We start from the raw sequence: 55,279 nt of genomic DNA, 5'->3' as shown, positions 1-55,279 counted from the left end.
CGCCAGCGCCTGGCCATCGCGCGCGCGCTCTATCGCGACGCACCGGTGCTGCTGCTGGACGAAGCCACGTCCGCGCTGGACACGGAGTCGGAGCGACTGGTGCAGGATGCCCTGCAACGCCTGATGCAGGGGCGCACGACCCTGATCGTCGCGCACCGGCTGTCGACCATTCAACACGCCGATCGCATCGTGGTGATGGATCGGGGCTGCATCGTCGAGCAAGGCAGCCATGCGGAGTTGATGTCCCGGGACGGTCTCTACGCCCGTTTGCAGGCACCACGGGTAGCGCCGGCCGATGCATGAGGGATCCAGGGGCCACCCCTTCCTGGGTCCGTGCCTGGCCTGATCGCCTTTTGCTCAAGCCGCTGACGCGCGCCGGATTCACGCGCAGGCTGAAGAACTGAGCCGGCTGCAGGCCGCTTCCGGCCGTTGCGCCACTGCCGCATGCACTGCGGAGTTGTCCTACAGCTCCGCCAAACGGTTGAGCGCGAACGCTCAGGTGATCTACGAAGTGCCCGAAACTTAACAGAATGTTAATCTGAGATATCAGCAACAGCCGCTCAGCACGGGCGAACGAAGAGAGACGAAGGATTGGCAATGCAGCTCCCAGCAGCAGCACCTGCCGGTGACTCGACGGCCCTCGGCGGGGCAAGCGAACAGGACGAAGGTGCAGAGGGGATCCAGGGCGTTCTGACGGCGGTGCGTCGACACCTGGGCATGGACGTGGCGTTCATCTCGCACTTCGAGACGAGTGAGCGCGTCTTCGAGTACGTGGACTGCGCGCCGGGCGGGCCGCTGCGCCCCTTGCAGCGCCTGTCCATGAACGAAGGCTACTGCCTCAAGGTCGTGCGCGGCGAACTGCCGGAATGCATTCCCGACACCTCCAAGCTGGAGGCTGCGCGCCAGATCCCGCAGACCACGGCGGTGCCCATTGGCTCGCACCTGAGCGTTCCGGTGCGGCTCAGGGACGGCAGCCTCTACGGCACGCTGTGCTGCTTCAGCTATCTGCCGAATCCCGCGCTCGGGGAACGCGAGATGCGGCTCATGCACGCTTTTGCCGAAGTGGTCGGCCTGCGCATGGACGAGCGCTCCGCCGGCCAGCGGGCCCGGGAGAGCGCCGCCCGCGAGGTTCACGCTGCCATGGCGAAGGGGGCCCCGCGCATCGTCTTCCAGCCGGTCTACAGCATCACGCAACGTGCGGTGCGAAGCTTTGAATGCCTCTCGCGCTTCGACGTCGCGCCGCAGCGGCCACCGGACGAATGGTTCCGCATCGCCGACGAGGCCGGCGTGGGCCTGCCGCTGGAGCTGTGCGCCATCGAGAAGGCCTTGCAGAGCCTCGACGCCTTTCCCGCGACCTGCTCGCTCAGCGTCAACTGCTCGCCCAGCCTGATCCTTTCGGGCCGGCTGGAGCCGGTCCTCTCGGCGGTCCGCGCTCCTTCCCGCGTAACGCTGGAGATCACCGAGCACGCCATCGTGCAGGACTACGCGGCGCTCGCCGCCTCCTTGGCGCCGCTGCGGGCGCTGGGCGCGGGGCTGGCGGTGGACGACGCCGGCGCCGGCTATGCCAGCATGCGGCACATCCTCAATCTGGCGCCGGACATCATCAAGCTCGACATGAGCCTGACCCGCAACATCCACGAGGACGGCAAGCGCCGTGCACTGGCCAAGGGCCTGACCAGCTTCGCGCACGAGATCGACAGCCTGGTGATCGCCGAAGGCGTGGAGTCCGGCGACGAACTCGAGATGCTGCAGCGGCTCGACGTGGACTGCGCGCAGGGCTACTTCCTGGCCAGGCCGCTGGGCCTGAAGGAGGCCCTGGCCTTCAACGCGACCCACTAGGGTCGTGCGCTCGACGCCGGGGCACCCGCCGGCGTCACAGCAGCACGATGTCGTACTGCCCCTGCCCCATGGCCGACTCGGCCTGCAGCGAGATCGGCTTGCCGATGAAGTCCGACAGCCCCGCCAGGTGCTGGCTCTCCTCGTCGAGGAAGAGCTCGATCACCGCCGGCGAGGACACGATGCGGAACTCGCGCGGCGTGAACTGACGGGCCTCGCGCAGGATTTCGCGCAGCACCTCGTACGCCACCGTGCGCGCGGTCTTGACGATGCCCTGGCCGCCGCAGGCCACGCACGGCTCGCACAGCATGTGCGCCAGCGATTCGCGCGTGCGCTTGCGCGTCATCTCCACCAGGCCGAGCTGCGAGAAGCCGCTGGCCGTCGTCTTGACCCGGTCGCGGCCCAGCTGCTTGCGCAGTTCGGCCAGCACCTGTTCCCGGTGGTCGGTGCGGCTCATGTCGATGAAGTCGACGATCACGATGCCGCCCATGTTGCGCAAGCGCAGCTGTCTTGCGATGGCCAGGGCCGCTTCCAGGTTGGTCTTGAAGACCGTGTCGTCGAAGTTGCGCGCCCCGACGAAGGCGCCGGTGTTCACATCGATGGTCGTCAGCGCCTCGGTCTGGTCGATCACCAGGTAGCCGCCGGACTTGAGGTCCACCCGCCGGCCGAGCGCGCGCACGATGTCCTCGTCGATGTTGAACAGGTCGAAGATCGGGCGCTCGCCCGTGTACAGGGCCAGCTTCTCGGCCGCCTTGGGCATGAATTCGCGGCCGAAGCGCAGCAGCTTGTCGAACTGCTCGCGCGAATCGATGCGGATGGTGGTCGTGTGGTCGTCCACCAGGTCGCGCAGCACGCGCTGCAGCAGGCTCAGGTCCTGGTGCAGCAGCGACACCGGCGGCATCTTGCCGGCGCGCTCGTGGATGCGGGTCCAGGTCTTGCGCAGGTAGGCGATGTCGTCGGCCAGTTCGGCGTCGCTGGCGTCCTCGCCGTTCGTGCGCAGGATGTAGCCCCCGTGATCGCGCGACGGGGCGCCCTGCCCTGCAGTCGCCTGGATGGCGGCCTCCGCCAGCGTCTGCACACGGCGGCGCAGCGTATCCCGCTGCTCGGGCGGGATCTTCTGCGAGACGCCGATGTGGTTGTCCTGCGGCAGGAAGACGAGCATGCGCCCCGCAATGCTGATCTGCGTGGACAGCCGCGCTCCCTTGGTGCCGATCGGGTCCTTGATGACCTGAACCAGCAGCGACTGGCCTTCGAACACCTGGCGCTCGATGGGCACCACGGGCTGCTGGGAGCGGCCCCCCTCCCCGCCGGCCGCCGCGCGTGCCTCAGGCATCGGCGCGGCCCGCGACCCCGGCGTGAATGGCGCCACCAGGTCGGCGACGTGCAGGAAGGCCGTGCGCTCCAGCCCGATGTCGATGAAGGCCGACTGCATGCCCGGCAGCACGCGCGACACCTTGCCCAGGTAGACGTTGCCGACGAGGCCGCGTTCCAGCGTGCGCTCCACGTGCAGTTCCTGCACGGCGCCGTGCTCGACCACCGCGACACGCGTCTCCTGGGGAGCCCAGTTGATGAGGATTTCTTGCATGGACTTGGCCGTTCAGGGGATATGCCAGCCCGCCTGGCGCAGCAGTTGCGCCGTCTCGAACACCGGCAGGCCCATGATGCCCGAATGGCTGCCCGCGATGTGCGCGACCAGGGCGCTGCCCAGTCCCTGGATGGCATAGGCGCCGGCTTTGCCCATGGGCTCGCCCGTGGCCACGTAGGCCTCGATCTGCCTGCGGGTGAGTTCGGCAAAGCGCACCCGCGAGACGCTGAGCGCCTGCAACCGGCGGCGTCCCGCCTGCACGGCCACGGCCGTCATCACGCGGTGCGTGCGCCCTGACAGCGCAGCCAGCATGGCATGCGCATCGGCCGCGTCGGCCGGCTTGCCGAGGATGCGGCCGCCCAGCGCCACGGTGGTGTCCGCGCACAGCACCGGCGCTGCGGGCAATCCGCGCCGGCGCAGGCGGGCGACGGCCGCGTCGAGCTTGAGCCCGGTCACACGCTGCACATAGGCGGTGGCAGCCTCGCGCGGCAGCGTCACCTCCAGCGCCTCGGCGTCCTCGTCGGCGTCGGCCAGCAACGGCTGGTGACGGACTTGGAGCAGGTCGAGCAACTGGGCCCGGCGCGGGCTCTGCGAGGCCAGATAGACGAAGTCCGGGCGAGGTTTATTCACGGTGGTAAGGATGGCCGGCGTTGACCGACCACGCCCTGTAGAGCTGTTCGACCAGCAGCACGCGCGCCATGGCATGCGGCAGCGTCAGGTCGGAGAGGCGGATGCGCTCGTGCGCGGCCGCCTTGAATGCCGGCTCCAGCCCGTCGGGCCCGCCGATGACCAGCGCCACGTCGTCGCCCTCCCCCTGCCAGTAGGACAGGCGGACGGCCAGCGCCTTGGTGGTCAGCGCGGTGCCGCGCTCGTCGAGGGCGACGACACGGGTACCGCGGGGAATGGCCGCCTCGATGCGCTCGCGCTCGGCCGCATACAGCGTCTCGAGCGACTTGGAGCCGCGGGGTTCGGTCTTGACGGCCTTGAGCTCGAGCTTGAGCTCCGGCGGGAAGCGTTTGGCGTAGTCGTCCCAGGCGGTCTGCGCCCAGTCGGGCATGCGCTGCCCGACGGCGACCACCAGCAACTTCATGCCTTCTTGCGGGCCGGCGCCTTCTTGGCAGCCACCTTGCGGGCCGGCGTGCCGACCACGACCTTCTTGGGCGCAGCCTTTTTCGCAGCGGGCTTGCGGGCGGGCTTGGCCGCCGCGCTGCCGGCGGCCTTGCGTGCGGGCGCCTTGGGCGCAGCGGGCTTGGCGGCTGCCTTCTTGGCTGCAGGTTTGCGGGCCGGGAGCGCGGCCGATTCGGCAGGGGCGCCGGCACGCTTGCGCGGCGCCTTCTTGGCCGGTGCCGCGGGTTCGTCGGAAGAGACGCGGGCCGAAGGCTTGGGCGCACCGAACTTCACGCGCACCGGCTTGTCGCCCCAGATCTCTTCGAGGTGGTAGTAGGCGCGGATGTTGGGCTGCATGATGTGGGCCACGGCGGGGCCGCAGTCCACGATGATCCATTCGCCGTTGTCCTCGCCTTCGATGCGCGGCTTGTTGAAGCCGGCCTCCTTGACGGCCTCGCGCACGCTGGCGGCGAGTGCCTTGGTCTGGCGGTTGGAGGAGCCGGAGGCAACGATCACCCGCTCGAACAGCGGGGACAGGTGCTCCGTGTTGAAGACCTGGATGTCCTGGGCCTTGACGTCCTCCAGGCCATCGACGATGGCCCGCTGGAGTTTCTGGATGTCTTTCTTGGCGGAGGCGTCAGTGCTCATCAGGCGGGCTGTAGAGGTGGTGTTGTTCAATATAGCGTGCAACGGCAGGAGGAACCAGCGCCGCCACGTCCAGCCCCTGCGCGGCGCGCTGGCGGATCAGGGTGGCACTGGTGTCCTCCGGCGCAATGCGAAGGGATTCGAAACGGGCTTCGGCCGGCAGCCCAGGGAGGCTGCGCGGATCGAAGACGATGGGCTGGCCCGCATCGTCGATGCGTTCGGCCACCGCCACCGTGGCGATCTGCAGGATCTGCTGCCAGCCATGCCAGGTGGGCAGTGCCGCCGCCTGGTCGGTGCCGAGCATCAGCACCCACTCGACTTCGGGCTGTTCGAGCCGCAATTCTCGCAGGGTATCGAGCGTGTAGGTCGGACCACTGCGAAGTGTCTCCCGCGCATCGACCATCACGGCACCCAGCGGCTCGAAAGCGAGCCGTGCCATGGCCACCCGATCGGCAGCGTCGCTGAGCGTACGCGCCTTGTGCCAGGCATGGCCGGTGGGCAGCACGCGCAACTCGCGCAGACGCAACTGCGAGAGGGCCGCGCGCGCCAACGCCACATGTGTGTTGTGCGGTGGATCGAAGGCACCGCCGAACACGCCCACGCGGGGTTTCAGAGCCATTCGCGGCGGGGCAGGAAGTCGGTGTAGAGCCGCGCCTCGGCCGAGCCGGGTGCTTCTTCGCGCCGATAGGCCCAGCTGGCCTGCGGCGGCATCGACAGCAGGATGGATTCGGTGCGACCGCCCGACTGCAGGCCGAAGTGCGTGCCGCGGTCCCACACCAGGTTGAACTCGACGTAGCGCCCCCGGCGGTACAACTGGAAGTCGCGCTCTCGTTCGCCCCAGGGCAGGCTGCGGCGACGCTCCACGATGGGCATGTAGGCCGACAGGAAGGCATCGCCGACCGACTGCAGCATGCAGAAGCTGCGCTCGAAGCCCAACTCTGAGAAGTCGTCGAAGAAGATGCCGCCGATGCCGCGCTGTTCGCCCCGGTGCTTCAGACAGAAATACTCGTCGCACCAGGCCTTGAAGCGGGGGTATTTGTCCTCACCGAACGGGGCAAGCGCATCGCGGCAACTGCGGTGGAAATGCACCGCGTCGTCCTCGAAGCCGTAGTAGGGCGTGAGGTCCATGCCGCCGCCGAACCAGCACACCGGTTCGGCATTGGCCGGCAGCGCCGCGATCATGCGCACGTTCATGTGCACGGTCGGCACGTACGGATTGCGCGGATGGAAGACCAGCGAGACCCCCATGGCCTCGAAGGGCGCGCCGGCCAGTTCGGGGCGGTGCTGCGTGGCGGAAGGCGGCAGCCGAGGCCCCCGCACATGCGAGAAGCCGCAGCCTGCGCGCTCGAGCAGGTCGCCACCTTCCAGGATGCAGGTCAGTCCCTCGCCCTGCAACGGCTCGCTAGGCGCCTTGTGCCAGGCGTCGCGCACGGCGCGCGCGCCGTCGGCGCCCTCGGCCGCTTCGACGATGCGCCTCTGCAAGCCGCGTAGCCAGTCGCCGACCGCCTGCGGCTGCGCCTGCATCAGGCGCCCTGCCCGCGCGCAGGCATCGCGCGATGGCCGATGTCCTTGCGGTACTGCACGCCGTCGAAGCGCACCTGCGCGGCCACCTCGTAGGCGCGCTGCTGGGCCAGCTTGACGTTGTCGGCCAGCACCGTCACACACATCACGCGGCCGCCGCTGGTGAGCAGCTTGCCGTCCTGCAGCGTGGTGCCGGCATGGAAGACCACCGCATCGGCAGCCTCGGCCGGCACGCCGCTGATGGCGTCGCCCTTGCGCGGATCCAGCGGATAGCCGTGCGCAGCCAGGACCACGCCGAGCGCGGTACGCCTATCCCACTCCAGTTCAACCTGGTCCAGGGTGCCGTCGGTGGCGTGCCACAGCAGATCGAACAGGTCGGACTTCAGGCGCATCATGATCGGCTGCGTCTCGGGGTCGCCCATGCGGCAGTTGAATTCCAGCGTCTTGGGATGGCCGGCCGCGTCGATCATCAGGCCGGCGTACAAGAAGCCGGTGTAGGGAATGCCGTCGCGCTCCATGCCGCGGATGGTCGGCAGGATGATTTCGCGCATCACGCGGGCATGCACCTCGGCCGTCACCACGGGCGCCGGCGAATAGGCGCCCATGCCGCCGGTGTTCGGGCCCTGGTCGCCATCGAGCAGGCGCTTGTGGTCCTGGCTGGTGGCGAGGGCCGCGACGTTCTTGCCATCGCACAGCACGATGAAGCTCGCTTCCTCACCCGCCAGGAACTCCTCGATCACCACGCGGGCACCACCCTCGTTGTGGCTGATGCCCAGCTTGTTGTCGAGCAGCATGAAGTCGATGGCCTCGTGCGCCTCGGCCAGCGATGTCGCCACGACCACGCCCTTGCCCGCCGCCAGACCATCGGCCTTGATGACGATGGGCGCGCCCTTGGCGTCCACATAGGCATGGGCGGCCGAGGCATCGGTGAAGGTCTCGTATTCCGCGGTGGGAATCTTGTGCCGCTTCATGAAGGCCTTGGAGAAGGCCTTGGAGCTTTCGAGCTGCGCGGCCGCCTTGGTGGGACCGAAGATGCGCAGGCCGTGGTCGCGGAATTCGTCGACCACGCCCGCCGCCAGCGGGCCTTCCGGGCCGACCACGGTCAGCGCGACTTTTTCCTGCTGCGCCCATTCGCGCAGCGCTGCGGGATCGGTGTGGGGGACTTGCACGAATCGCTTGTCCAGCGCCGTGCCGCCGTTGCCGGGCGCCACGTAGACCCGCGTGACGCGCTCGGAATGCGCCAGGCGCCACGCCAGCGCGTGCTCGCGGCCACCCCCGCCGATGACCAGGACCTTCATCAGGAGGCCTCCGCGATGGACGCGTTGTGGTAGACCTCCTGAACGTCGTCCAGGTCCTCGATCATGTCCAGCAGCTTCTGCATGCGGGCGCCGTCCTCCCCACCGAGTTCGATGGTGTTCTCTGCACGCATCGTGACCTCGGCCAGTTCGGCCTTCAGGCCGGCAGCCTCCAGCGCGTTCTTGACGGCTTCGAAATCGCCGGGCGCGGTGATCACTTCGATGGCCCCGTCGTCGTCCGTCACCACGTCCTCGGCGCCGGCTTCCAGTGCCACTTCCATGACCTTGTCCTCGTCCGTGCCCGGCGCGAACAGGATCTGGCCGCAATGCTTGAACTGGAAGGCCACCGAGCCCTCGGTGCCCATGTTGCCGCCGTACTTGGAGAACACGTGCCGCACTTCGGCGACCGTGCGCACACGGTTGTCGGTCATGGTGTCCACGATGATGGCCGCGCCGCCGATGCCGTAGCCCTCGTAGCGGATTTCCTCGTACTGCACGCCTTCGAGGTTGCCGGTGGCCTTGTCGATGTTGCGCTTGATGGTGTCGGCCGGCATGTTGGCGGCCTTGGCCTTGTCGACCGCCAGGCGCAGGCGGGGGTTGGCCGTGAGGTCACCGCCACCCGTGCGCGCGGCCACCATGATTTCGCGGATGACGCGCGTCCAGATCTTGCCGCGCTTCTCGTCCTGCCGGCCTTTTCTGTGTTGAATGTTTGCCCACTTGCTGTGTCCGGCCATGACCTGATGCTCGCGTTTCTTGTCTGTCGTTACGGGTGGGCAATTTTACCGTCCGCAACGAAGCTTCCCCTCGGCGGGACGGCATACTCCGCCTTTTTCACAATCCTCCACCGTCCCATGACCCCCGATTCCTCCAGCGCCGGCATGTCGACCCCAGACTCGGACAGCTGCGATGTCTTCGTGATCGGCGGCGGCCCGGCCGGGGCCACGGCCGCCGCGTTGCTGGCGCGCCAGGGCCGGCGGGTGGTGATGGCCGAGAAGGCGCATCACCCGCGCTTCCACATCGGCGAATCCCTGCTGCCTGCCAATGTGGAGCTGTTCGACCGGCTGGGCGTTCGCGAGCAGGTCGAGCGCGTCGGCATGGCCAAGTGGGGCGCCGAGTTCGTCTCGCAGGAGCACGGACGCAGTGTCCGCCTCGGCTTTGGCGAGGGATGGGACAAGAAGCTCACCCACGCTTGGCAGGTTCGCCGGTCCGACCTGGATGAGATCCTGTTCCGCCATGCGGCGAAGGAAGGCGCGACCGCACTCGAAGGCTGCCGGGTACGCGAGGTCGCCTTCGACGATCAGGGCGCGACCATCCATGCAACGCTCGACGACGGCAGTTCGCGCCAGTGGCGCGCGCGCTTCGTGGTCGACGCCTCCGGCCGCGACACCTTCATGGCCAACCGCCTGAAGTCCAAGCTCAAGAACCCGCGCCACAACAGTTCGGCTCTGTTCGGCCACTTCCGCAACGCGTGGCGGGCAGAAGGCATGTACGAGGGCTACATCACCATCTTCTGGTTCAAGCACGGCTGGTTCTGGTACATCCCGCTGGCGGACGGCACGGTGAGCGTGGGCGCAGTGTGCTGGCCCTATTACCTGAAGTCGCGCGACAAGCCACTCAAGGAGTTCTTCGCCGACACCATCGCCATGAGCCCCGAGCTTGCCGAGCGGCTCAAGGGCGCGGAACTGGTCGACGACGCGGTATATGCCACCGGCAACTATTCCTACAGCGGCACACATTGCACCGGCCAGCGCTACCTGATGCTGGGCGATGCCTTCGCCTTCATCGATCCGGTGTTCTCGTCGGGTGTGTACCTGGCCATGCACAGTGCCTTCGAGGGTGCCGAACTCGTGGCCACCACGCTGGACCAGCCCAGCCGCGCCCCCGCCGCGCGGCGCGCCTTCGAGCGGTACATGCGCAAGGGCCCGAAGGAGTTCTCCTGGTTCATCTTCCGCGTCACCAACCCGACGATGCGCGAGTTCTTCATGTACCCGCAGAACCCCTTCCGCGTGAAGGAGGCGCTGATGTCGCTGCTCGCGGGGGACATCCACAACGGCACGCCGATCTGGCGCTCGCTGCGCATCCTCAAGACCATCTACTACGCGGTGTCCGCGGCCAATCCACGGCGAACCTGGCATGCCTGGCAGCGGCGCCGGCGCAACATCCGAGACCTGGGACCGCTGGCCGGCGAGAACGTGCTCGAGCGGCAATGAGTGCAGCCTCGCCCATCACCACCGGCGCCCGCGCCGCGGACGCTGCCGCCGTCGTACCCGCTTCGACCTTTCAGCGCTGGCCCCTGAGCGATGCCGCCCGGGTCGAATCCGGACGCATCCTGGGTGGACTGGTCTATGGCTGGATGGAGGACGGCGCGGCGCTGCCTGACGGCCTGACTGCAGTGCCGGCCCCGATGCTTGTGCAGCAGCAGGTGCGCGCCGATGTGTGGCTTGCCAGCGGGCCGGTCGAGGCCGGCCAGACCGGCAATGTGCGCTGGCGCCACGACGGCCGGCACCTGTTCGGCGCCATCGACCTGCCGGAAGACGGCTCCGGCCTGGAGGCGCTTGCCCGGCGGGCCTATGGCGACCTCTTCGCCTGCCTCGCCCGGACGGGCTTTGCCCATTTGCACAGGCTCTGGAACTACCTGCCGCGCATCAACGAGGATGGCGGCGGGCTGGAACGGTACCGCCAGTTCAATGCCGGGCGGCAGCAGGCATTCCTCGATGCCGGCCAGGCCGCGTTCGAAGGCGCCCCCGCAGCCTGCGCGCTCGGCCTGCACAGGGGTGGCCTGATCCTGCGCTTCCTCGCCGCCAGGGTGCCGCCACAGCCCATCGAGAACCCGCGCCAGACGCCAGCCTGGCGCTACCCGGCCGACTACGGCCCACGCGCGCCGACCTTCTCGCGGGCGGCCGTGGTGTGCCAGCCTGACGGAACGAAGCATCTGTTCGTCTCGGGCACGGCCAGCATCGTCGGCCATGCGACCGTCCATGTGGACGACCTGCAGGCCCAACTCGAAGAGACACTGCGCAACCTCGACGCCGTGCTGGCCGAGGCGAACCACCACGGTGGCGGCGGATTCACCCTTGGCGGGAGCGACGCCGTGGTTTACGTCCGCCGTCCCGAGGACGCGCCGGTGCTGCGCGACCAGTTGGCCGCGGCATTGGGCGCGCAGAGTCCTTTCCTCCGTCGCGCACTGTTCCTGCACGCTGACATCTGCCGTCGCGATCTGCTGCTAGAAATCGAAACCCACATGAGCATTGCCGACCGTCCTGCAGCCGCTGTCGCGCCGCCTCCCGAGGCCGCCGAAACGCGCCGCACCACGTCGCTCCCGGATCTGGATGACCTCACGCGCTGACCGCCACCGCCCCCAACCTCGCCTGGATTGCGCGCAGCCATGAGGCCGATCCTGCGGTTCGCCAAGGCGGTTCTTCTTGCGCCGCCGCTCTACCTGCTGCTGTTGGGGCTGGGGCTCATGTCGCTGGCGTGGAACCTGGTGGCCATGGTGCTCTATCCCTTGGTGCCGGCCGGAAGAGGCCGTGACGTCGGTCGCGCAGCCATCGCGCATGGCTACCGCCTGTTCTGGACCGTGGCCTGCGCCTGCGGAATGATGCGCATCGATGCCCGTTGCCTGTCCGCCCTGCGCGATGAGCAAGGGCTCGTGATCATCGCCAACCATCCGACGATGCTCGATGCCCTGCTGCTGGTAGCGCACCTGCCGCACAGCGCCTGCATCATGAAGGCGTCGCTGATGAGGAACGTGTTCCTGGGCGCCGGCGCCCGGCTGGCACGCTACATCCGCAATGACTCGGCCCGCACCATGGTGCGGCTGGCTGTCGACGACCTGCGCGATGGCGGGCAACTCGTCGTCTTTCCTGAGGGCACCCGCACGACCGGCGGGCGGCTCAACGCCTTCCGCCCTGGCGTCACCCTGATCGCACGGCTCGCGCAGGCGCCGATCCAGACCGTGTTCATCGACACCGACTCGCCCTACCTCGGCAAGGGCTGGCCGATCTGGCGGGTTCCCCCGCTGCCCATCGTGTTCCACCTGCGGCTGGGCGAACGCTTTGCACCGATGGCGGACAGCAACGCCCTCACGGCACGCCTCGAACAATACTTCCAACAACATCTGACGCCCGGGCACGCGCCCGAGGCGGTCGCTGCCGAATGCCAGAGTCCTCGCGCACCCACCTTGTCCTGATCCCCAGCTACAACACCGGACCGAAAGTCTTCGAGACGGTGCGCGAAGCCCGGGCCCAGTGGAACCCCGTGTGGGTGGTGGTGGACGGCAGCACCGACGGCACGGCCGAGCAACTCCAGCAGATGGCGCGGGCGGACGCCGGCCTGCGCGTGTGGGTGCTGCCCCAGAACCGGGGCAAGGGCGCCGCCGTGATGCAGGGTCTGCGAACCGCCGCCGCCGAAGGGTTCACGCACGCGCTCACGATGGATTCCGACGGGCAGCATCCTTCGGCGCTCATCCCCGCGTTCATGGCAGCGTCGATCCAGCGGCCGGAGACGATGGTGCTCGGCCGGCCGGTGTTCGACGCCAGTGCCCCGCTGCTGCGTGTGCGCGGGCGCCGTGTCTCCAACGGATGGACACAGCTGGAGACCCTGTTCGCCGGGATCGGCGACTCGCTGTATGGCTTCCGGGTCTACCCCATCGACGACCTGCTCGCGATCATGGACCGGCAACGCTGGATGCGGCGCTTTGACTTCGACACCGAGGCGGTGGTCCGGCTGGCCTGGCGCGGCGTGAAGCCAGTCAACATCGACGCGCCCGTCAAGTACCTGAGCGCCGACGAAGGCGGCGTCTCCCATTTCCGTTATGGCCGCGACAACGTGCTGCTGACGTGGATGCACACGCGGCTGATGATCGAGTTCGTCCTGCGCCTGCCTTCCCTGGCCTGGCGACGTCTGCGGGGAGCGCCACCCTTCCAGCGCTGAATTCAGGCCGCGGGCAGTGCGATGCCCGCCGAGCGGGACCGCAGGAAGGCGGGGATCACCCGTGCGACGCGCTGCATCATGGCGAATTCGCCGTCGCTCAATTCTTTGCTGTCCTGATCGAAGTGGCACAGCGAGCCGAAGAGCTGGCCGGCGTCGTCCAGCACCGGGACGCCGTGATAGCTCAGCAACACGCCTTGGTAGACATGGCCGTCGAGGCGACGGTCAGCGCCGGTGTCTCCACTTTGGAAGCCGCCGTCGCGCAGCACGTACTGGCAGAAGCTGTCCTTGAAGGGCACCGCGGCCAGATGCTCGGGCCGCGCTTCACCCGCCTTGTCCACCAGCGCAAGGTTGCGCATGAGGTCGCCCTCGAAGCGGTAGACGCCGGTATAGCGGTGGGGAACACGGGCGTTCAGCTCGCGCAGAGCCGCTTCGAGGCCCTCGATCTGGCAGACACGCACGAACCACTGGATCTCGTTCATCAGGACACTTTCGCAGAAGGTGCGATTGTCGTGGAGCCCGCCGCGGGCCCACCAGGGTGAGCGGACATTCAGGGCTCGGGCCACCGCTGCGGCACGCGCCGCAGCTTGGTGGTGTCGTAGCCCAGCGACCGCAGACGGGCGCCGGCCGCGTCGTAGCGTTGTTCCGGGATGGCGGGTTGCCTCGCCATGATCCAGGCGTAGTCCCGGGCGCTGCGACCGATGATGGTCAGCGAATAGGCCGGGTCCACGTCGACGATCACGTACTCGGCCTTGATCGGCCAGATGAACTGCATCCCCCAGACGGCATTGCCCGTGCCTTCCACCACGGTACCCACCGGGTTCATCGTCCGCAGAGGCCCGTCGAAGGCACCCTCGCGGTACCGAAAGCGCGTGCGGATGCGGCCCTCGTCGTCCAGCCGGTAGGACTCGACGGCGTTGTAGGCATCGCGCTCGGGCGGGGTGGGGATGTTGCCGATGACATACCAATCGCCCATGAATCGGCGCAGGTCGACCGCTGCCTCGCGTTCGATGGTGGGGGTGGAGACCGCGCATCCGGACACTGCGGATCCAGCGAGCACGACGCCGCCCACGATCAAGGATCGGCGCGAGAGGGAAACCGAGGACGATGCAGGTCTCACGATGGCATTCCAGACGTGGGTAGAGGTACGAGAAAGTACCTCAGCGGCTTTGAGGGCAACGTCGGACAAGAACGACAGCGCTGTGCATGGTCGACCAGCTACCCGAGCGGGTCACCGCGCTTGCGGACGAACAGCGGGAAGGCGCGCTGAAGCAGCGGGCAGCGGGCACTCGTGGGCGCCGCCGGCCTCTAGGCAGGCTTGAAGCGGGCCAGGGTAGTTGGTAGGCGATGCGCGCACCCTGCCCGCGCAGCCCGAGCCTTCAGGGACGCTTGAGGCCGAAGGCGCCAAGCACCTGGTCTGCGTTCTTCTGCATCTGCTCCTGCATCTGCTGGAAGGCGGATTTGGACTGTTCGACGTAGCTTCCCATCAACCCCTGAAGCACGGGCGACTGCATCGTCATGAAGCGGGACCACATCTCGGGCGTGAAGCTCTGGGCCTTGTCGGCCATCTGGGTCTGCACCTCGACCATGGCCTGGATGTTCTTCTCGAGGTAGGGCGCCATGAAGCCCTGCATGGCGTGGCCGTAGAAGCGGATGATGCTGGCCAGCACCTGCTCGGTGAACATTGGCGCGCCACCGGCCTCTTCTTCCAGGATGATCTGCAGAAGGATGCTGCGGGTGATGTCTTCGCCCGTCTTGGCATCGCGGACCACGAAGGTCGCCTGGTCCATCACCAGTTGCTTGACGTCCGCAAGTGTGATGTAGGCCGAAGAGTCGGTGTCGTAGAGCCTGCGGTTCGGGTACTTCTTGATCACCCGTTCAGACGACTTGGCCGCCGCCTTTTTGCCCTGCACTGGAGATTCCTTCAAACCACACACCTCGCATTCCACGAGCAACCCATTCTAGGGAGGCGACTGGAAGCGCATTCCAAGGTTTACCCTGCCCAGCCGCCAAGCCTCAGGGATTGGGGTACTCGGCACCGCAACTGCTGCAGCGTGCGAGTTCATGGCCCTCCTCCATGCGCTGGAACGAGAGAGGCGTGCGCGTGCTGGCGAAAACCCAGCATCGCGGGCAATGCTCGCGGCCTTCCATCGGCAGGTAGGAGCGGGCACGCTGCTGGACGCGCTCCCGGGTCACCAGCACACCCATGCCTTCGGCGCGCGCCACGTCCTGCGCCGCCATCGTGCCGACGCGCCCACTGGCCCGGTCATTGATGCCATAGACGGCACGAGCAAATTCCAGCGGGGCCTGATGCAGCAGCATGGCAATGCGGCGCCGCGAAGCAAGGTCATCAGGAAGGACGGAAGTCGAGTTCATCAGGATTCCCCGAAGGCGCAAAGTGATTGTTATGTGCGAGCCAAGTTATCACACGCCGCAACCAATTGCATCTGACGTTCAGCCAGGAAGGTCAGCCGGCGTGCTGCCTGAAGACAGGGCGAACCGACATCGAGGCGAAGGAATGATTCGACGGCTTGCGGCCCAGCGAGTCGGACTGTTTCCGCAAGATTCGGCAGGGGGCTTCCCAACTCCGAAAGTACCGTGCTATACTCTACCCTCTCGAACAAACACAGGCGCGTAGCTCAGCTGGTTAGAGCACCACCTTGACATGGTGGGGGTCGTTGGTTCGAGTCCAATCGCGCCTACCAAACGCCGTGTGTCAACCAGGCACACACCAAAAATAGCCCCGAAAGGGGCTATTTTTTTGCCTGTTCGTGGGTTACGCAAGGCAAAGAATTCCATTCGTCGAACGACTTTGCCTTGGAACGAGCAGCACGGAAAGCCGGAGGCTCCGCGCGCCGCCCCTTGGGCGAAAGCTCAGCGGCGCCGGGCCGAGCGCACGCCAGACACCGAGGCCACGATGCCCAGCACGTGGGTCAGCCGCGCTGCATCGGCGATCTCGATGGTGAAGGTCATCCAGGCCGTCCCCCGCACCGACTGGGTCTGGACGCCGATCACGTTCATCTTCTCGCGCGCGAAGACGTCCGAGATGTCGCGGAGCAATCCCTGGCGGTCGGCCGCCTCCACCGCCACGTCCACGGCATAGACCATGTCGCTGCCGCTCCGTGGCGTTCCCCATTCCACGTCGATCACGCGGCCGGCGTCCTTCGCCGCCATCATCCTGAAGTTGCTGCAGTCCGCGCGGTGCACGCTCACGCCGTGGCCGCGTGTCACGAAACCCCGGATCGCATCTGGCGGCGCAGGTCGGCAGCACTTGGCCAGCTGAGTCATGAGCGAGGAGACGCCCACCACCAGCACGCCGCCCTTGCCGGAACCATCGGTGGCCCGGGGCTTGCGGATGAGCGGCGCTTCGTCGGCCGCGGGCTGAGCCTCCTGCGGTCGCAACAGGTTCTCGATGTTGCGCAGGGAGAACTCGTCCTTGCCCACCACTTCGAACAGATGGTCGGCGCTGCGAAAGCCCAGCTGGGTGGCCAGGTCCTCCAGGCGCAATGCCGTCTTGCCCTCGCGCTGAAGCAGCTTCTCGACCGCCTCGCGACCCCGCGCCACGGTCTCGTGCGTGGCCTGGGCATTGAACCAGGCACGCACCTTCGCACGCGCCCGATGGCTGGCGAGATAACCGAGATCGGTGTTGAGCCAGTCACGCGAGGGCCCGCCTTCCTTCGTGGCGATCACCTCGACGGTCTGGCCGTTCTGCAGCGGCGTGTTGAGCGGCACCATGGCGCCGTCCACGCGCGCGCCCCGGCACCGGTGGCCCAGCTGCGTGTGCACCGTGTACGCGAAATCCACTGGTGTGGAGCCCTGGGGCAGCTCCACGATGGCGGCATCGGGCGTCAGCACGTAGATGCGGTCGTCGAAGAGGCCGCTGCCCTGGTCACCACCGGACAGGTCGCGCTCCCAGGCCAGCAACTGCCGCAGCACCGCGATCTTCGCGTCGTACTCGCCGCCGGCCCACACACCGGCATAGCCCTTGGGGCCGGCTTCCTTGTAGGCCCAGTGCGCCGCCACGCCGTGCTCGGCATGCTCGTGCATCTGCGCGGTGCGGATCTGGATCTCGATGGGCTTGTCGGGCCGGCCGCCCGCCACGTCGCGCACCACCGTGTGCAGTGACTGGTAGCCATTGGGCTTGGGCCGGGCGATGTAGTCGTCGAACTCCTCCACGATCGGCTGGAAGTGCGAATGCACCCAGGCCAGCACCGCATAGCAGTCCTTCACGTCACCCACGATCACGCGCAGGGCCAGGATGTCGAACACCTGGCCGAAGTCGAGCGACTTACCGCGCATCTTCTTGACGATGCTGTAGATGTTCTTGGGCCGACCCTGCACCTTCGCCTCGATGCCCTGGCTGGCAAGGTCCCGCTCGAGCCGCGCGCGCAGTTGCTCGACATAGACCTCGCGCTCCGCCCGCTTCTCATCGAGCAGCTGGGCAATCAGCTTGTAGGTGTCCGGCTCCAGGAAACGGAAAGAGAGGTCCTCGATCTCCCACTTGACCTGCCAGATGCCGAGCCGGTTGGCCAGCGGCGCGAACACCTGGAGCGACTCGCGCGCCATGCTCTCGGGCACCGGCTGCTTGACGGCCGCCGCATGCCGAAGCGTCTGCAGCCGCGAGGCCAGGCGCAGCATCACCACCCGCAGGTCCCGCGAGAAGGCGAGCAGCATCTTGCGCACCGTCTCGGTCTGCGCGCCGCTGCCGTCGGCCATCTGCACGACGCCGCGCGTCTGCTTCTGGACCTGGACCAGCTTGGTCGTCTCCAGCGCGAGGGAGGCGTAGTTGTCGCCGAAGACCTTGGAAATGACCTCGTGCGGCCGGTTGAGGTGCGGGCAGGCGTAGACGAGATAGCTGGCTGCCTGCATGGCCTCGGAGCCGCCCATCGAGGCCACGATGGCGGCTACCGCATCGGCGTGCGCCAGCGTGTTCTCGCCGGTGTCGAGCGTCTCGCCCTCGATCAGCGGTGCTGCGAAGGCGCGGGCGCGGGCCAGCATGTCCTCCATGCCCGGCGCCACCTGGGCAGTGGCGGCGGACAGGGCATGTTCAACGACGGCTGGCTCTGACACTGACAACTCTCAATCGCAAATTCTGGATGTGCACTCAACGCGCGAACAGGAAGGACGCCACGACGGACGACTGCGCCGGATCGACCAGCGTGGGCGCATGCCCGACGTTGGCGAACTCGACGAGCGAAGCCCTGGGCCCCCGCTGCGTCATCGCCTGCGCCGTGCTGCGCGACAGCAGATCGGAATCCGCGCCGCGCAGCAGCAAGGTCGGCGCCGTCACGGCATCGTAGGCCGCCCACACCACCGCTTCGCCCTGCGCCGCCTGCTCGCGCGTCAGCGCCCGCAGGCCCACGGACAAGGCCGGGTCGTAATGCAGCCGGTAAGGGCCGACATCGGTGCTGCCCTGCGTCGGCGCCTGCCGTTGCCGGCCGTCGGCGCTGCGTTCGCTGGCCGGGACCAGCATCGGCACCGTCAGCGCACGCCACTGCTCGGGGGTGTGCGGACCGAAGCCCGTGGAGATCCCGAGCAGCACCTGCGCCGCCTCTTCGACCGTGGCATAGACGCCGCCCTGCCCCACGTAGCCCGAAATGCGGGCGATCGCATCGAATTCAACCGCCGGACCGACATCGTTGAGCACGAGGCGCCGCACAGGCACGGGCGCCAAGGTTGGCTGGGCGGCCAGGAAGATGCCGATGAGGCCGCCCATGCTGGTGCCGACATGGTCAAACTGCACGATCGGCGCGCGCGCATGCAGGTGCGCGAGCAGCGCCATCATGTCGGCGACGTACTGCGGGAACTGGTAGTGCGCTGGCTCCGCCAGCCAGTCACTTCGACCGCGGCCCACGACGTCCGGGCAAACGATGCGCACCGGCTGCGGCGCCTGGGCCATCAGCACTTTCGCCAGCGCGTCGAAGTCCCGCCCCTGGCGCGTGAGTCCATGCACGCACAGCACCACATGGCTGGCCTGCGGGTCACCCCACTGCCAATAGGCCATGCGATGACCCCCGCCCGCATCCGCGCAGTCCACGAAATCAAGGATGGGCTCTGTCATGCAAACGTCTCCGTGGCGCTGGCGATATGCTCGCGTCCATCCTAATTGATCGCGGAGAACAGCCCATCATGCTTCAAGGCAAAACAGCGCTCGTCACAGGCTCGACCAGCGGCATCGGACTCGGCATCGCCAGGGCGCTGGCACAGCAGGGCGCCAACCTCGTGCTCAACGGCTTCGGCGACGCGGATGGCGCGCTGGCCGAGATCCGCGCCCTCGGGGTGAAGGCCGAGTACCACGGCGCCGACATGAGCAAGGCCAGCCAGATCGAGGACATGATGGCCTTTGCGGCGAGCAAGTTCGGCCGCGTGGACGTGCTGGTCAACAACGCCGGGATCCAGCATGTGGCGAAGGTCGAGGACTTCCCGCCCGAGAAGTGGGACGCGATCATCGCCATCAACCTCAGCAGCGCCTTCCACACCACCCGGCTGGCCATCCCGGCCATGCGCGAAGCCAACTGGGGGCGCATCGTCAACATCGCCTCGGCGCATGGCCTGGTTGCCTCGGCGCAAAAGTCGGCCTACGTGGCGGCCAAGCACGGCATCGTGGGGCTGACCAAGGCCGTGGCGCTGGAGACCGCGACCACCGGCGTGACCTGCAATGCCATCTGCCCCGGCTGGGTGCTGACGCCCCTGGTGCAAAAGCAGATCGATGATCGTGCCGCACGCGAAGGCATCACGGTCGAGAAGGCGAACAACGACCTGCTGGGCGAGAAGCAGCCCTCGCTTCAGTTCACCACCGTCGAGCAGTTGGGCGGCCTGGCGGTCTTCCTGTGCTCGCCTGCGGCAGACCAGGTGCGGGGCGTGGCGTGGGCCATGGATGGGGGCTGGACGGCGCAATAGTCCTGCCCGTGGCGCCGCCGGAAGCGCCGTGTTCCCTACTTCAGCTGCACCGACCCGGACACATTGACCGTCACGGTGGTCTTGCCCGCCTCCACGGGCACGGGTGCGGCATCCGCCTTGAAGGCCATTGCCTCGGCCGCCATCATGCGCGGCCGAGCCGTGAAGTCCTGCGGACCATTGACCGACACCTGCCGCAGCGTGTAGCCGGAGAAGCCGAAGTTCTGTGCCAACGCGGCTGCCTTCTGGCGGAAGCTTTCGATGGCGCGGGCCTGCGCTTCGGCCTCGACCTTGCGTGTCTGCTCCCGGCTGAGGCTGAACCCAACGTTCGCCACGGTCAGGCTGTCGATGCGGCCAGCCACCTGTGTGATTCGGGGAAAGTCGCGACCCTCCAGCACCACCTCGGCGCTCCCCTGCCAACCGTTGATCTTGCCCTCACGGCTGTAGCGCGGCGATAGGCTGAAGTTGCCCGTGCGCACGTCCAGTTCACCGGGCTGCGCCTGCGTCCGCGCTGCGGCAAGCGCCGCATCCACGGCCGCCTTCAACTGGCCCTGGACTGCGGCGGCCGAGGTTCCGTCGCGCGTGGTCGACAGCGTCATCGTCAACATGTCCTGCTGGGCATCGACGGAGCCCGATGCCGACAGCTGGAGCACGTTCTGCGGGGGCGACCACATCGGGCCCTCTTGAGCCAGCACGGGCAGCGAAAGGACGGCGAAAGCCACGGGGGCGGCAACGCGGAGCAGGGGGCGAAGGATGGTCAAGCAGTTCCTCTTTGGGATGGGTTGAAGACGGACGCGCGGCACCGGTCAGTGCCGCGGGTCGCGCCAGGGAAAGGGAAGGTTCCAGCCGCGTCGCGGCGGAGAACCATCGGCGCGTGCCGCAGCGGGATCGGCGCCACCGCCGTCGGCCGGGTGCCGGGCATTCCATTCGCTGCGAAGCTGCTCGCGCAGCTCGGCGCGCTGCGCTGGCGACAGCTGCCGCATGGCAGCCTCGGTGGCGGCATCCTCCTGCGGCATCGCCCGCTGGTGCGCGGCCTGCGCCTGCCAGCGAGGGCCTTCGGCGGCCCACGCGGCGGGCACCAACGTGGCGCCGGCCGCGGCCATGACCACCGCCAGGCCGAAGCCGGGGGTGGATCGCAGGAAGCAGCACGCAGTCGTCATGGCCCGTACTCTGCCACCGCTTCAATGCGAGAACTTTGCTGTCACGCGAGCGGGCGCAAGTTGTGTAACGTCGTGTCATCCGGAGCGATGGGGTCGAAGAATCGGTGAACTCGACCTCCACAATCGGCTCTGTTACAAATCTGCTCCCGAGGAATGTCGTACCTATGACTCAAAACCAGACCCGTACCGACAAGATCGTGATCGTCGACGACGACGCCCGCATCCGCGACTTGCTGCGCCGCTACCTGACGCAGGAAGGTTTCGAGGTGATCGTGGCCGAGGACAGCAAGGCGCTCAACCGCATCCTGCTGCGCGACACGGTCGACCTCATCGTCCTCGATCTGATGATGCCGGGCGAGGACGGCCTGTCGGTATGCCGTCGGCTTCGTGCGGCCAACGACCGCACACCCATCATCATGCTCACCGCCAAGGGCGAGGACGTGGACCGCATCGTGGGCCTGGAGGTGGGTGCCGACGACTACCTCGGCAAGCCCTTCAACCCGCGCGAACTGCTGGCCCGTGTGCATGCCGTGCTGCGCCGCCGGCCGCCGCAGGAGGCGCCCGGCGCACCATCTTCCGAGAACGAGATGGTGTCCTTCGGCCCCTTCGAGTTCGACCTGGGCTCGCGCACGCTGCGCAAGGACGGCGAGGAACTGTCGCTGACGACCGGCGAGTTCGCCATGCTCAAGGCGCTGGTGCGCCACCCGCGGCAGCCGCTGTCGCGCGAGAAGCTGGCCCAACTGGCCCGCGGCCGCGAGTTCGAGCCCTTCGACCGCAGCCTCGATGTGCAGATCTCGCGTCTGCGCAAGCTCATCGAGTCCGATGCCGCCGCACCGCGCTACATCCAGACCGTCTGGGGCGTGGGCTACGTCTTCGTGCCGGACGGCAACGCCTGACCGTGCCCCCTGCGGCCCCAGCCAGCCCCGCTTCGGGGCGGGCGCTTCCCCCGCCCGATTCCATCCAGGGCACCCTGCCCTCCCCGCTCGAGATGTCCGAGCGGGTGCGCGCGCAGACGCGCTTCCGCCTCGGCTTCAGCCTGTTCTGGCGCACCTTCTTCCTGCTGGTGCTGCTGCTGCTCGGCTGCATCTATGGCTGGCTGCAGACCTTCCGCGCCTTCGAGGACGAACCTCGGACGGTCCAGACCGCGCACCAGATCGCCTCGCTCGTCAACCTGACGCGCGCGGCGCTGGTCTATTCCGACGCCATCACCCGCGTCTCCCTGATCAAGACGCTGGCCGACCAGGAGGGCGTGCGCATCGTTCCGCGCGAGCCGCGCGACCGCTACGAGGGCTACACCGACCGCGCGCTCGACCGCCGCGTGCGCGACGAGCTGATCCGCCGCCTCGGCGAAGGCACCACCATCGCGAGCGAGGTCAACGGCGAGCCGGGGCTGTGGATCGGCTTCGGGATCGACGGCGACCAGTACTGGCTGCTGCTCGACCCGGCGCGCTTCTCGCGCGTCGGCGGCCGGACCTGGCTGGCCTGGTTCATCACCGCCGGCATGATGTCGCTGGCGGGCTCGGCGCTGATCACGCGGCTGATCAACCGGCCGCTCAAGCAGCTGTCGCGGGCGACGACCCAGGTGCGCGAAGGCGAGTACGAGGCCCATCGCCTCGACGAGCACGCCCGCACCAACGAGATCCGGGCCGTCAACATCGGCTTCAACCGCATGGCCGACCAGCTCGCCAAGATCGAGCAGGACCGCGCCGTGATGCTGGCCGGCATCTCCCACGACCTGCGCACGCCGCTCGCCCGCCTGCGGCTGGAGACCGAGATGAGCGTGGCCGACGAGGACGCCCGTGCCCACATGGCGGCCGACATCGCGCAGCTCGACGGCATCATCGACAAGTTCCTCGACTATGCGCGGCCCGACCATGTGCGGCTGCAGCCGCTGCGGCTGCGCGACGTGGTGGCCGACAGCGTGTTCCCGGTGCGCGACCAGGACGATGTCGAGATCCAGATCAACGTGCCCGACGACGCCATGGTCATGGCCGACGAGGTGGAGCTCAAGCGCGTGCTGTCGAACCTGCTGGAGAACGCGCGCCGCTATGGCCGCACGCCCGGCATGAACGTCACGCAGATCGACATCCAGGCGCAGACCCAGCCGACGGCGGTGCTCATCAAGGTGCGCGACCACGGGCCCGGCGTGGCGCCGGTGATGCTCGCGCAGCTGACCAAGCCCTTCTTCCGCGGAGACACGGCGCGCACCTCCGCGGCGGGTGCGGGCCTGGGCCTGTCGATCGTGGCCAAGAACATCGAGCGCATGGGGGGCACCTTCGCCCTCACCAGCACCCCGGGTCGCGGCTTCGCGGCCCATATCCGGCTGCTGCGTGCCCAGGGCACGCCGGCGGCCGCCAGCGACCGGCGCCCCGCGCCTCCTTCTTCCACTGTCCAGACATGAACTTGCGCCCACTCGGCCATTCCGGCCTCCAGGTCTCCCCGCTCGCCTTCGGCGGCAACGTCTTCGGCTGGACCGTGGACGAGGCCACCTCCTTCCGCCTGCTCGACGCCTGGGTCGACGCCGGCTTCAACTTCATCGACACAGCGGACGTCTATTCGATCTGGGCGCCGGGCCACACCGGCGGCGAGTCGGAGACCATCATCGGCAAGTGGCTGCGCGCTACCGGCAAGCGCGACCGCATCGTGCTGGCCACCAAGGTCGGCAAGCCCATGGGCGAGGGCAAGAAGGGCCTGTCGCCGCGCTACATCCGCGAGGCGGTGGAGGCATCGCTGCGTCGGCTGCAGTGCGACTGCATCGACCTGTACCAGTCGCACGACGACGACGCCGAGACGCCCTTCGAGGACACGCTCGGCGCCTATGCCGAGCTGATCAAGGCAGGCAAGGTGCGTGCCATCGGTGCCTCCAACCATACGGCACCGCGGCTGGCCGAGGCGCTGGCCGTCTCTGAACGCCTGGGCCTGCCGCGCTACGAGAGCCTGCAGCCGCTCTACAACCTCTACGACCGCGCCGTGTACGAGGCAGAACTGGAACCGCTGTGCCAGTCGCAGCAACTCGGCGTCATCAACTTCTTCGCGCTGGCGATGGGCTTCCTGACGGGCAAGTACCGCAGCGCGGCCGATGCCTCACGCAGCACGCGCGGCGAGCGTGCCGTGGCGGCCTACCTCAACGACCGCGGCCGGCGCATCCTCGCGGCCCTGGACGAGGTGGCAGCCGAGACCGGCGCCAAGCCTGGCCAGGTCGCGCTTGCCTGGCAGATTGCCCGGCCGTCGATCACGGCGCCCATCGCCAGCGCGACCTCGCTGGACCAGCTGCAGGAGCTGGTGGCCGCGGCGCAGCTCAAGCTGGACCCGACCCAGATCGCCCGGCTCGACGCCGCCAGCGCCGAGCAGGCCTGAACGGACGAGGGCGTGGGCGCGGCGCTCAGCGCGCTGCGACGGCGCCCTCGCCCGCCTCCAGCATCAGGGCGAAGAGTTCGCTCCTGAAATGGATGCCCAGTCGCGCAAAGGCCCGGTTGCGATAGGTCTTGACGGTCGGCAGCGCCAGCCCGAGGTCGGCGGCGATGCCTTCCTGGGTCATGCCACGCAACAGGCGGAGGCAAACCTCCAGCTCCCGCGACGTCAGCTCGGGGCAATGGGCCAGCAGCCGCTGCGCCTGCCCGGCTGACTCCTGCGGCGGCGACGCCAGCACCACATGCTTGCGCGCCAGGGCCATCAACAGGGCCCCGGCCTCGCCGAAATCGGCCAGTTGCCCATCGGCCAGGGGCCGCTGCCCTTCGTGCCGATAGAAGTTGACGGCAAAGAGCGCACCGTCGGCCGACGGCTCGCGCTCCACCACCGACACCCGTTCGCGCACGCCATGCGCGTCGTACACCTTGGCCCGGTGCTCGGGGGGCACCTCGCCGGCCGTGATGTGGCACATGCGCAGCGGCGCGGTCTCGCCGTCGCGGAAGGTGCGGTCGTGTTGAACGGGGCCCGACAGGTAGGCCCGCCAGCAGTCGCGCGTGGTGTCGGGCACGCCCAGGCTGCCGCTGATGAAGATGGCGGGCCGGGCCCCGGTGCGGTAGATGGAGAAGGAGGCGACCGGCAGCGTCGCCGCCACCGCTTGCAGCAGCCGCGGGCCGAAGGCCGCGTCGCCCAGCGCTGGCACCACCTCGGGCATGCGCGCCGCCAGCAGCGCATGGGCGCTCTCGCCAGCAGGCAGGGCGGGGCTCCAGGTTCTCATGGCAGGCGGGACAGCGGCGGCATTGGGGGAAGTCCGTCATCTTCTGGGATGACGAGGCGCCGCCGCCACGGGACTTACGCTAGACAAATGATGATGTCCGACAACGATCCCCTGTCCCCGCCCTCCCTGGCGCACTTCGCCGACGTGGCGGTGGACGTGGGCCAGCCGCTGGTGCTCGGCCGTGGCGCGCAGGGTCTGCGCAGGGTGGTGCCGATCCTTGGCGGCACCGCCCGCGGTGATGGCTGGACAGCGCGGGTGCTGCCCGGCGGCGCCGACTTCCAGCTCTTCGCCAGCGAGGGCTGCTCGGTGCTCGATGCGCGCTACGGCATGGAGACCGACGCCGGCGACCTGATCTACGTGCAGAACCATGCCGTGCGTGCCGCCGCGCCCGAGGTGATGGCGCGGCTGATGCGCGGCGAGCCGGTGCAGCCGTCGGAGGTGTACTTCCGCTGCACGCCCAGCTTCGAGACCGATTCGCCCACCCTGCGATGGATCACCGAGCGGCTGTTCGTCGGCTGCGGCGTGCGCCATCCCTCGCAGGTCGCCATGCGCTTCTTCGTGCTGACGTGAACCACCCCCCATGCCGCTTCGCGGCTCCCCCCTCTCTTGCGCCTTCGGCTTGGAGGGGGGCGCACCCCGCGGCCTGGCCGAGCCAGTTCCGCGGCTGCCCTGGACTGGCCTGCTCGACACGCTCGCGTCGCAGCATTGGCTTCGCCGCCGCCCTCCCGCCCTCACCCAGAACACTTCCAAGGAGACTCCCATGACCCGATTCCGCACGTCCTTCCGCCTGCTCGCCGCCACGGCCGCACTGGCCGCCGCCTGGACCGGCGCCCAAGCCCAGACTGGCGCCTACCCCAGCCGGCCGGTGCGGCTGATCGTGGGGTTCCCGGCCGGCACCGGCCCGGACATCGTCGCGCGCCTGCTGGCCCAGAAGCTCTCCGAGGGCTGGAACGGCGTCGGCGTGGTGGTGGACAACAAGCCCGGCGCCGGCGGCACCATCGCCGCCAGCGAGGCCGCGCGCGCCCAACCCGACGGCTACACCATCATGCTCGGCGAGACAGGCCAGCTCTCCATCGCGCCCAGCAGCTACACCAAGCTGCCCTACGACCCGAAGAAGGATTTCGCGCCCGTGAGCCAGGTGGTCACCAGCAACTTCATGCTGGTGGTCAACCCGCAGAAGGTGCCGGCGCGCGACGTCAAGCAGTTCGTCGAATGGAGCCGGCAGCAGAAGGGCCTGTTCATGGGCACCTTCGGCGCCGGCACGCCGGGCCACTTCGGCGCCTACATCTTCGGCGACGCCATCGGCGTGAAGCCTGAGGCGGTGCACTACCGCAACACCGGCGACGCGCTGGCCGGCCTGATGAGCGGCGACGTGTCCGGCGCCTTCGCCAGCGTCGGCCTGGCCGCGCCCAACGTCAAGGCGGGCAAGCTGGTGGCCCTGGCCGCCAGCGGCGAGACCCGCGCCGCGCTGCTGCCCGACGTGCCCACCTTCAAGGAACAGGGCTACGGCCAGTTGGTGTTCCAGTCCTGGTTCGGCATCGTGGCGCCCAGCCGCACGCCGCCCGAGGTGCTGGCCAAGCTGGAAGCCGACATCCGCCGCGCCATGCAGTCCGCCGACGGCAAGCAGCGCATGGAAGACGCCGGCTTCAGCGTGACCGGCACCACGGCCAAGGAGTTCGGCAACATCATCGCGGCCGACACCGTGACCTGGGGCAAGGCTGTGCAGGCGACCGGCTTCAAGGCGGACTGAGCCGTGCGCCGCACTGTTGGATTCGGCCTGGCCGCCGCAGGCGCCGCCGCGCTGCTGAGCGCCTGCAGCAGCCCAGGCGACGCACCGCCCGCGGCGCAAGCCGCGACCACGCCGCTGGCCTGTGCCCAACTCGCGCGGGCCGTGCCGCCCGGCGGCCGGCTCACGCTGACTGAGGAAGTCGCCGCCGGCACCATCAACCTCACTGGCATCCAGCCCGGCGCCCCCGGCTCCGCCGCGCCGGTGCCAGCCCACTGCCATGTGCAGGGCAGGATCGCCGAGCGCACCGGCCTGGACGGCAAGCCCTACGCCATCGGCTTCGACCTGCGCCTGCCGGCCCAGTGGAACGGCCGCTTCTTCTTCCAGGGCGGCGGCGGCACCGACGGCGTGCTGCGCGATGCCATCGGCGTGCTCACCGGCGGCGGCAACACCAGCAATGCGCTGATGCAGGGCTATGCGGTGGTCTTCACCGACACCGGCCACCTCAACGAACCCGGCCCCAGCGGCCCCTACCAGTTCGGGCTGGACCCACAGGCCCGTGCCGACAACGGCTACAACTCGATGGCGCAGACGGCGCGCGTGGCCAAGACGCTGATCCGCGCACACTACGGCCAGGCGCCGCAGCGCTCGTACTTCGTGGGCTGCTCCAACGGCGGGCGGCAGGCCATGATGATGACGCAGCGTTATCCGGAGATGTTCGACGGCGTCATCGCCTCCGCGCCGGCCTACCGCGTGCCGCTGGCCTCGGTGCAGGCGGTGTACGACACGCAGCTCTATGCCCGTGCCGCCGCCGAGCAGGCACCGCCCGGCCCCGACGGCCGGCCGGTGCTGTCCAAGGCCTTCTCGCCAGGCGACATGAAGTTGCTCACGCGCGAAGTGCTGCGCCAATGCGATGCACTGGACGGCCTCGCCGACGGCATGGTCAACAACTGGCCGGCCTGCCAGTTCAAGCCCGAGGTGCTGCGTTGCACCGGCGCCAAGACGGACGCCTGCCTGGGCCCGGCGCAGGTCGAGGCGCTGCAGCGCTCCTTCGCCGGCGCGCGCGATGCGCAGGGCAAGCCCATCTATTCGGACTGGGTGTTCGACGCCGGCCTGCATTCGGCCGACTGGACGCGCTGGAAGTTCGGCGATGCCACCAGCGGCCCGGCCAATGCCCGCAACCTCACGCTGATGACCGGCGGGCTGGCCATGTTCTTCACCACGCCGCCCACCGTGACGAGCGACTTCTGGGCCTATGCGATGGGCTTCGACCCGCAGCGCGACACGGCCAAGGTCCATGCCACCGACGGCGCCTTCCGCGAGTCCGCCATGCGCATGGTGGCGGCCGACTCGCCCGACGTGGACGCCTATGCCCGCCATGGCGGCAAGATCCTGTTATTCCATGGCGTGAGCGACCCGGTGTTCTCGGTGACCGACACCGTGCGCTACCTCGGCCAGCTGCGACAGCGCTACGGCACAGCCACCGACGGCATGGCCCGGCTGTTCACCGTGCCCAACATGGCCCACTGCAGCGGCGGTCCGGCCACCGACCAGTACGACGGCCTGACGGCGCTGGTGAACTGGGTCGAGAAGGGCAAGCCGCCCGAGCGCATCGTGGCCCGCGCCCGGCCCGAGAACCCGGACGTGACCTGGCCCGGCCGCACGCGCCCGCTGTGCGCCTACCCGAAGCAGGCGCGCTACAACGGCAGCGGCAGCATCGAAGACGCGGCGAACTTCAGCTGCCGCTGATCCCGGCAGTCGTGGCTGGCGCGCGGTAGAGCATCACCGCCGCGCGCGCCTCCATCGCCCGGCCCTCGCCCACCGGGCCCAGCTTCTCGGCCGTCTTGGCCTTCACGTTCACCTGGCCCAGGGCCAGCGCCAGCACCTCGGCGATGCGCGCGCACATGGCCGGGATGTGCGGCGCCAGCTTGGGCGCCTGGGCCACGATGGTGCTGTCCACATTGCCGATGGCCCAGCCGCGCTCGCGCACGCGCCGGGCGGCCTCGGCCAGCAGCACGGTCGAATCGGCGCCGCGGAACTGCGGGTCCGTGTCCGGAAAGTGCCGGCCGATGTCGCCCAGCGCCGCCGCGCCCAGCAGCGCGTCGGTGATGGCATGCAGCAGCACGTCGGCGTCGGAATGGCCCAGGAGGCCGACGGTGTGGGGCACCTCCACGCCGCCCAGGATGAGCTTGCGGCCGGCGGCGAGCTGGTGCACGTCCCAGCCCTCGCCGATGCGGAAGGGAAAGTCGGAGTCGGCGGCGTGGGTCATCGGATGGGTGCTCGTCATGGCATGGCCGTGCCGCTGCGGGCCACCAGCACCGCTGCCGCCACGGCAAAGTCTTCGGGAAAGGTCACCTTGAAGTTCTGGGCGCTGCCCGGCACCAGCCGCGGCGTCAGGCCCAGGCCTTCGATGGCGCTGGATTCGTCGGTGACCGCGTCGCCCATGCGCGCCAGCGCTTCCTGCAGCAGGCCGATGCGAAACATCTGGGGCGTCTGGGCCAGCCACTTGTCGGCGCGGGTCACGGTGCCGGCCACGCGGCCGTCGGCCGTGGCGGCCTTGAGCGTGTCCGGCAGCGGCAGCGCCAGCAGGCCGCCGACGGCGTCGTGCTCGCAGGCGCCGATGAGCGCATCGACCTGCGTGGGCTGCAGCAGGCAGCGGGCGGCGTCGTGCACCAGCACCCAGTCGTGCGGCAGGGCGCCGGCCTGCTCGCGCAGGGCGCCCAGGCCCTGGGCCACGCTCTGCGCGCGCGTGGCGCCGCCGGCGCGCAGCAGCCATTCGCCGGGGCCCGGAAAGCCCGGCAGCACCTGCGCGATGCGCTCGTCCTGCGGCGCCACCACCAGCGCGATGGCCGCCAGCCGGTCGCCCAGGGCACGGAAGACGTCCAGCGTGTGCGCCACCAGCGGCCGTCCTGCCAGCGGCTCGTACTGCTTGGGGCCGGCGGCGCCGGAGCGGGAGCCCGTCCCGGCGCAGGGGATGAGCACGAACAGGCGCGGCGGCGGCAAGGGCATGGGCGAGGCGGGCGGGAACGGGACGGGCAACAGTGGGATGGGGCGCCGCAGGCACGGCACGTGGACAAGCTCAGCGCGAACCGGATGGGGGGAGTCGACCGGTTCTGCGCGGACGGAACGGCGACCGGGCCGGCCCCGTCCAGGGGAAAAGCCCCGCATTCTAAAATTGCGCGCTTCGCCCTCCCCGCCGTTGCGGCCGGGAGGGTCTGCCTTTGGTGCCGCCCCCGCATGGACCTGCCCGCCCTCTCCCCCGGCAAACGCTTCACCCTTCCCCGTCCGCCCTCCTCCAGCGATGCACTGCTGCTCGCTCGGCTGGCACTGCGCGAAAAGTCGGCCGGTCGCACGACCGCCATCTTCACGGCGGACGCCACCGACACCCAGCGCCTGACGGACGAACTGGCCTTCTTCGCGCCAGAGCTGCGCTGCGCCGTCTTCCCGGACTGGGAGACGCTGCCCTACGACAGCTTCTCGCCGCACCAGGACCTGATCAGCGAACGCCTGGCGACGCTGTGGCGCATCCTGCAGAAGGAGGTGGACGTGGTGCTGGTGCCGGCGACCACGGCGCTCTACCGCCTGGCGCCGCCGGGCTTCATGGCCGGCTACACCTTCCACTTCCGCACCAAGCAGAAGCTGGACGAGGCGCGCCTGAAGGCCCAGCTCACGCTGGCGGGCTACAGCCATGTGACGCAGGTGGTGAGCCCCGGCGAATACGCGGTGCGCGGCGGCCTGATCGACCTGTTCCCGATGGGCTCGCCGCAGCCCTTCCGCGTCGACCTGTTCGACGACGAGATCGACTCCATCCGCACCTTCGATCCCGACAGCCAGCGCAGCCTGTACCCCGTGCCCGAGGTGCGCCTGCTGCCCGGCCGCGAGTTCCCGATGGACGACGACGCCCGGGCGCATTTCCGCAGCCGCTGGCGCGAACTGCTCGAAGGCGACCCGACCAAGAGCCGCATCTACAAGGACATGGGCAACGGCGTGGCGACCGCCGGCATCGAGTACTACCTGCCCCTGTTCTTCGACCAGACGGCGACGGTGTTCGACTATCTGGCGGGCGCCGGCACGGAAGGCCGGGATGGCGAGGCGTCCTCCTCCGTCACCCTGGTGCTGCACGGCGACCTGGAGGCGGCCTTCCAGCATTTCTGGCAGGACACGCGCGAGCGCTACCGCCTGGCCCACGGCGACCCGGAGCGGCCGGTGCTGCCGCCCGAGGCGCTGTTCCTCAATGCCGAGCAGTTCTACGGCCAGACCAAGCCGCATCGCCAACTGTCGCTGCGGCCTGCATCCGCTCAGGCGGAGCCGGTCGAAGCCTTCCCCGAATTCGCGCTGCTGCCTCCGATGGCCGCCGTGCGCGGCGCCGACGACCCGCTCGCCCGGCTGAAAGAACACATCCAGGCCACGCGCCACCGCGTGCTGCTGCTGGCAGAGACCGCCGGCCGCCGCGAGAGCCTGCTGGACTTCCTGCGCGCCAGCGGCGTCAGCCCGCCGGCCTTCGACACCCTGGCCGAATTCGAGGCCGAGGCGAGCGAGAAGATCGGCATCGCCACCGCCGCGCTGGCGGCGGGCTTCGCCTGGAACGAGGCCGGCATCGACTTCGTCACCGAGACCGAGCTCTTCGCCACCGGCACCGGCAGCGGCCGCCGCCGCAACAAGCGGCAGGAAGCGACCAGCGACGTCGATGCGCTGATCAAGGACCTGTCCGAGCTCAACCTGGGCGACCCGGTGGTGCACAGCGCGCACGGCATCGGCCGCTACAAAGGCCTGGTCAACATGGACCTGGGCCAGGGCACGGGGCCCGACGGCAAGCCGCTGCTGCAGGAGTTCCTGCACCTGGAATACGCCGACAAGGCGACGCTCTACGTGCCGGTGAGCCAGCTGCATCTGATCAGCCGCTACACCGGCGTCAGCGCCGACGAGGCGCCGCTGCACAAGCTGGGCAGCGGCCAGTGGGACAAGGCCAAACGCAAGGCCGCCGAGCAGGTGCGCGACGCCGCGGCCGAGCTGCTCAACATCTATGCCCGCCGCGCCGCGCGTGAGGGCCATGCCTTCCGCTTCCAGGCGGCCGACTACGAGGTCTTCGCCAACGACTTCGGCTTCGAGGAGACGGCCGACCAGAAAGCGGCGATCCATGCCGTCATCCAGGACATGATCTCGCCGCAGCCGATGGACCGTCTGGTCTGCGGCGACGTGGGCTTCGGCAAGACAGAGGTGGCGCTGCGGGCGGCCTTCGTGGCCGTCACCGGCGGCAGACAGGTGGCCTTTCTGGCGCCCACCACGCTGCTGGCCGAGCAGCACTACCAGACACTGGTGGACCGCTTCTCCAAATGGCCGGTCAAGGTCGCCGAGATGAGCCGCTTCCGCTCGGCCAAGGAGATCACGGCCGCCGCCAAGGGCCTGGCCGATGGCAGCGTGGACATCGTCGTGGGCACGCACAAGCTGCTCAGCGAGAGCGTCAAGTTCAAGAACCTGGGCCTGCTCATCATCGACGAGGAGCACCGCTTCGGCGTGCGCCACAAGGAGGCGATGAAGGCCATGCGCGCCGAGGTGGACGTGCTCACGCTCACCGCCACGCCCATTCCGCGGACGCTGGGCATGGCGCTGGAAGGCCTGCGCGACCTGTCGGTCATCGCCACTGCGCCGCAGCGGCGCCTGGCCATCAAGACCTTCGTGCGCAACGAGGGCACCGGCGTGATCCGCGAGGCCGTGCTGCGCGAGCTCAAGCGCGGCGGGCAGGTGTACTTCCTGCACAACGAGGTGGAGACCATCGAGAACCGGCGCCAGAAGCTGCAGGAGATCCTGCCCGAGGCGCGCATCGCCGTCGCCCACGGCCAGATGCCCGAGCGCGAGCTGGAGCGCGTGATGCGCGACTTCGTGGCCCAGCGCTTCAACCTGCTGCTGTGCTCGACCATCATCGAGACCGGCATCGACGTGCCCAGCGCCAACACCATCGTCATCAGCCGGGCCGACAAGTTCGGCCTGGCGCAGTTGCACCAGCTGCGCGGGCGCGTGGGCCGCAGCCACCACCAGGCCTATGCCTACCTCATGGTGCCGGACATCGAGGGCCTGACCAAGCAGGCAGCCCAGCGGCTGGACGCCATCCAGGCCATGGAAGAGCTGGGCTCCGGCTTCTACCTGGCCATGCACGACCTGGAGATCCGCGGCGCCGGCGAAGTGCTGGGCGAGCACCAGAGCGGCAACATGATGGAGATCGGCTTCCAGCTCTACAACGAGATGCTGGCCGAGGCCGTGGCCTCGCTCAAGGCCGGCAAGGAACCCGACCTGCTGGCGCCGCTGTCGGCCACCACCGAGATCAACCTGCACGCGCCCGCACTGCTGCCCGACGACTACTGCGGCGACGTGCACCTGCGCCTGTCCTTCTACAAGAAGCTGGCCACGGCCAAGACGACGGACCAGATCGACACCCTGCTCGAAGAGCTGGTCGACCGCTTCGGCAAGCTGCCGCCGCAGACGCAGACGCTGATCGACGTGCACCGCCTGCGCGTGCTGGCACGGCCCTACGGCGTCACCAAGGTGGACGCGGCGCCGGGCGTGATCAACATCAGCTTCAAGCCCAACCCGCCCATCGACCCGATGGCCATCATCGGGCTGATCCAGAAGAACAAGCACATCAAGCTGGCCGGCAACGACAAGCTGCGCATCGAGCGCGAGCTGAAGGACCCGAAGGACCGGGCACAGATGGTGCGCGACGTGCTGCGCTCGCTGGGGCAGCCGAAGACCGAGCCGGTGGCGGCCTGAGGGGCGCTTGGGCCGCTGCCCAGATCGTGCTCACGGGCACCCTGTGAGCACGGCAGCAGAACCTCAATCCGGCGTGACCAGGGCCACGGTGGGAAAGTAGCTCGCGTAGCGGCTGGCGTCACGTGTCAGCACGGGCCAGCGCGCCACGGCCGCATGCGCCCCGATGAAGAAGTCGGGCAGCACGTTGGCCTTGGTTCCGCCACGTCGACGGTATTGGGCGAAGGCCTTGCCGGCCAGGAACAGTGCCGGGCGGGGCAACTCGATCACCGGGAGCCGAAGCGAATCGAGCACCTCGTCCAGCGCCTCGAAGGTGCTGAAGGTCAGCGACAGTTCCGCGTAGATGACCGGGTTGATGCACAGCTTGTGCAACTGCGACTGGGCACGCAACTGGGCCACGGACCAGTCGGCCCACTCCGGGTCATCCTCCAGCAGATCCACCAGCACGTTGGTGTCGACCAGCATGTCGATCAGCCCCTCAGCAAGGCCATCAGGTCCTTGGTGCGCCACTTCACGTCGGCTTTGCCCCGGGCAGCCTCGAAACGGTCGGCCCGGCGCGCTGCCGTGCCCCGGCTGGCTTCCGCCTTCTGCAGCACCACCTGGCCATCGCGGTTGATGGCGAAATCCACCGCAGTGCCCGGCGTGAGACCCAGGGCGTCGCGCACTTGCTTGGGGATGGTGACCTGACCTTTGACGGTGAGCGTGGTGGGCATGGAGAGCTCCTTCAGGAAAGTGTTACCGATTCTATAGACGTAATACTTCGCCAGGCCGACCTGCTCTGACGGCCTTGCACCCCATGCGCCATGAGTTGGCCCGCAGCGGGCATCGGCACAGGGCTTGCTAAAACTCACCGTTCCAAAATACAACGGAGAGAGAAGCGATGCACACCCGACGACAAGCCCTGATGTTCACGGGCGCACTGGGGACGCTGGCCGCCAGCGGCCGGGCGTTTGCGCAGGCCAGGTACCCGGACCGCCCCGTGAAGGTCATCGTGGGCCTGCCCGCGGGTGGCAGCGCGGACATGATCGCGCGGGAGGTGAGCCAGAAGCTCGGCGCGGCGCTCGGCCAGCCCTTCGTCGTGGACAACCGCGCCGGCGCGTCGGGGCAGATCGGCATGCCCGCGGTGGCCCGCGCGGCGCCGGACGGCTATACGCTCACCGTCTCTCCCGCCTCTTTCCTCACGACCAACAAGAGCGTCTTCAAGACCCTGCCCTACGACCCCGAGGCCGACTTCGCGCCGATCTCACGACTCGTGAACCAGCCCATGGTGCTGATCGTGAAGGACAAGGCCAAGTACCCTACCGTCGCGGCCTTCCTGGCCGCCGCCAGGGCGGAGCCGGGCAAGCTCACCTACGCGTCGTCGGGCGACGGCAGCCCCCAGCACCTGGGTGCGCTCATGTTCGAGACCCGCACCGGCACGAAGATGCTCCACGTGCCCTACAAGGGTGGCGCGCCTGCCATCAACGACACGCTGGCCGGCAGTGTGGACGGCATGTTCGCCGTCATGCCCGAAGCCCTGCCGCACGTGCAGGCGGGCAAGCTGTTCGCACTGGGTGTGCTGAGCCCGCAGCGCTCGCCCGTGCTGCCCAATGTGCCGACCATGGGCGAAAGCGGCATCCCGGACCTGAACCTCTCGGCCTGGGTGGGCATCCTGGCACCGGCCCGCACGCCCAAGCCCATCATCGACCAGCTCAACGCAGCCGTGCGTGCCGCACTGGATGCAGACCTCAAGGCCAAGCTGGCCACCAACGGCATCGAGGTCGCCCCCAGCTCGCCCGAGGAGCTGCAGCGCATCATCGCCGCGGACATCAAGCTGCACGCGCAGCTGGTGAAGGCAGCGGGATTGGTGCCGCAGTAAGCCGCCACGTCCTGCAGCATCGCGGCGAGGCCCGTCGCAGCCCGTTGTGACGCCGGCCCGGCGCCCACGGATCGCGATGAGAAAATCGGCGCCATGACTGTCGCCGTTTCCACGCCATCCATCTCGCCAGGCCTTGTCGTCCGGCACATCCCCGGCCCGCTGAAGCTGGCCGACTTCGGCCTGATCGCCTTCGACATGGACTCGACGCTGATCACCATCGAATGCATCGACGAGATCGCGGATGCGGTGGGCAAGAAGGCGGAGGTCGCGGCCATCACCGAGGCCACCATGCGCGGCGAGATCAAGGATTTCAAGGAAAGCCTGCGCCGCCGCGTCGCCCTGCTCGAAGGCGTGCCGGTGGGTGCGCTGCAGGAGGTCTACGACCAACGGCTGCACCTGTCGCCCGGTGCGCCCGAGTTGGTGGGCGCCTGCCGTGAGGCAGGACTGAAGGTGCTGCTGGTGTCCGGCGGCTTCACCTTCTTCGCAGACCGCGTGAAGGCGCGGCTGGGCATCGACTTTGCGCGCTCGAACCTGCTGGAGGAAGACGGCGGCCGGCTCACGGGCCGCGTGCGCGCGCAGGACTGGGGCGACATCTGCGACGGTGCCGAGAAGCGCCGTACGTTGCTGGAAGTGGCCTCGCTGCTGCGCCTTTCGCCCGCGCAGACCATCGCCGTGGGCGACGGCGCCAACGACCTGCCGATGATGGGCGAGGCCGGCCTGTCAGTGGCCTTCCACGCCAAGCCCAAGGTGCGCGAGCAGGCGATGGTGGCCATCGATGAAGGCGGGCTGGATCGGCTGCTGGACGTCGTTCGGCCCGGCTAACATGCCGCAGCGGCCGCCGGCCCGCGGCCTGCGCGCCAATGCTTGTCAGTTGAACGAAGACCGTTCGGGCCGAGCTTGTCGAAGCCTGGGCACAAGCCCTTTTCACCCCACCCTCCATGAACCGTACAGACGACATCGGCAAGTTCCTCCTGCGCGCCACGCTCGGCGTGCTGATCCTGCTGCACGGCATCGCCAAGCTGCCCAAGGGGGTGGACGGCATCGGCCACATGCTGGCCTCGCACGGCGTGCCCTCGGTGCTGGCCTACCTGGTCTTCGTGGGCGAGATCGTCGCGCCGGTGCTGCTGATCGTCGGCTTCTTCACCCGGCCCGCGGCACTCGTGGTGGCCATCAACATGGTGGTGGCGATCTGGCTGGTGCACATGGGCGACCTGGGCAAGTTCAACGGCACCGGGGGCTGGGCGCTGGAACTGCAGGGCATGTTCCTGGTGGCGGCGCTGGCCATCGCCATGATCGGCGGCGGCCGCATCGGCGCCGGAGGCCGCTTCAACTGAGCGGCCGGGCCGCACGATTCAATCGTCGTCGGCCGCGTCAAGTCCGGGGAACAGCACCTCGGTGAAGCCGAAGCGGGTGAAGTCCCGTACGCGCATCGGGTAGAGCTTGCCGATCAGGTGGTCGCATTCATGCTGGACCACCCGGGCATGGAAGCCCTCGGCCACGCGGTCGATGGGATCGCCGTAGGGATCGAAGCCGCTGTAGCGGATGCGCTGCCAGCGCGGTACCACGCCGCGCAGGCCCGGCACGGACAGGCAGCCCTCCCAGCCCTCTTCCTCTTCGTCGCCGAGTGGCTCGATCACGGGATTGAGCAGCACGGTACGGGGGACGACTGGCGCCTCGGGATAACGGGGATTGGGGCGGTCGGTGCCGAAGATCACCAGTTGCAGGTCCACCCCGATCTGCGGGGCCGCCAGGCCGGCGCCGTTGACGGCATGCATGGTCTCGAACATGTCGCGCACCAGCAGGTGCAGTTCGTCGGTGTCGAAGGCGCCAACGGGTTGCGCGACGCGCAACAGCCGGGGATCGCCCATCTTCAGGATTTCGCGGATCGTCATCCGCCCATTGTGGACGCGCCCCGCGGCCCAAAGCCCGCGGCGCGCGACGCTCAGGGCGTGTTGCCCGAATCCTGCTTCGGCGGGGGGATGATCGTGCCGGTGCCGACACGCGGGTCGCCGAAGGGGACGGCCTGGGGTCCGCCGGGCCGACCGGCACCGGGACCGCGTGGCGGCACCACCGGGACGACGCCGGGCAGCTGCGCCTGCGGCGGTGCACCCCGCCAACCGCGTCCTCGGTCATGGTCCCTGTCCCGGTCGTTCCACCCCGGGCGCCCGTAGGCTGGTGGGTAGGGATAAGGGGCCACCGGCCGACGATCCCAGTAGCGGGGACCGGGGTCGCGGTAGACGTCCACACCCACGTAACCCCCGGGAACAACCGCGGGTTGGCCGTAGTACGGCTGAGCCGGGTAGGTGGAGTAGCCGGGGTAGGCCGGGTAGGTGGCATAGGCCGGCTCTTCGTAGGCGGCACAGCCGCCCAGCACCAGGGCCGCGCCCGCCACCAGCAGGGCCGCCCCTCCACGTCTGAATGTCGTCGTCATCGAGTTTTCCTCCTGGCCGAAGCCATGGGTACACAACGCGGTTGGAGCGCGGGTGCCGACGCCAGGGTCCCCGCCCGGGCGTAACACGCCGTAAGAGTCAGCGCGTCGTCAGTGCCAGCCCAAGCGCTCAGCCAGCCGCCAGCAGCGCCAGCATGCCCGCCTCGTCCAGCACCTCGACGCCCAGCTCACGCGCCTTGTCGAGCTTGCTGCCGGCCGCCTCACCGGCCACCACATAGTGCGTCTTCTTGCTGACCGAGCCGGCCACCTTGGCGCCAGCCGCCTCCAGTTTTTCCTTCGCGTCCTCGCGGGAGAGCGTAGGCAGCGTGCCTGTGATGACGAAGGTCTTGCCCGCCAGCGGCAGCGCCGCGCGCGGGGCGGGATCGCCCTCCGGCCACTGCACGCCACAGGCCCGCAGCTGCTCGATCACCTCGCGGTTGTGGGGCTGGGCGAAGAAGGTGTGGATGGCCTCGGCCACGATGGGGCCGACGTCATTGACCTCCAGCAGCTGCTCCACGCTCGCGTCCATGATGCCGTCCAGCCGGCCAAAGTGGCGGGCCAGGTCCTTCGCCGTGGTCTCGCCCACATGCCGGATGCCCAGCCCGTACAAAAAGCGCGGCAGCGTCGTCGTCTTGGACGCCTCCAGCCCTTCCAGCACGTTCTGGGCGGACTTCTCGGCCATGCGGTCCAGCGCCGCCAGCGCCGTCAGGCCGATGCGGTAGAGGTCGGGCAGCGTCTTGACGATGCCCGCGTCCACCAGTTGGTCGACCAACTTCTCGCCCAGGCCCTCGATGTCCACGGCGCGGCGCTGCGCGTAGTGCAGGATGGCCTGCTTGCGCTGCGCACCGCAGAAGAGGCCGCCTGAGCAGCGGTGGTTGACCTCGCCCTTCTCCCGCACCACCGCGCTGCCGCAGATGGGGCACGCCCGCGGCATGCGGAAGTTGGGCACGTAAGGGTCGCGCGGCGGCAGGCGGTGGCTTTCGCCCTCGCCCACTGCCTGGTCGATGGCGGCCTCGCTGGCCGTGCCTTCGGCGCGCGCCACCGCAACACCGGCAGGCGGCACGCGCCCCACCACTTCAGGGATCACGTCGCCCGCGCGGCGGATGACGACCATGTCCCCCACGCGCAGTTCCTTGCGCCGCAGCTCGAACAGGTTGTGCAGCGTGGCGTTGGACACCGTGGTGCCGCCCACGAACACCGGGTCCAGCCGCGCCACCGGCGTCAGCTTGCCGGTGCGGCCGACCTGCACGTCGATGTCCACCATGCGGGTCATCTGTTCCTGCGCCGGATACTTGTGGGCCACGGCCCAGCGCGGCTCGCGCGAGACGAAGCCCAGTTGCCGCTGCAGCGCCAGGCTGTTGACCTTGTAGACCACGCCGTCGATGTCGAAGGGCAGCTGATCGCGCAGCGCACCGATCTGGCGGTGGAACTCCGCCAGCTCGTGCGGGCCATTGCAGACCTGCGTGCGGTCCGACACTGGAAAGCCCCAGGATCGCAACGTCAGCAGCGCCTGGTACTGCGTGCCGAAATCCGGCCCGCCCTGCTCCACCGGCGTCACCTCGCCCCAGCCATAGGCGAAGAAGGACAGCGGCCGCTGCCGCGCAATAGCCGGATCGAGCTGGCGCACCGCGCCGGCCGCCGCATTGCGCGGATTGACATAGGTCTTCTCGTTCTTCTGGCCGGCCTCGATCTTCTGGCGCTGGCGCTCGTTGAGACGGTCGAAGTCGGCCCGCTTCATGTAGACCTCGCCGCGCACCTCCAGCACGGGCGGTGCGTCCTTCGGCAGCTTCAAAGGAATCTGGCCGATGGTGCGGATGTTCTGTGTCACGTCCTCGCCCACCTCGCCGTCGCCGCGGGTGGCGGCCTGCACCAGCGTGCCGCTCTCGTAGCGCAGGTTGATGGCCAGGCCGTCGAACTTGAGTTCGGCCACGTATTCGACGGCCGGCGCATCGGCGGCCAGGCCCAGTTCGCGGCGCACGCGGGCGTCGAAGGCTTCGGCGCCGGTGGCCTCGATGTCGGTCTCGGTGCGGATGGACAACATCGGCACCTGGTGCCGCACCTTGGCGAAGAAAGGCAGCACCGCGCCGCCCACACGCTGCGTCGGCGAATCGGGCGTGCGCAGTGCAGGATGCACCTCTTCCAGCTCGGAAAGGCGGCGGAACAGCCGGTCGTATTCGGCGTCCGGGATCTGCGGCGCGTCCAGCACGTAGTACTGGTGCGCGTGGTGGTTGAGGGCAATGCGCAGCTCGGCGGCCTCCTGGGCCACCGCTGCGGGAACGGTGTCGGTCATCGCGGTCGGTGGGCGGATCAGGAGAACAGGCGGCGGGCCAGCGCCGAGCCGGCGGACAGCTCGCGGCCGTCCAGCGTGTCGTAGAGCTGCTCCAGATCCTGGCCGATGGCGTCCAGCGTCTCGGTGCGCAGGGGCTGGCCGTCGCTGTCGGTGACCACACCGTCCATTTCGCGGGCCAGGGCCTCGGCGATCTCACGCATGCGGGCGAAGGGCTCCAGCGCGCGGTCGACCTGCGGCACGTCCAGGCTCAGCATCAGCTCGCGGATGGCGGACTGGGCCGGGTCATCGGCCAGCGCGGCTTGCGTGTCGAAGACCAGGCCGAGCACCGGCGGCGCGCCGGCATCCGTGTTGGGCAACACCATGCGGCCGGGCAGCATGCCCGGCACGAAGCCCAGGCGCGCGGCGTTCTGCTGCACGTAGCCGGGGCTCCACGCCGCATGGCGGGCGCGCAGCACGAAGGCCAGTTGCGCATCGTGCGCGCTGGCGAACTGGTCCAGCTCGCGGGCACGGGCGACCTCGTCCAGCATCTCCGGGAACTCGGGCGCGCCATTGAGCGCGTCGGCGAAGGCCTGGGCCTTGACCACGAATTCCGAATACTCGATCTCATTGAGGGCGCCGGTGCGGTTGGCCAGCTGCACGCCGATCTGAAGCGCGCGGTACCGGGCGCTGGCGACGGGCGGCTCCCATTCGGCGGCACCGTCGCGCAGGCCCTCGACGGCAATGGGCTTGCTGCCCGCGCGGCGCGTCGCCGGCGTGGCCGCCAGCACGGCAGCGCCCGAGACCAGGCCTTCCAGCGCCACGGGGGCGATCACGTCGATCAGCGGATCGAGCCCGCCACGGCGGCTGCCCAGCAGCGCGGCGGCACCGGGCTGGCCAGTGGGCGGCGGCAGGTCGGGGTCGAACAGCGGCTCGTGCCGATCGGCCGAATGCACGTCGTTCGGGTCCGCATGCAGCACCGGATCGTCCGGCCCGCCCTGCGCGCCATCGAGCGGCGCCAGGCCGGAGTGCAGGCCGTCGCCTTCGGGCTGGCGCGGGGCGTTGCGGCGCAGCGTCCAGGTGTTGTAGGCGATCAGGGCCGCCAGCACCAGGCCGCCGGCGATGGCCACGGCGATCGTGAGATTGCTCATTGGGATTGCTCTTCCGTGTTCTTGTTGTAATGCGCGCGGGCGTGGCCGCGCGTCAGCCGACTTCGGCCATGCCGGCGGCGGATTCCATGTCCACCGCCACGATGCGCGAGACGCCCTGCTCCTGCATGGTCACGCCGATCAGCTGCTGGGCCATCTCCATGGCGATCTTGTTGTGGCTGATGAAAAGGAACTGCGTCCCGCGGCTCATGGCCGACACCAGCCGCGCATAGCGCTCGGTGTTGGCGTCGTCCAGCGGCGCATCCACCTCGTCCAGCAGGCAGAAGGGCGCGGGGTTGAGCTGGAAGATGGCGAACACCAGCGCGATGGCCGTCAGCGCCTTTTCGCCGCCCGACAGCAGGTGGATGGTCTGGTTCTTCTTGCCGGGCGGCTGGGCCATGACCTGCACGCCCGCGTCCAGGATCTCATCGCCGGTCATGATCAGCCGCGCATTGCCGCCGCCGAAGAGCTCGGGGAACATGCGGCTGAAGTGCTCGTTGACGGTGTTGAAGGTGCCGCCCAGCAGTTCGCGCGTCTCGCCGTCGATCTTGCGGATGGCGTCCTCCAGCGTGGTGATGGCCTCGTTCAGGTCGGCCGACTGGGCATCGAGGAAGGTCTTGCGCTCGCGGGCGCTGGTCAGTTCGTCAAGCGCCGCCAGGTTGACGGCGCCCAGGCCGGCCACCTCGCGGTGCAGGCGGTCGATCTCGCCCTGCAGGCCGGTCAGGCGCACCTTGTCGGCCTCGATGGAGGCGGCGATGGCCTCGCGATCGGCCTGGGCATCTGTCAGCAGCTGTTCGTACTGCTCCAGGCCCAGGCGGGCGGCCTGCTCCTTGAGCTGCATCTCGGTGATGCGCTGGCGCAGCGGGTCGAGCGCGCGCTCGATCTGCAGCCGCCGCTCGTCGCTGGCGCGCAGCTTCTGCGTCAGGTCGTCGTACTGGCTGCGCATGGCGCCCAGCGCGGCCTCGCGCTCGGCCTTGAGGTTGAGCGCGTCCTGCAGGCCGGCCTGGGCCGCGGCGTCGGACAGGCGGGCCAATTCGCCGTCTGCGCGCTCGCGCTCGTCGGCCAGGGCCACGGTCTGCTGGCGGGCGGTGTCGATGGCGCGGCCGAGTTCGGCGCGGCGGGCCTCCAGCGTGCGCTGAGAGAAGGTCGATTCCTGCACCTGCCGTTCCAGGCTGCGGTGCTGCTCGCGGGCGGCGTCCAGCTTGCGGCTGGCCTCGATGACGCGCTCTTCCAGCTCTGCATGGCGCTCCTGGCTGTCGGCCAGTTGCAGGTCCAGTTCTTCGAAGCGGGCCTCGGCGGCGACGCGGCGCTCCTGCAGTTCTTCGAGCTGGGCCTCGACCTCGCCCAGGTCGGCATTGAGTTGCTCGCTGCGGGCGCGGGCCTGCTCGGCCTGCTGCGACAGGCGCAGCGTCTCGACCTGCAGTTCGTGGGCACGGGCGCGGGTCTGGTCGGCCTCGCGCCGGGCGCCGACCAGTCGGCCAGCGGCTTCGGCATAGGCCGACTCGGCGCGCACAAGGGCCGTGCGGGCCTCTTCGGCGATCAGGGCCTGGGCGCGCAGCTCGCGCTCCAGGTTTTCCATTTCCTGCTGGCGGGCCAGCAGCCCGGACTGCTCGGAGTCCTGCGCATAGAGGCCGACGCTGTGGCGCGTGACGACATGGCCGGCGGCCACGTAGATGGCCTCGCCGGGCTGCAGGCGCTCGCGGGCGGCCAGGGCGTCGTCCAGGCTGGCAGCGGTGAAGCAGCCGTGCAGCCAGTCGGCCATCAGCGACTGCAGGCCGGCGTCGTGCAGGCGCAGCAGGTCAGCCAGTCGGGGCATGGCGCCCGCACTGGCGGCAACCGGCGCGGCAGGTGGCGTGTAGAAGCTGAGCTTGGCCGGCGGCGCGTCGTTGGCGAAGGCGCGGGCCATTTCGAGGCGGGAGATCTCCAGCGCGCCCATGCGATCGCGCAACGCGGCTTCGAGCGCGGCCTCCCAGCCGGGCTCCACATGCAGACGGCTCCAGAGGCCCTGCAGGCCGTCCAGCCCGTGCTTGGCGAGCCAGGGACGCAGCTTGCCGTCGGTCTTGACCTTCTCCTGCAAAGCGCGCAAAGCCTCCAGCCGGGCTGACAGTTCGGCCTGTCGCGCGCCTTCAGTGTTGACGGCCTGCTGGCGAGCGCGGCGGTCATCGTCGAGTTGCGGCACACGCTCCTGCAGGTCCATCAGGCGCGCCTCGGATTCGCTGGCCGCCTCTTCGGCCATGGCGAATTCCTCGCGCAGCGCTTCCAGTTTGGCCTCGTCGGGCGCATTCAGCGCCTGGCGGTCGGCGCGCAGCCGGTCGCTGCGCTGGCTGAGCTGGCGCACCTGGTCGTCGATGTTGCGCTGGTCGGCCGCCAGCACCTGGATCTGCTGCTGCACCTGCACCACGGCGCCGCGCTGGCCGTTGGCCGTCTCCTGCGCGCGCTGGCGGGCGTCCTCCAGCTCGGGCAGGCGGGCCTCCTGCTCTTCGAGCTGGGCGGCGAGTATGGCGGCCTGCTCCTCGGCGTCGATCCCCGCACCGGCCAGGTTCTCCAGCTCGACCTCGGCGTCGCCGCGGCGAGTGTCCCATTGCTGGATCTGCTCGGCCAGTTGCGCCAGGCGCTGCTGCACGCGCTGGCGGCCTTCGACCACGTAGCGGATCTCGCCCTCCAGCCGGCCCACCTCGGCGCTGGCCTCGTAGAGCTTGCCCTGGGCCTGGTTGACCTGGTCGCCGGCACCGTAGTGGGCCTGGCGGATGGTCTCGAGCTCGGCCTCGATGTGGCGCAGGTCGGCCATGCGCGATTCGAGGTCGTTGATGGCCTGGCGGCCCTCGGCCTGCACGCGGACCTGGTCGGCCTCGGCATCGGCGCGCTTGAGGAACCATAGCTGGTGCTGCTTGCGCGTGGCCTCGGCCTGCAACTGGTTGTAGCGCGCGGCCACCTCGGCCTGCTTCTCCAGCTTCTCGAGGTTGGCGTTGAGCTCGCGCAGGATGTCCTCGACCCGGGTCAGGTTCTCGCGCGTGTCCGACAGGCGGTTCTCGGTCTCGCGGCGGCGCTCCTTGTACTTGGAGACGCCGGCGGCCTCTTCGAGGAACAGCCGCAGTTCCTCGGGCTTGGACTCGATGATCCGGCTGATCGTCCCCTGGCCGATGATGGCGTAGGCCCGCGGGCCCAGGCCGGTACCCAGGAACACGTCCTGCACGTCGCGGCGGCGCACCGGCTGGTTGTTGATGAAGTAGCTGCTGTTGCCGTCGCGCGTGAGCACGCGCTTGACCGCAATCTCGGTGAACTGGCTCCACTGGCCGCCGGCGCGGTGGTCGGCGTTGTCGAACACCAGCTCCACGCTGGCACGGCTGGCCTGCTTGCGGCTGGTGGTGCCGTTGAAGATCACGTCCTGCATGGACTCGCCGCGCAGCTCGGAGGCGCGCGACTCGCCCAGCACCCAGCGCACCGCGTCCATGATGTTGGACTTGCCGCAGCCGTTGGGGCCCACTACGCCCACCAGCTGGCCGGGGAGCATGAAGTTGGTCGGCTCAGCGAAGGACTTGAACCCGGAAAGCTTGATGGAGTTGAGACGCACCGCAGACGGGCAGCAAGGCCAAGATGTTGATATTCAAGGAGAAAGTGCGCAGGCCGTGCCTTGCCGCGCAAGGGCAGGATGATAACGTGCGCCCAATGCGCCTTCCCCTGCTCGCTTCCCTCGCGCCCGTGCGCGTGCCGCACCTGCTGCTGCCCGCCCTGATCGGTGCCTGTGCCCTGCTCGCCGGCTGCGGCATGTTCCATGACACCAAGCGGGCCGAGCCCTACACCCAGGGCGAATGGATGGAGTCCGGCGCCAATCGCGTGGCCAACCTGGCCCTGCGCGACAACCTGGAATCGGTGCGCCGCGTGCAACTGTCGCTGTACCGCCGTAATCCGCGCGAATGGCACAAATGGGCCGCCAGCGCCGACGACGCCGTGGCCCGCACCTGGAAGTCCATCGATCAGGAGCAGCCGCTGCCCTGGCTGCGCGGCGCCACCGGCATCGAGGCCGTGCGCCTGGCCTTCGCACCGCCCGAGACCTACGCCGGCGACCGCGTGGCGGCGCTGGTCACCGGCTGGGCCGCCCTGCTCAAGCAGGCCAACGGCGACACCTGGCGGCAGACCATGATCGACGGCGTCAGCGCCGAGAACGCCTTCCGCGCCGCACGCAACTTCGAGATCTCGCTGTGGCTGCTGAGTTCGCGCACCGGCGCCGATGGCCAGCCGCTGCTGCTGTCCACCGAGATCAGCGAGCGGGGCCGCAATCTGGTGGTGGACCGGGAACTGTCGAAGGTGGTGGCGCGGCTCGATCTGCTGGCCGCCCAGGCCGACGAGAAGTACCGCCGCGCCGCGCTGGACTTCAGCCAGAACTGGCTGATGGGCAACCTGGGGCCGCTGCTGGCGATGGTGCCGCGCTGAGCGCGGGTGCGGTGCCGACCCTTCGCGCCGGCCGTCTTTGCACACCATCGACACAGACCGCTTTCTAGAATGCGCCGCGCAACCTGTGCAAACCCGGCCTCCGCGCCGCGCGGCGCGCGGCGCGCAACTTCTCCACCACCTCCCCTCCTGCACATGAGCACCCTGAACTTCATCGGTGGCGAAAAAGGCGGCGTCGGCAAGTCCGTCACCTCGCGCCTGCTGGCCCAGTACTTCATCGACCGCAGCCGCCCCTTCATCGGCTTCGACACCGACCGTTCGCACAACTCCTTCACCCGCTTCTACGAAGGCTTCGCCTCGCCGGTGGCGGTGGACAGCTTCGAAGGCCTGGACACGGTGGTCAACGGCTTCGAGGAGCACCCCGAGCGCAGCGTGATCGTCGACCTGGCCGCGCAGACCCAGGCGCCGCTGGCGCGCTGGATCGACGAATCGCAGCTCTTCGACGTGTTCGACGAACTGGAGATCCCGGTCGTGTTCTGGCACGTGATGGACGACGGCCGGGACTCCACCGACATGCTGGGCCGCCTGGTCGACACCTACGGCACCCGCGCCCGCTATGTGGTGGTGCAGAACCAGGGCCGCGGCAGCGACTTCTCGACGCTGGAAGGCTCGCCCGCCCAGATCAAGGCCCGCGAGCACGGCGCCCAGTTCATCACCCTGCCCCGCCTGCAGGAAGCGACGATGCGCAAGATCGACGCCAACAACACGAGCTTCTGGAAGGCCGTCAACGACAAGACCGGCCCCGAGGCCCTGGGCCTGCTGGAGCGTCAGCGCGTCAAGGGCTGGCTGGTGCAGGTCTACACGCAGTTCGACACGCTGGGGCTCTGACCCGGCCCCTGCTCGCCGGCGTGCCCGCCCTCAGTCCCAAGGGCCGGCACGCTGCGGTGCGAGCAGGATCGACGCATCCACGTCATCGATGTGCGTGCGGCCGCAGAAGGCCATGGTCAGGTCCAGTTCGCGCCGGATGATCTGCAGCACCCGCGTGACGCCCGCCTCGCCGAAGGCACCCAGCCCGTAGAGGAAGGCGCGGCCGATCATGGTGCCGCGCGCCCCCAGGGCCCGGGCCTTGAGCACGTCCTGGCCGCTGCGCACGCCGCTGTCGAGCCAGACCTCGGTCTCCCGCCCCACGGCATCGGCAATGGCCGGCAGCGCGCGGATGGCGGAGGGCGCGCCGTCCAGCTGCCGGCCGCCATGGTTGGAGACCACGATCGCATCCGCGCCGCAATCCACGGCCCGGCGCGCGTCCTGCGCATCGAGGATGCCCTTGAGCACCAGCGGCCCACCCCAGCGGCGCTTGATCCATTCCACGTCCGCCCACGACAGCGTGGGATCGAACTGGGCATTGGTCCAGGCGGCCAGCGAGGCCATGTCGTCCACGCCCTTCACATGGCCCACGATGTTGCCGAAGCTGCGCCGCCGCGTGCCCAGCATGCCCAGGCACCAGCGCGTGCGCAGCGCCAGGTCCAGCAGGTTGCGCAGCGTGGGCCGCGGCGGCACCGACAGGCCGTTGCGGATGTCGGCATGGCGCTGCCCCATCACCGGCAGGTCGAGCGTGAGCTGGAGCGCGCTGCAGTTGGCCGCCCTCGCGCGCTCGATCAGCGACTCGATGAACGTACGGTCGCGCATCACGTAGAGCTGGAACCAGAAGGGATGCCGCCCCGTGTGCGCGGCCACGTCCTCCAGCGAGCAGACGCTCATGGTCGAGAGCGTGAAGGGCACGCCGAAGTCGCGTGCCGCCCGCGCAGCCAGGATCTCGCCATCGGCATGCTGCATGCCCGTGAGGCCCGTCGGCGCCAGCGCCACCGGCATGGCCACGTGATGGCCGAGCATCGTGGTGGCAACGGTGCGCTGCGAGATGTCCCGCGCCACGCGCTGGCGCAGCAGCAATTGCTGGAAGTCGCGCTCATTGGCGCGGTAGGTCGATTCGCGCCAGGAGCCCGAATCGACGTACTCGTAGAACATGCGCGGCACCCGCGCGCGGGCCACCTGGCGCAGATCCTCCACGCAGGTCATGCGCGCCAGTGCGGCCGACGCACTCATGCGCACGCCCTGCGCGCCAACCCGCTCGGCGACGGTGCAAGGGGGCTCATTGGGCGACGATGTTCTGCTCGCGGATCAGTTGGCCCCAGCGCTGCGACTCCTGCACGAGGCTGCGGCCCAGTTCGGCCGGCGGCTCGAAGGCCGGCACGGCGCCCTGCTGCGCGGCGACCTGGGCCAGGTCGGGCGCAGCCATCACCGTGCGCACGGCGCTGCCCAGCCGCTCGACCACCGCATCGGGCGTACCCGCCGGTGCCAGCAGGAACACGCGCGGCGCGGCATCGAAGCCCGGCACGGCGGCAGCCAGCGGCGCCACGTCCTCGGCGCCCGCCAGCTTGACCGGGCTCATCACCGCCAGCGCCTTGAGCCGTCCGCCCTTGGCCTGCGCCAGGGCCGAGGTGGCGCTGACGACGCCCAGCGGCACCTGACCGCTGATCACGTCCGGCACGATCTGCGCCGCGCCGCGGTAGGGGATGTGCGTGACGAACGTGCCGGTCTTGCCCTTGAACAGCTCGAAGCCCAGGTGCTGCACCGTGCCCACGCCCGAGGTGGCGAAGGAATAGTGGCCGGGCCTGGCCTTGAGGGCGGCCACCAGCTCCTGCGGCGTCTTCGCCGGGAAGTCGTTGCCCGCCACGACGATCAGCGGCAGCGTGAACAGACCGGCGACCGGCACGAAGCTCTTGATCGGGTCGAAGGACATCTTCGGCTGCATGTACTGCGCGATCAGCGTGGAACTGTCGCCCATCAGCAGCGTGTAGCCGTCGGCGGGCGCCTTGGCCGCCAGGTCGCCGGCGATCAGGCCGGCGGCGCCCGCGCGGTTCTCGACCACGACCTGCTGGCCCAGCAGCGTGGACAGGCGCGGCGTGAGCAGGCGGGCCATGGCGTCCACGCCGCCGCCCGCCGAATAGCCGACCAGCAGGCGGATCGGGCGCTCGGGATACGTGCCGGACTGCGCCTGCACGGCCGGCGCGGCGGCCAGCATCGCGGCGGCCAGGGCGAGCGCGTGGCGGCGGGTGAAGTGAGGGGGCGTCATCGTTGTCTCCTTTTCTTGTGGGGGCGCGGACTGGCGCTGCGCGCCGTTGTGTCGATGGGCGCCAGGGGCCGCCCGCCTCGGGGGATTTCTCCCTCTCCCCTCGCGGGAGAGGGAGTGAAGCCCGTCATGCCTTGCCGGCGCCGCGCGAGCCCGGGCGCTTGGCCAGCTCGCGCAGCCGCTCGCGGTTGGGCGCGAAGCCCAGGCCCGGCGCCTGCGGCAGGTCGAGCACGCCGGCCTGCGGCTCGGGCAGGCCGTCGAACACCTGCTTGCAGCATTCGACCGCCACCGAGTGGTACTCGACCAGCGAGCCGTTGGCCAGGCCCGCATGCAGGTGCATGTTGTGGTGCGGCCAGGCGCCGCCGTTGGCAAAGCGCGTGTTGAAGGCCGCGGCCATGCCCGCGATGCGCGCGCACTGCGTGAAGCCACCCGTGATGCAGGCATTGGGCTGCACCACGTCCACCGCCTGCGCCACCAGCATGTCGCGGAAGCGGCTGGCATGGCCCTCGTTCTGGCCGGCCGCCAGCGGGATCGCCGTCTTGGCCCGCAGCTTGGCCAGGTTGGGAATGTCGTTCTGTGTCACCGGCTCCTCGAAGAAGGCGATGTCGTAGGCCTCCACCCGGCGCGCCAGCGACAGCGCGTGGAAGTAGTCCAGGCTGCAGTTGGCGTCGATGTAGATCTGCACGTCGGGCCCTACCGCCTCGCGCACGGCGCGGATGCGCTGCACGTCCTCGGCGATCAGCGTGTCGAGCGGGCGCGGCTCGTCGCGACGGGCCAGGCCGTGGTGACCCACCGTCATCTTCAGGCGGGTGAAGCCGCGACCCACCCAGTCGCGCGCAGCCTGGGCCAGCTCGTCGCGGTCGTAGAAGGCGAAGCCGAAGGTGGCATACACCGGCACCTGGGCACGCGCGCCGCCCAGCAGCTTCCAGCAGGGCTGGCCCAGGGCCTGGCCCTTGAGGTCCCACAGCGCGAGGTCGATGGCGGCGATGGCGTGGCTGGCATAGCCCGACTGGCCGCGCGGCGTGAGCAGCCAGTACAGCCGGTCCCACACCTGCTCGTGGTTCAGCGGGTCCAGCCCCTCCAGGTGATGGGCGGCCACCTCGTTGACGATGGCGGCGATGGCCTCCTCCTCGGTGATGGCGGTCATGCCGGTGCCGATGCGGCCGTCGTCGGTCTCGATGTCGACCAGGCACAGCGAGAGCGAAGTGGTCTTGGTGCGGCCGCCATGGCCGACGCTGACCGGCAGGTTCAGCGGCGTGGCGTGGACGCGGGCAATCTTCATGGGGCGGTGTCTCCTGGCTTCGGGTCTTCGGGGGAACGCGGCCAGTCTAGGAAGCCGCCCCCGCCCGCCACAACGCCGCGGCGCGAAGGCCGCTTTCGCGATCCGCGAAGACGAGGGTTTACGCGGGGCGCGGCGCGCGGCCGGCCAGCACGTCGAACAGCATGCGCGCGGGCGGCGCCAGCTCCACGCCCTCGCGCACGGCGATGCGGTGCGTGCGCACGGCCCAGGCGTCCGTCAACGGCACGGCGCGGATGGGCAGGCTGGCCAGCTGCGGTGCTACGGCCTCGCGCGGCAGCACCGCCACGCCCAGGCCGCCGGCCACCATGCGGCAGACCACGTCGAAGCTGCGCATCTGCATGCGGATCTTGAGCAGGCGGCCCGCCACCGACGCGGCGGCGGCCAGCCGGCTGGAGAGCGCCGTGCCGTCGCCCAGGGAGATGAAGTCCTCATCCAGCGCCTCCGCCAGCGCCGCGGCCTCGCGCATGGCCAGTGCGTGCCCCTGCGGCACCACCAGCACCAGCGTGTCGACGAAGCAATCGGTCAGCGCGATGCCGTGCGGCGGATGCGCCATGTGCACGATGCCCAGGTCGGCGCGCCCTTCCAGCAGCAGCAGCGGAATGTCGAGGCTGCCGTGCTCTTCCACGTCGATGCGGATCAGCGGATGGGCGCGGGCCATGTGCTGCAGGTGGGCGGGCATCACCTCCACCAGCGCCGAGGTGTTGGCCGCCAGGCGCACATGGCCCTGCAGGCCGCGGGCATGGTCGTGCAGGTCGAGCGACAGGCGGTCGGCATCGGCCAGCAGCTCGCGCCCGCGGCGCACCAGCATCTGACCCGCCGGCGTGAGTCGCACGCCCCGCGACGAGCGCTCGAAGATGCGCAGGCCCAGCGATTCCTCCAGCGCGCTGATGCGGGCGCTGGCGGCGGCGATGGCCAGGTTCAGACGGTCGCTCGCGGCGCTGATCGAGCCCAGTTCGGCTGCCGTGACCACGACGCGCAGCGTGGCCAGGTCCAGTTGCAGGCCCTCAGGCATCGAAGAGGCGGCCGTGGCCGGGCGAGGCAGCATCCAGGCCGGCGGTGCGCATCAGGTCCCAGAAGCCGGCGGGCGAGCTGGACGTGACGGGCAGGCCCAGTTCGCGCTCCAGGCGCGGATGCAGGTCCAGCGTGCGCAGGCCGCCGCAGGAGATGAGCAGGCCGTCGGGCCGGCCATCGGCGCAGACCCTGCCGGCCAACTCGACCAGCGTCCCGGCCTCGACCTGGCCGACGGCCTCCACGCCGGTCATGGCCAGGCCGCGGACGGCCGTGACCTCGAAGCCCTCGCCCTCCAGGTAGCGGGCCAGGCGCTCGTTGAGCGTGTCGATGTAGGCGGTGGCCACCGCCACGCGGCGCACGCCCATCTGGCGCAGGCTGCGCACGATGGCGTGGCTCATGGTCGTGCACGGCAGGTCGGTCGCTGCCGCCATGCGGGCGCGCAGGTCCTCGGTGAAGGTTGCGCCGCGGTAGAAGCTGAGCGAGGTGCCCATCAGCGAGAGTGCCTGGGCGCCGGCCGCCTTCAGCGCGCGGGCCAGGTCGACGATGCGCCCTTCCACCGCGTCGAAGCCCTCGGGATGGATGGCCGCCAGTGCGAGGCCCCGGGCGATGAAGCGCACCCGGCCGTCGTAGAGCGCAGGCCCTTCGGGAGGCACCTGGCCATCGGCCGGCGGCACGATCAGCCCGAGCACGGGCATGGCGGAATCGGTCATCGCAGCTCCTGGGGCAAAGCTGCGAATTGTGCGGCGCCCGCCGTGGGCGCCACGGGCCGGCGCTCAGAGCCTGATGCCCGCGCCCTTCACCGTCGGCCCCAGCACGGCCACCTGCTCACGCACGAAGCCCTCGAAGCGCGCCGTGCTCTCGGGCTGGGCCACGATGCCCAGGTCGACCATCTTCTTCTGCACCTCGGGCATGGCCAGCACCTCGTTGGCGGCGTCGTGCAGGCGGGCGACCGTGTCGGTCGGCAGCCTGGCGGGGCCGGAGATGCCGAAGAAGTTCTCCAGCACCAGCTTGGGCTGGCCCAGCTCGACCATGGTCGGCACCTCGGGCATCAGCGGCGAGCGCGTCGTGCCCGTGACGGCCAGCGGCACCAGCTGGCCGGTCTTGAAGTACTGCACATAGGCCGTGATCACGTCGATGCCCACCGGCACGATGTTGGCCAGCAGGTCGGTGGTCATCGGCGCGCCACCGCGGTAGGGCACGTGCACCATGTTGGCGCCGGTCACACGCTTGATCAGCTCGCCATGGATGTGGCCGACCGAGCCCGGGCCGCCGGAGCCGAAGTCCAGCCGGCCTTCCTTCCTGGCGCGGGCTTCAAGGTCGGCCCAGCTCTTGATGCCGGACTCCTTGCTGGCCATGACCACCAGCGGCGCCGAGCCCAGATAGGCCACATGGCTGAAGGCCGCCACCGGGTCGTAGGGCTGCTTGTCCAGCGTGAAGGGGCCCAGGGCGATGGGCGTGGTGTTGGAGAGCATCAGCGTGTAGCCGTCCGCCGCCGCCGTGGCCACCACCTGGCCGCCGATGGTGCCGCCCGCACCGGGGCGGTTGTCCACCACCACCGGCTGGCCCAGTTTGCGCCCCAACTGCTCGGCCACCACGCGCGCCAGGATGTCGCTGGCGCCGCCGGGCGCGAAGGTGACGACGATCTTGATCGGCCGCTCGGGCCACTGGGCGAAGGCCGGCAGGGCACCCGCCGCCGCCCCGGCCGCCACCAGGCGCAGGACGCCTCGGCGGTAAAGGCGCGGCAGGGAGGAGGACGAGGTAGGCAGAAAGGATTCGGACATGGTGGGCGCCGCAAGCAATGGGAATGCCCGCATTGTTCGAAGCGCCCTCCGGCACGCCAATTGCCAAGACCGAATGCACCGTATCAGCCGCAAGGCGCTGGCGGCCCGCCATTCCGACGGCGAGGCACCAAGGCGGTGCAGCCAACCACCGCATGTCCCGACCCGACGACCCTTTCGACACCTACCTGCTGCGCGTCTTCCACACCTTGATGGCGGAATGCAGCGTCTCGCGCACCGCCGCGCGCATGAACCAGTCGCAGCCCGCCATCAGCAGCGCCCTCAAGCGCCTGCGCGAGATCTTCGGCGACCCGCTGCTCATCAAGGACAAGCAGCGCATGGTGCCCACCGAACGGGCGATGCAGCTGCATGCCTCGGTGCGGCTGGTGCTGGGCGAGCTGGACGCGCTGCTCGCGCCCGAATCCAGCTTCGACCCCGCCACCACGCGGCAGGTCTTCCGCATCGGCACGCCGGACTACCTGGCCCCGCCCCTGATGGCCGCCGTGGCGCAGTACATGCGCGAGACCGCGCCCGCGGCCCGGCTGGTGCTGCAGCCGCTGGGCCCCGACTACGACTTCGAGGCCGCGCTGGCCGAAGGCGAGCTGGATGTGGTCATCGGCAACTGGCCCCAGCCGCCGGAACATCTGCGCACCACGCTGCTGCTGGAGGACGAGATCGTCTGCCTGGTCGACGAACGCCACCCCTGCGCCGCCCGCATGACGCTGGCCGACTACCTGCAGGGATCGCACGTGGTGCCGCTGCTGTACAGCGTGACCCAGCGCGGCGTGGTCGAGACCGCCCTCGCCTCCCAGCGCATGAGCCGCACCGGCACGGTCACCGTGCCCTACTTCGGCCTGGCGCCGCACCTGCTGCCCGGAACCGACCTGATCTTCACCACCAGCCGGCACTTTGCGCAGTACTACGCCGGCCTGCTGCCCCTCGCCATCGTGCCCGCGCCGGTGGACTTTCCGCCGATGCGCTTCTATCAGTTGTGGCATGGGCGCACGCAATTGGCGCCGGGGCATGTGTGGTTTCGGTCGTTGTTGTCTGCGGTGGTGAGGACGGTGGGGGCGACGCGGTATTTGGGCAAATCGCCGCCGTGAACGGAAACTAATTGGTCGGCCCTGCAAAATTCAGAGAGCCACCCAGCCGACGCGAGCGGCCCTGGCTTTGCCCACGCCCGAGGCCACTGCAAGCGAGTGCACCAGCATGACGAGCGCAGCAAACAAGGGCACGACAAGGCCCCGCAGGCCCAGGCGCACGATGGCGCGCAGCAGCCATCGGATGTTGTAGCCTGCCGCGCACAGCACCGCGTGCAACGCATCGCCCGTGTCCCCTCGCAGCCAGCACCGCTCCATCCCGTGGTCCTGCTTCAGGTGCCCGATGGCCGGCTCCACCGCCTGGCGCCGCGCGAGCCAACGCCGCTGCAGCGCCGTCAGGCTCTTGAACTTGCCCCGGTGAATGATCTGAACGCCCGGGTTGTCTGCATCTACACCCCGAAAGCCCAGGTCCACGACCACCTCCTTGAGCCTGGCCCCCGTGTCCTCGGTCAGGATGCGCACCTGCTGCAGTTGCTCGGCCAAAGTGTGACCGTCATACGGGTTGCCGGTGAAGCTGCGCGCGCCCACCATCAGGCCCTGCCGGTGCGTGATCGCCACGCCCACCTTCACGCCGAACTCGTAGGGCTTGCGGGCCTTTCCTTTCCCGATGCACTCCACCTCCGGCGCGTGCAGGGCATAGAGCTTGTCCTTGTCCTTCGGGCGCTGGCAGCGGATGAGCTCGGCGCGCTGCATCAGCGTCTGCAGATTCGACCGGGCGGCTTCGCCGGCTTCATGGCTGGCCTCACCGATCTTGCGCTGCACCTCGCGCAGCACGATGCCCAGGATCGTGCGCTGGCGTTTGAGCACCTTGCGCAGGCGCTTGAATTGTCGGGCGTGGGCGTAGCCGCCAGCACGCCGGCGCAGTGTCCTGGCTTCTTTGACGAAGGTCTGCTTCAGGGCGATGCCCACCCGCCTGGCGGCCACCACCACCTTGTGGCGCGCGATCTCCAGCAGGCGCGAATCCACCGGATGGGCGATGGCCTTCTCCTGCACCGTGGTGTCCACGATCACCCGCTCGAACTCGGCGGGCCGCATCGCCTTGGAGGACACGGCCGTGTCGATGGTGGCCTTGAGCAGTTCCTCCACGCCGGCCTCGCCGATGGCGGCTCGAAAGCGCCCGATCTGCGTGGCATCGCAGGGCAGGCGCGGCTCGTAGTAGGTCATGCCGCTGAAGAACTGCCACACGACGTTCTCGGCCCAGCGCTGAACCAGTTCCTCGTCGCTGAGC

At 69.3% G+C, this 55,279-nt stretch carries 53 protein-coding genes and 1 tRNA gene (1 of these 54 cut by a window edge); 21 read left to right on the top strand and 33 right to left on the bottom strand.

What is annotated here, in order from left to right:
- Together msbA and ACT54X_RS19005 are read left to right on the top strand one after the other, a co-directional pair.
- Positions 1-303, top strand: the final stretch of a protein-coding gene (msbA, locus tag ACT54X_RS19010; RefSeq protein ID WP_294365630.1) for a lipid A export permease/ATP-binding protein MsbA. It extends 1,464 nt beyond the left edge of the window; 303 of the gene's 1,767 nt are visible here — the last part of the coding sequence; its start codon lies off the left edge, out of view; the stop codon is at positions 301-303.
- A gap of 294 nt (positions 304-597) precedes the next feature.
- Positions 598-1,839, top strand: a complete 1,242-nt coding sequence (locus ACT54X_RS19005) for a sensor domain-containing phosphodiesterase (protein ID WP_294365628.1) — start codon at positions 598-600, stop codon at positions 1,837-1,839.
- A 34-nt stretch (positions 1,840-1,873) separates the two neighbouring features.
- On the opposite strand, the gene rng is transcribed toward ACT54X_RS19005, so the two are convergent.
- The 8 genes from rng to ACT54X_RS18965 are packed head-to-tail and all read right to left on the bottom strand — an operon-like array spanning position 1,874 to position 8,723.
- Positions 1,874-3,421, bottom strand: a complete 1,548-nt coding sequence (gene rng / locus ACT54X_RS19000) for a ribonuclease G (protein WP_294365627.1) — start codon at positions 3,419-3,421, stop codon at positions 1,874-1,876.
- 12 nt (positions 3,422-3,433) lie between these two features.
- Positions 3,434-4,051 (bottom strand): Maf family protein, encoded by a 618-nt coding sequence (locus ACT54X_RS18995; protein ID WP_476347863.1) that lies wholly within the window; start codon positions 4,049-4,051, stop codon positions 3,434-3,436.
- Positions 4,044-4,511 (bottom strand): 23S rRNA (pseudouridine(1915)-N(3))-methyltransferase RlmH, encoded by a 468-nt coding sequence (rlmH, locus tag ACT54X_RS18990; RefSeq protein WP_476347861.1) that lies wholly within the window; start codon positions 4,509-4,511, stop codon positions 4,044-4,046. The genes ACT54X_RS18995 and rlmH overlap by 8 nt, the downstream gene beginning before the upstream one ends.
- On the bottom strand, positions 4,508-5,176 hold the full coding sequence (gene rsfS, locus ACT54X_RS18985; protein ID WP_476347859.1) for a ribosome silencing factor: 669 nt from the start codon (positions 5,174-5,176) through the stop codon (positions 4,508-4,510). Before rsfS ends, rlmH begins: the two co-directional genes overlap by 4 nt.
- Positions 5,166-5,792 (bottom strand): nicotinate (nicotinamide) nucleotide adenylyltransferase, encoded by a 627-nt coding sequence (gene nadD, locus ACT54X_RS18980; RefSeq protein WP_294365621.1) that lies wholly within the window; start codon positions 5,790-5,792, stop codon positions 5,166-5,168. The genes rsfS and nadD overlap by 11 nt, the downstream gene beginning before the upstream one ends.
- Positions 5,783-6,697, bottom strand: coding sequence for an oxygen-dependent coproporphyrinogen oxidase (hemF, locus tag ACT54X_RS18975; RefSeq protein WP_476347857.1), 915 nt, complete (start codon positions 6,695-6,697; stop codon positions 5,783-5,785). Before hemF ends, nadD begins: the two co-directional genes overlap by 10 nt.
- A complete protein-coding gene (gene purD, locus ACT54X_RS18970) occupies positions 6,697-7,992 on the bottom strand; it encodes a phosphoribosylamine--glycine ligase (protein WP_476347855.1) in 1,296 nt (431 codons plus the stop codon). Before purD ends, hemF begins: the two co-directional genes overlap by 1 nt.
- On the bottom strand, positions 7,992-8,723 hold the full coding sequence (locus ACT54X_RS18965; protein WP_294365617.1) for a YebC/PmpR family DNA-binding transcriptional regulator: 732 nt from the start codon (positions 8,721-8,723) through the stop codon (positions 7,992-7,994). The genes purD and ACT54X_RS18965 overlap by 1 nt, the downstream gene beginning before the upstream one ends.
- A gap of 117 nt (positions 8,724-8,840) precedes the next feature.
- Between ACT54X_RS18965 and ACT54X_RS18960 the strand changes: the two genes are divergently transcribed.
- From ACT54X_RS18960 to ACT54X_RS18945, 4 genes are read left to right on the top strand one after another with little or no spacing between them, the layout of a single operon-like run.
- Positions 8,841-10,199, top strand: coding sequence for an NAD(P)/FAD-dependent oxidoreductase (locus ACT54X_RS18960; RefSeq protein WP_354320481.1), 1,359 nt, complete (start codon positions 8,841-8,843; stop codon positions 10,197-10,199).
- Positions 10,196-11,335: a chorismate transformation FkbO/Hyg5 family protein gene (locus ACT54X_RS18955; RefSeq protein ID WP_354320482.1), complete on the top strand. Its 1,140-nt coding sequence runs from the start codon at positions 10,196-10,198 to the stop codon at positions 11,333-11,335. The genes ACT54X_RS18960 and ACT54X_RS18955 overlap by 4 nt, the downstream gene beginning before the upstream one ends.
- Before the next feature lie 39 nt (positions 11,336-11,374).
- Complete coding sequence (locus ACT54X_RS18950) at positions 11,375-12,178, top strand: lysophospholipid acyltransferase family protein (protein ID WP_476347852.1); 804 nt, start codon at positions 11,375-11,377, stop codon at positions 12,176-12,178.
- A complete protein-coding gene (locus tag ACT54X_RS18945) occupies positions 12,145-12,921 on the top strand; it encodes a glycosyltransferase family 2 protein (protein WP_476347850.1) in 777 nt (258 codons plus the stop codon). Before ACT54X_RS18950 ends, ACT54X_RS18945 begins: the two co-directional genes overlap by 34 nt.
- 2 nt (positions 12,922-12,923) lie before the next feature.
- Here ACT54X_RS18945 and ACT54X_RS18940 read toward each other — a convergent pair whose 3' ends face one another.
- The 4 genes from ACT54X_RS18940 to ACT54X_RS18925 form a co-directional block, all read right to left on the bottom strand.
- Positions 12,924-13,400 carry a GAF domain-containing protein gene (locus tag ACT54X_RS18940; RefSeq protein ID WP_294365607.1) on the bottom strand — a complete coding sequence of 159 codons (477 nt, stop codon included), beginning with the start codon at positions 13,398-13,400 and terminating at the stop codon, positions 12,924-12,926.
- A gap of 68 nt (positions 13,401-13,468) precedes the next feature.
- The gene (locus tag ACT54X_RS18935; RefSeq protein ID WP_476347848.1) at positions 13,469-13,960 is read right to left on the bottom strand and encodes a lipocalin family protein; all 492 of its coding nucleotides are present in this window, start codon (positions 13,958-13,960) and stop codon (positions 13,469-13,471) included.
- Between the two features lie 337 nt (positions 13,961-14,297).
- Positions 14,298-14,831 carry a polyhydroxyalkanoate synthesis repressor PhaR gene (gene phaR / locus ACT54X_RS18930; RefSeq protein ID WP_294365604.1) on the bottom strand — a complete coding sequence of 178 codons (534 nt, stop codon included), beginning with the start codon at positions 14,829-14,831 and terminating at the stop codon, positions 14,298-14,300.
- Between the two features lie 103 nt (positions 14,832-14,934).
- Positions 14,935-15,294: a hypothetical protein gene (locus ACT54X_RS18925; RefSeq protein WP_476347846.1), complete on the bottom strand. Its 360-nt coding sequence runs from the start codon at positions 15,292-15,294 to the stop codon at positions 14,935-14,937.
- 252 nt (positions 15,295-15,546) lie between these two features.
- Here ACT54X_RS18925 and ACT54X_RS18920 point away from each other — a divergent pair.
- Positions 15,547-15,623: transfer RNA gene (locus ACT54X_RS18920), tRNA-Val, on the top strand.
- Positions 15,624-15,792: 169 nt separating this feature from the next.
- On the opposite strand, the gene ACT54X_RS18915 is transcribed toward ACT54X_RS18920, so the two are convergent.
- Together ACT54X_RS18915 and ACT54X_RS18910 are read right to left on the bottom strand one after the other, a co-directional pair.
- Positions 15,793-17,925 carry a RelA/SpoT family protein gene (locus ACT54X_RS18915; protein ID WP_234191853.1) on the bottom strand — a complete coding sequence of 711 codons (2,133 nt, stop codon included), beginning with the start codon at positions 17,923-17,925 and terminating at the stop codon, positions 15,793-15,795.
- A gap of 97 nt (positions 17,926-18,022) precedes the next feature.
- Entirely contained in the window at positions 18,023-18,979 is a 957-nt protein-coding gene (locus ACT54X_RS18910) for an alpha/beta fold hydrolase (protein WP_476347844.1), read from the bottom strand.
- Positions 18,980-19,044: 65 nt separating this feature from the next.
- Between ACT54X_RS18910 and ACT54X_RS18905 the strand changes: the two genes are divergently transcribed.
- On the top strand, positions 19,045-19,818 hold the full coding sequence (locus ACT54X_RS18905; RefSeq protein ID WP_294365961.1) for a 3-hydroxybutyrate dehydrogenase: 774 nt from the start codon (positions 19,045-19,047) through the stop codon (positions 19,816-19,818).
- A 35-nt stretch (positions 19,819-19,853) separates the two neighbouring features.
- Here the strand turns inward: ACT54X_RS18905 and ACT54X_RS18900 are convergent, their stop codons facing one another.
- Positions 19,854-20,489, bottom strand: coding sequence for an SIMPL domain-containing protein (locus ACT54X_RS18900; protein ID WP_294365959.1), 636 nt, complete (start codon positions 20,487-20,489; stop codon positions 19,854-19,856).
- Between the two features lie 132 nt (positions 20,490-20,621).
- The gene (locus tag ACT54X_RS18895; RefSeq protein WP_294365598.1) at positions 20,622-20,975 is read right to left on the bottom strand and encodes a hypothetical protein; all 354 of its coding nucleotides are present in this window, start codon (positions 20,973-20,975) and stop codon (positions 20,622-20,624) included.
- 164 nt (positions 20,976-21,139) lie between these two features.
- On the opposite strand from ACT54X_RS18895, the gene ompR reads away from it, so the two are divergent.
- From ompR to ACT54X_RS18880, 3 genes are all read left to right on the top strand, one after another.
- Positions 21,140-21,871 (top strand): osmolarity response regulator transcription factor OmpR, encoded by a 732-nt coding sequence (ompR, locus tag ACT54X_RS18890; RefSeq protein ID WP_017759953.1) that lies wholly within the window; start codon positions 21,140-21,142, stop codon positions 21,869-21,871.
- A gap of 92 nt (positions 21,872-21,963) precedes the next feature.
- Positions 21,964-23,376: a sensor histidine kinase gene (locus ACT54X_RS18885; protein WP_234191850.1), complete on the top strand. Its 1,413-nt coding sequence runs from the start codon at positions 21,964-21,966 to the stop codon at positions 23,374-23,376.
- A complete protein-coding gene (locus ACT54X_RS18880; protein ID WP_476347841.1) occupies positions 23,373-24,332 on the top strand; it encodes an aldo/keto reductase in 960 nt (319 codons plus the stop codon). Before ACT54X_RS18885 ends, ACT54X_RS18880 begins: the two co-directional genes overlap by 4 nt.
- Before the next feature lie 25 nt (positions 24,333-24,357).
- Here ACT54X_RS18880 and ACT54X_RS18875 read toward each other — a convergent pair whose 3' ends face one another.
- Positions 24,358-25,158, bottom strand: a complete 801-nt coding sequence (locus tag ACT54X_RS18875; protein WP_294365593.1) for a helix-turn-helix transcriptional regulator — start codon at positions 25,156-25,158, stop codon at positions 24,358-24,360.
- A gap of 93 nt (positions 25,159-25,251) precedes the next feature.
- Here ACT54X_RS18875 and ACT54X_RS18870 point away from each other — a divergent pair, with 93 nt between their 5' ends.
- From ACT54X_RS18870 to ACT54X_RS18860, 3 genes are all read left to right on the top strand, one after another.
- Entirely contained in the window at positions 25,252-25,728 is a 477-nt protein-coding gene (locus ACT54X_RS18870; RefSeq protein WP_476348036.1) for a DUF3237 domain-containing protein, read from the top strand.
- A 190-nt stretch (positions 25,729-25,918) separates the two neighbouring features.
- Positions 25,919-26,908 carry a Bug family tripartite tricarboxylate transporter substrate binding protein gene (locus ACT54X_RS18865; RefSeq protein ID WP_294365592.1) on the top strand — a complete coding sequence of 330 codons (990 nt, stop codon included), beginning with the start codon at positions 25,919-25,921 and terminating at the stop codon, positions 26,906-26,908.
- A gap of 3 nt (positions 26,909-26,911) precedes the next feature.
- The gene (locus tag ACT54X_RS18860) at positions 26,912-28,633 is read left to right on the top strand and encodes a tannase/feruloyl esterase family alpha/beta hydrolase (protein WP_476347839.1); all 1,722 of its coding nucleotides are present in this window, start codon (positions 26,912-26,914) and stop codon (positions 28,631-28,633) included.
- Here the strand turns inward: ACT54X_RS18860 and ispF are convergent.
- Together ispF and ispD are read right to left on the bottom strand one after the other, a co-directional pair.
- On the bottom strand, positions 28,620-29,171 hold the full coding sequence (ispF, locus tag ACT54X_RS18855; protein ID WP_476347837.1) for a 2-C-methyl-D-erythritol 2,4-cyclodiphosphate synthase: 552 nt from the start codon (positions 29,169-29,171) through the stop codon (positions 28,620-28,622). The genes ACT54X_RS18860 and ispF overlap by 14 nt on opposite strands.
- Positions 29,168-29,893, bottom strand: coding sequence for a 2-C-methyl-D-erythritol 4-phosphate cytidylyltransferase (gene ispD, locus ACT54X_RS18850; RefSeq protein WP_114804735.1), 726 nt, complete (start codon positions 29,891-29,893; stop codon positions 29,168-29,170). The genes ispF and ispD overlap by 4 nt, the downstream gene beginning before the upstream one ends.
- A gap of 228 nt (positions 29,894-30,121) precedes the next feature.
- Between ispD and mfd the strand changes: the two genes are divergently transcribed.
- Positions 30,122-33,649 carry a transcription-repair coupling factor gene (mfd, locus tag ACT54X_RS18845; RefSeq protein WP_476347835.1) on the top strand — a complete coding sequence of 1,176 codons (3,528 nt, stop codon included), beginning with the start codon at positions 30,122-30,124 and terminating at the stop codon, positions 33,647-33,649.
- Between the two features lie 63 nt (positions 33,650-33,712).
- Here mfd and ACT54X_RS18840 read toward each other — a convergent pair whose 3' ends face one another.
- Together ACT54X_RS18840 and ACT54X_RS18835 are read right to left on the bottom strand one after the other, a co-directional pair.
- Positions 33,713-34,111, bottom strand: coding sequence for a type II toxin-antitoxin system VapC family toxin (locus ACT54X_RS18840; protein ID WP_017762342.1), 399 nt, complete (start codon positions 34,109-34,111; stop codon positions 33,713-33,715).
- Positions 34,112-34,116: 5 nt separating this feature from the next.
- On the bottom strand, positions 34,117-34,359 hold the full coding sequence (locus ACT54X_RS18835) for an AbrB/MazE/SpoVT family DNA-binding domain-containing protein (protein ID WP_017762341.1): 243 nt from the start codon (positions 34,357-34,359) through the stop codon (positions 34,117-34,119).
- 167 nt (positions 34,360-34,526) lie between these two features.
- On the opposite strand from ACT54X_RS18835, the gene ACT54X_RS18830 reads away from it, so the two are divergent.
- The 3 genes from ACT54X_RS18830 (at position 34,527) to ACT54X_RS18820 (ending at position 36,838) form a co-directional block, all read left to right on the top strand.
- A complete protein-coding gene (locus ACT54X_RS18830) occupies positions 34,527-35,504 on the top strand; it encodes a Bug family tripartite tricarboxylate transporter substrate binding protein (RefSeq protein WP_294365580.1) in 978 nt (325 codons plus the stop codon).
- A 93-nt stretch (positions 35,505-35,597) separates the two neighbouring features.
- The gene (gene serB, locus ACT54X_RS18825) at positions 35,598-36,326 is read left to right on the top strand and encodes a phosphoserine phosphatase SerB (protein WP_294365579.1); all 729 of its coding nucleotides are present in this window, start codon (positions 35,598-35,600) and stop codon (positions 36,324-36,326) included.
- A 116-nt stretch (positions 36,327-36,442) separates the two neighbouring features.
- Positions 36,443-36,838 (top strand): DoxX family protein, encoded by a 396-nt coding sequence (locus tag ACT54X_RS18820; protein WP_294365577.1) that lies wholly within the window; start codon positions 36,443-36,445, stop codon positions 36,836-36,838.
- Between the two features lie 18 nt (positions 36,839-36,856).
- Here ACT54X_RS18820 and def read toward each other — a convergent pair whose 3' ends face one another.
- The 5 genes from def to smc form a co-directional block, all read right to left on the bottom strand.
- Positions 36,857-37,396: a peptide deformylase gene (gene def / locus ACT54X_RS18815; RefSeq protein ID WP_294365575.1), complete on the bottom strand. Its 540-nt coding sequence runs from the start codon at positions 37,394-37,396 to the stop codon at positions 36,857-36,859.
- Between the two features lie 50 nt (positions 37,397-37,446).
- Complete coding sequence (locus ACT54X_RS18810; RefSeq protein ID WP_476347831.1) at positions 37,447-37,935, bottom strand: hypothetical protein; 489 nt, start codon at positions 37,933-37,935, stop codon at positions 37,447-37,449.
- A 127-nt stretch (positions 37,936-38,062) separates the two neighbouring features.
- Positions 38,063-40,222, bottom strand: a complete 2,160-nt coding sequence (ligA, locus tag ACT54X_RS18805) for an NAD-dependent DNA ligase LigA (protein WP_476347829.1) — start codon at positions 40,220-40,222, stop codon at positions 38,063-38,065.
- Positions 40,223-40,239: 17 nt separating this feature from the next.
- Positions 40,240-41,349 (bottom strand): cell division protein ZipA C-terminal FtsZ-binding domain-containing protein, encoded by a 1,110-nt coding sequence (locus ACT54X_RS18800; protein WP_294365568.1) that lies wholly within the window; start codon positions 41,347-41,349, stop codon positions 40,240-40,242.
- Positions 41,350-41,401: 52 nt separating this feature from the next.
- Positions 41,402-44,917 carry a chromosome segregation protein SMC gene (smc, locus tag ACT54X_RS18795; protein WP_476347827.1) on the bottom strand — a complete coding sequence of 1,172 codons (3,516 nt, stop codon included), beginning with the start codon at positions 44,915-44,917 and terminating at the stop codon, positions 41,402-41,404.
- A gap of 95 nt (positions 44,918-45,012) precedes the next feature.
- Here smc and ACT54X_RS18790 point away from each other — a divergent pair, with 95 nt between their 5' ends.
- Entirely contained in the window at positions 45,013-45,777 is a 765-nt protein-coding gene (locus ACT54X_RS18790) for a hypothetical protein (RefSeq protein WP_476347825.1), read from the top strand.
- A 153-nt stretch (positions 45,778-45,930) separates the two neighbouring features.
- Positions 45,931-46,623 (top strand): P-loop NTPase family protein, encoded by a 693-nt coding sequence (locus ACT54X_RS18785; protein ID WP_476347823.1) that lies wholly within the window; start codon positions 45,931-45,933, stop codon positions 46,621-46,623.
- Between the two features lie 30 nt (positions 46,624-46,653).
- Here the strand turns inward: ACT54X_RS18785 and ACT54X_RS18780 are convergent, their stop codons facing one another.
- The 6 genes from ACT54X_RS18780 to ACT54X_RS18755 all read right to left on the bottom strand — a co-directional run bounded on the left by ACT54X_RS18780 (position 46,654) and on the right by ACT54X_RS18755 (position 52,954).
- Complete coding sequence (locus tag ACT54X_RS18780; RefSeq protein WP_476347821.1) at positions 46,654-47,835, bottom strand: alpha-hydroxy acid oxidase; 1,182 nt, start codon at positions 47,833-47,835, stop codon at positions 46,654-46,656.
- Between the two features lie 46 nt (positions 47,836-47,881).
- Positions 47,882-48,865, bottom strand: coding sequence for a Bug family tripartite tricarboxylate transporter substrate binding protein (locus ACT54X_RS18775; protein WP_294365558.1), 984 nt, complete (start codon positions 48,863-48,865; stop codon positions 47,882-47,884).
- Between the two features lie 124 nt (positions 48,866-48,989).
- Positions 48,990-50,144 carry a mandelate racemase/muconate lactonizing enzyme family protein gene (locus ACT54X_RS18770; RefSeq protein ID WP_294365557.1) on the bottom strand — a complete coding sequence of 385 codons (1,155 nt, stop codon included), beginning with the start codon at positions 50,142-50,144 and terminating at the stop codon, positions 48,990-48,992.
- Between the two features lie 118 nt (positions 50,145-50,262).
- Positions 50,263-51,174, bottom strand: coding sequence for a LysR substrate-binding domain-containing protein (locus ACT54X_RS18765; RefSeq protein WP_476347818.1), 912 nt, complete (start codon positions 51,172-51,174; stop codon positions 50,263-50,265).
- The gene (locus ACT54X_RS18760) at positions 51,167-51,883 is read right to left on the bottom strand and encodes an arylmalonate decarboxylase (protein WP_476347816.1); all 717 of its coding nucleotides are present in this window, start codon (positions 51,881-51,883) and stop codon (positions 51,167-51,169) included. The genes ACT54X_RS18765 and ACT54X_RS18760 overlap by 8 nt, the downstream gene beginning before the upstream one ends.
- A gap of 63 nt (positions 51,884-51,946) precedes the next feature.
- Entirely contained in the window at positions 51,947-52,954 is a 1,008-nt protein-coding gene (locus ACT54X_RS18755) for a Bug family tripartite tricarboxylate transporter substrate binding protein (RefSeq protein ID WP_476347814.1), read from the bottom strand.
- A gap of 152 nt (positions 52,955-53,106) precedes the next feature.
- Here ACT54X_RS18755 and ACT54X_RS18750 point away from each other — a divergent pair, with 152 nt between their 5' ends.
- Entirely contained in the window at positions 53,107-54,054 is a 948-nt protein-coding gene (locus tag ACT54X_RS18750; RefSeq protein ID WP_476347812.1) for a LysR family transcriptional regulator, read from the top strand.
- Between the two features lie 30 nt (positions 54,055-54,084).
- Here the strand turns inward: ACT54X_RS18750 and ACT54X_RS18745 are convergent.
- On the bottom strand, positions 54,085-55,279 hold a 1,195-nt coding region (locus tag ACT54X_RS18745), incomplete at its 5' end, for an IS5 family transposase (protein ID WP_476347810.1).

The organism is Pseudacidovorax sp. DMC4 (assembly GCF_056314265.1).
Note: the sequence above shows the minus strand (reverse complement) of the source record. Positions and strands in the feature narration are given on the sequence as shown.

Excerpts from the sequence above, each read along its gene's own strand:
- ACT54X_RS19005 (WP_294365628.1), top strand. The coding sequence starts at position 598 with ATGCAGCTCCCAGCAGCAGCACCTGCCGGTGACTCGACGGCCCTCGGC.
- rng (WP_294365627.1), bottom strand. The coding sequence starts at position 3,421 with ATGCAAGAAATCCTCATCAACTGGGCTCCCCAGGAGACGCGTGTCGCG.
- rlmH (WP_476347861.1), bottom strand. The coding sequence starts at position 4,511 with ATGAAGTTGCTGGTGGTCGCCGTCGGGCAGCGCATGCCCGACTGGGCG.
- rsfS (WP_476347859.1), bottom strand. The coding sequence starts at position 5,176 with ATGAGCACTGACGCCTCCGCCAAGAAAGACATCCAGAAACTCCAGCGG.
- nadD (WP_294365621.1), bottom strand. The coding sequence starts at position 5,792 with ATGGCTCTGAAACCCCGCGTGGGCGTGTTCGGCGGTGCCTTCGATCCA.
- hemF (WP_476347857.1), bottom strand. The coding sequence starts at position 6,697 with ATGCAGGCGCAGCCGCAGGCGGTCGGCGACTGGCTACGCGGCTTGCAG.
- purD (WP_476347855.1), bottom strand. The coding sequence starts at position 7,992 with ATGAAGGTCCTGGTCATCGGCGGGGGTGGCCGCGAGCACGCGCTGGCG.
- ACT54X_RS18965 (WP_294365617.1), bottom strand. The coding sequence starts at position 8,723 with ATGGCCGGACACAGCAAGTGGGCAAACATTCAACACAGAAAAGGCCGG.
- ACT54X_RS18960 (WP_354320481.1), top strand. The coding sequence starts at position 8,841 with ATGACCCCCGATTCCTCCAGCGCCGGCATGTCGACCCCAGACTCGGAC.
- ACT54X_RS18955 (WP_354320482.1), top strand. The coding sequence starts at position 10,196 with ATGAGTGCAGCCTCGCCCATCACCACCGGCGCCCGCGCCGCGGACGCT.
- ACT54X_RS18950 (WP_476347852.1), top strand. The coding sequence starts at position 11,375 with ATGAGGCCGATCCTGCGGTTCGCCAAGGCGGTTCTTCTTGCGCCGCCG.
- ACT54X_RS18945 (WP_476347850.1), top strand. The coding sequence starts at position 12,145 with ATGCCAGAGTCCTCGCGCACCCACCTTGTCCTGATCCCCAGCTACAAC.
- ACT54X_RS18940 (WP_294365607.1), bottom strand. The coding sequence starts at position 13,400 with ATGAACGAGATCCAGTGGTTCGTGCGTGTCTGCCAGATCGAGGGCCTC.
- ACT54X_RS18925 (WP_476347846.1), bottom strand. The coding sequence starts at position 15,294 with ATGAACTCGACTTCCGTCCTTCCTGATGACCTTGCTTCGCGGCGCCGC.
- ACT54X_RS18915 (WP_234191853.1), bottom strand. The coding sequence starts at position 17,925 with ATGGAGGACATGCTGGCCCGCGCCCGCGCCTTCGCAGCACCGCTGATC.
- ACT54X_RS18910 (WP_476347844.1), bottom strand. The coding sequence starts at position 18,979 with ATGACAGAGCCCATCCTTGATTTCGTGGACTGCGCGGATGCGGGCGGG.
- ACT54X_RS18900 (WP_294365959.1), bottom strand. The coding sequence starts at position 20,489 with ATGTGGTCGCCCCCGCAGAACGTGCTCCAGCTGTCGGCATCGGGCTCC.
- ACT54X_RS18895 (WP_294365598.1), bottom strand. The coding sequence starts at position 20,975 with ATGACGACTGCGTGCTGCTTCCTGCGATCCACCCCCGGCTTCGGCCTG.
- ompR (WP_017759953.1), top strand. The coding sequence starts at position 21,140 with ATGACTCAAAACCAGACCCGTACCGACAAGATCGTGATCGTCGACGAC.
- ACT54X_RS18885 (WP_234191850.1), top strand. The coding sequence starts at position 21,964 with ATGTCCGAGCGGGTGCGCGCGCAGACGCGCTTCCGCCTCGGCTTCAGC.
- ACT54X_RS18880 (WP_476347841.1), top strand. The coding sequence starts at position 23,373 with ATGAACTTGCGCCCACTCGGCCATTCCGGCCTCCAGGTCTCCCCGCTC.
- ACT54X_RS18875 (WP_294365593.1), bottom strand. The coding sequence starts at position 25,158 with ATGAGAACCTGGAGCCCCGCCCTGCCTGCTGGCGAGAGCGCCCATGCG.
- ACT54X_RS18870 (WP_476348036.1), top strand. The coding sequence starts at position 25,252 with ATGTCCGACAACGATCCCCTGTCCCCGCCCTCCCTGGCGCACTTCGCC.
- ACT54X_RS18865 (WP_294365592.1), top strand. The coding sequence starts at position 25,919 with ATGACCCGATTCCGCACGTCCTTCCGCCTGCTCGCCGCCACGGCCGCA.
- ispF (WP_476347837.1), bottom strand. The coding sequence starts at position 29,171 with ATGACGAGCACCCATCCGATGACCCACGCCGCCGACTCCGACTTTCCC.
- ispD (WP_114804735.1), bottom strand. The coding sequence starts at position 29,893 with ATGCCCTTGCCGCCGCCGCGCCTGTTCGTGCTCATCCCCTGCGCCGGG.
- mfd (WP_476347835.1), top strand. The coding sequence starts at position 30,122 with ATGGACCTGCCCGCCCTCTCCCCCGGCAAACGCTTCACCCTTCCCCGT.
- ACT54X_RS18840 (WP_017762342.1), bottom strand. The coding sequence starts at position 34,111 with ATGCTGGTCGACACCAACGTGCTGGTGGATCTGCTGGAGGATGACCCG.
- ACT54X_RS18835 (WP_017762341.1), bottom strand. The coding sequence starts at position 34,359 with ATGCCCACCACGCTCACCGTCAAAGGTCAGGTCACCATCCCCAAGCAA.
- ACT54X_RS18830 (WP_294365580.1), top strand. The coding sequence starts at position 34,527 with ATGCACACCCGACGACAAGCCCTGATGTTCACGGGCGCACTGGGGACG.
- serB (WP_294365579.1), top strand. The coding sequence starts at position 35,598 with ATGACTGTCGCCGTTTCCACGCCATCCATCTCGCCAGGCCTTGTCGTC.
- ACT54X_RS18820 (WP_294365577.1), top strand. The coding sequence starts at position 36,443 with ATGAACCGTACAGACGACATCGGCAAGTTCCTCCTGCGCGCCACGCTC.
- def (WP_294365575.1), bottom strand. The coding sequence starts at position 37,396 with ATGACGATCCGCGAAATCCTGAAGATGGGCGATCCCCGGCTGTTGCGC.
- ACT54X_RS18810 (WP_476347831.1), bottom strand. The coding sequence starts at position 37,935 with ATGACGACGACATTCAGACGTGGAGGGGCGGCCCTGCTGGTGGCGGGC.
- ligA (WP_476347829.1), bottom strand. The coding sequence starts at position 40,222 with ATGACCGACACCGTTCCCGCAGCGGTGGCCCAGGAGGCCGCCGAGCTG.
- ACT54X_RS18800 (WP_294365568.1), bottom strand. The coding sequence starts at position 41,349 with ATGAGCAATCTCACGATCGCCGTGGCCATCGCCGGCGGCCTGGTGCTG.
- ACT54X_RS18790 (WP_476347825.1), top strand. The coding sequence starts at position 45,013 with ATGCGCCTTCCCCTGCTCGCTTCCCTCGCGCCCGTGCGCGTGCCGCAC.
- ACT54X_RS18785 (WP_476347823.1), top strand. The coding sequence starts at position 45,931 with ATGAGCACCCTGAACTTCATCGGTGGCGAAAAAGGCGGCGTCGGCAAG.
- ACT54X_RS18780 (WP_476347821.1), bottom strand. The coding sequence starts at position 47,835 with ATGAGTGCGTCGGCCGCACTGGCGCGCATGACCTGCGTGGAGGATCTG.
- ACT54X_RS18775 (WP_294365558.1), bottom strand. The coding sequence starts at position 48,865 with ATGACGCCCCCTCACTTCACCCGCCGCCACGCGCTCGCCCTGGCCGCC.
- ACT54X_RS18770 (WP_294365557.1), bottom strand. The coding sequence starts at position 50,144 with ATGAAGATTGCCCGCGTCCACGCCACGCCGCTGAACCTGCCGGTCAGC.
- ACT54X_RS18765 (WP_476347818.1), bottom strand. The coding sequence starts at position 51,174 with ATGCCTGAGGGCCTGCAACTGGACCTGGCCACGCTGCGCGTCGTGGTC.
- ACT54X_RS18760 (WP_476347816.1), bottom strand. The coding sequence starts at position 51,883 with ATGACCGATTCCGCCATGCCCGTGCTCGGGCTGATCGTGCCGCCGGCC.
- ACT54X_RS18755 (WP_476347814.1), bottom strand. The coding sequence starts at position 52,954 with ATGTCCGAATCCTTTCTGCCTACCTCGTCCTCCTCCCTGCCGCGCCTT.
- ACT54X_RS18750 (WP_476347812.1), top strand. The coding sequence starts at position 53,107 with ATGTCCCGACCCGACGACCCTTTCGACACCTACCTGCTGCGCGTCTTC.